Here is a 48044-nt window from a genome sequence, read left to right on the forward strand (position 1 = left end):
GAATCATCTTACCAAAGATCTACCGGCTAAGATTGCCACATTAGTCGCTGTGCTTATTTTTATTATCATCGGGCCTGCTTTTGCGACGCCACGGACAGGGCTTGTGGCTTATGAAATGGCCGTTAGTCCCTTGTTTGCCGAGACATCTCAACTTCATCTCACGATTTTTTCTATCCTCTTCTTTGCTGTGGCGATGTTTTTCTCTTGGTCACAAGGCCGTTTGATTGATCTGATTGGTAAATTGTTAACACCGGCTCTTTTTGTTGGCCTTATTGTATTAGCTATCGGTGTTTTTCTTGATCCGCAAGGGGAATGGATGGCGGCCAGTGGCCCATATATAAACCAGCCATTTACCAAAGGGTTTTTGGAAGGATATAACACGATGGATACCTTGGCAGCGCTGATGTTTGGTATGCTGATCGTTGATGCATTGCGTAGCAAAGGAATTACCGAGCAGAAAGCGACGACGAAATATCTGATTAGCTCGGCATTTATTGCTGCTTTTGGTTTAGCCTCAGTCTATATTTCTTTGTTTTACCTTGGCGCGACCAGCTCTGCTATTGCTGGAGGGGCAGATAATGGTGGCTTTATTTTAAGTCAATATGTTCAAGCATTATTTGGCCCTTATGGACAAATCGTTTTATCGACCATTGTGCTGTTGGCTTGTTTAACCACAGCGATTGGCTTGATCTCTGCGTGTTCTGACTACTTCTGTTCTTTAACACCAATTCCATATCGTGCTTGGGTAATCATTAATGGTGTCGCATGTGCGACGGTCGCGAATGTTGGCTTATCTCAACTGATTGCACTCTCTATTCCTGTTTTGGTGGCCTTGTATCCGGTGGCGATTGCTTTAGTGGTACTGGCTTTTGTGCGTCATAAAATGCCCAATCCTCAAGTGGCTTTTCGTGTGGTGACATTGGTCGCTTTCTTATTTGCCTTGATCGATGCGGCTAAAGTCTGCGGTTTGGATGTGTCCATGTTTGATGCGTTGCCTTTATTTGATGTTGGGATGGGCTGGGTACTGCCTTCTTTTACCGCTTTAATCTGTATGTTTTTTGTCGCGGGTAAAGTCTGCCGAGTGCCTTCTAATCAAAGCACTGCATAATCTAAGGGCTGTTGACCCTAGGGTTAACCAAAATTAGTGGCGGATGATGGTTTTCATCCGCTTTTTTATTGGGTGACGCATGCGGTTTGGATTAGATATTGCTAGTTTAATGAAGCGAGAGAAGAGATAACGTGACTGGATTTTTTCCTGTATCTTCGTCACATTTTTCAGTAGAATTCTTTGGTTAAATTCTATTCATAAAGCCAAAAATCAACATGTTTGAAATCAATCCTATAAAAAACCGTATTCAGGATGTGTTGCAACGCACAACAATCCTGAGGGGGTATCTTTGACTACGATGCAAAGAAAGAGCGTTTAGAAGAAGTTAATGCAGAATTAGAGCAACCGGATGTTTGGAATGAACCTGAGCGGGCGCAAGCTTTGGGCAAAGAACGTTCCTCACTACAAGCGGTTGTAGAAACCATCGATCAATTAGAACAAGGAGTCGATGATGTTGAAGGGTTGCTTGAGTTAGCGATTGAAGCTGATGATCAAGAAACCTTTGATGAAATCGAACCTGAATTACGTGAACTTGAAAGTACACTGGAACAGTTAGAGTTTCGTCGTATGTTTTCAGGCGATCACGACGCCTCAGATTGCTATATTGACTTACAAGCCGGTTCGGGTGGTACAGAAGCTCAGGATTGGACCTCAATGCTACTGCGTATGTATTTGCGTTGGGCGGATGATAAAGGGTTTAAAACCGAAGTCATTGAGGTTTCTGAAGGCGATGTTGCTGGACTTAAATCGGCGACTGTGCGTATTATCGGTGACTATGCGTATGGCTGGTTACGTACAGAAACTGGTGTTCACCGTTTAGTACGAAAATCCCCTTTTGATTCAGGTGGTCGTCGTCATACTTCATTTGCTTCTGCCTTTGTCTATCCAGAAATTGATGAAAACATTGCGGTTGATATTAATCCTTCGGATCTACGTATTGATGTTTATCGTGCGTCAGGTGCGGGAGGGCAGCACGTTAACACCACAGAGTCTGCGGTTCGTATTACTCATATTCCAACCAATACGGTGGTGCAATGTCAAAATGATCGTTCTCAACATAAGAACAAAGATCAGGCAATGAAACAGCTACGAGCCAAGTTATTTGAACTTGAGTTACAAAAGCAAAATGCTGAAAAACAAGCGAATGAAGATGCCAAATCAGACATCGGCTGGGGAAGCCAAATTCGTTCTTATGTATTAGATGATTCTCGAATCAAAGATTTACGTACTGGCGTTGAAAATCGCAATACGCAAGCGGTTCTAGATGGTGATCTAGATAAATTTATTGAAGCTAGCCTTAAATCAGGCCTATAAGCTTTTTACCGATAAAACAGGGTACATGCAAAATGACTGATGCTGTTCAAAACGAAGCGAATCAACCACAAATTGCGCAAGAAGAAAACAAACTGATTGCAGAGCGTCGTAGTAAGTTAGAGCATATCCGTAAGAGCTGTAAGGCGAATGGTCACCCCAATGACTTCCGCCGTGACAGCTTGGCGGGTGATCTGCAAGAGAAGTTCGGTGAAAAGAGCAAAGAAGAGTTAGAAGCCCTTAATCATGTTGTGGCGATTGCTGGCCGTATCATGGCCAAGCGTGGGCCATTCTTGGTTATTCAAGAAACGTCTGGCCGTATTCAAGCGTATGCTTCGAAAGAAGTTCAAAAAGCGCTGAAAGAAAAATATCAAGGATTAGATATTGGCGATATTATTGGTGTGAAAGGTGCTTTACATAAATCAGGTAAAGGTGACCTTTATGTGAATATGGAAGAGTATGAATTACTGACTAAAGCACTACGTCCGTTACCTGAGAAGTTTCACGGCCTGACCGACCAAGAGATGCGCTATCGTCAACGTTATGTTGATTTGATTGTAAATGAAGAGTCACGTCATGCGTTTGTGATCCGTTCGAAAGTGATGTCCGCTATTCGCAATTTCATGATCTCTAAACAGTTTATGGAAGTTGAAACACCAATGATGCATGTGATTCCGGGGGGGGCGAGTGCGCGTCCATTCATCACCCATCATAATGCACTTGATATGCCTATGTACTTACGCATCGCTCCGGAGCTTTATCTCAAACGTCTCGTAGTGGGCGGATTTGATCGTGTATTTGAAATTAACCGAAACTTCCGTAACGAAGGGTTGTCGCCTCGTCATAACCCAGAATTCACTATGATGGAATTCTATATGGCGTACGCCGATTACAAAGACTTGATGGATTTCACCGAAGAATTATTGCGTACTATTGCTTTGGAAGTGTTAGGTTCAACATCCATGCCTTATGGCGATGAAACCGTAGAGTTTGGCGGTGAATATGCGCGAATGAGCATGTTTGAAGCGATCAAACACTACAATCCAGATCATGCACAAATCCAAGCGCTCACAGAAGATGATATACAAAATCGTGAACTTATGGTGTCGATTGCCAAATCGGTTCATGTTGAAGTGGAAGAGTTCTGGACTTGTGGCCAGCTTCTCGAAGAGATCTTTGGTGAAACGGCCGAGCCTAAATTAATGCAGCCAACCTTTATTACGGGTTATCCTGCGGATATTTCACCGTTAGCTCGACGTAGTGATGATAATCCATTCTTTACTGATCGCTTTGAATTTTTCATTGGTGGGCGTGAAGTTGCCAATGGTTTCTCTGAGCTCAATGATGCAGAAGATCAAGATGCTCGCTTTAAAGCGCAAGTTGAAGCGAAAGAATCGGGGGATGATGAAGCGATGTTCTATGATGCGGACTACATTACCGCGCTAGAGCACGGTTTACCACCAACAGCAGGCCAAGGTATCGGCATTGACCGTTTGGTCATGCTACTCACCAATACACACACCATCCGTGATGTGATCTTATTCCCAGCCATGCGTCCTCAGCAGTAATTTTTCTAGCAACATAAAAACCGCCAAAAGGCGGTTTTTATGTTTTTTATCTCTGCGAATGCCCCACCAGAAAAAGTATAACGTTCTATTTATTTTGCTCTTCTAAGAAAAGAGTTCCCTTTGAGATCAAACTTCTGCAATTTACTGATCCAATTCAGAGAGATTTATCGTGTAATCTTAATAGTGATACAGATTCTATTTTAGAGTACCACTAAGGTAACGACGATAAATTCCGCGCCAATGTAGCGCAATATAAAAAATAAAAAACGAATAAGGAAACCAGTTGATGGGTACTCAATTTCGCATGGGTTGTGTTCCCGGTTCGCTAATTGTCGTAGGAGGCACTTATGAGCCGTGGTTATCAGTGCTAGAGCAAGCAGGCTGGAAATGTAAACAATGTGCTGATCTGCGCAAAGCCGATCAAATATTTTCCGAGGTGGGGCCATGTATTGGTATTGTTGATCTGAGCCACGATGAGTTTAGCTTGAATGGCGTGGCAAATTTAGTCAGTAGTCATAAACAGGTTCGCTGGCTGGCTTTTATCCGTGAATCTCAACTTCGTTCAGATACAATTTGCCAATTTATCGTCAACTTCTGCATCGATTTTTTTACCGCTCCAATTCCAGATACTCAGTTGCTCAGTACCATTGGTCACCAGTTAGGGATGCTCCAACTAGAAAAAAAAGTGTGGCCAGATTATGGCGCACATACCGACATGGGGTTAGTAGGCGAATCGGTGGCAATGAAGCGCTTACGCGATCAAATTAAACGGATTGCACCAACTGATGTCAGCATTTTGATCTCAGGAGAAAGCGGAACAGGAAAAGAGAGCGTAGCTAAAGCGATTCACAAAACCTCCGCTCGCTCACAAAAGCCATTTATTACCATCAATTGTCGCGCGATGGCCGAACAAAGATTTGAACAGGAGCTGTTTGGGAGCGCTCGCTCAGCAACCACTCCGGCTTTACTGCTACAAGCGCATGGCGGCACTTTATTGCTTAATGACATTCTTGCTCTGCCAAAGAATCAACAATGGAACTTGCTGCGTTTTTTACAAGAAGGAAAAGTCAGTACACCGCAAGGCTTTCAACAAGTCGATGTACGGATATTAGCTGCACATTCTATGGATATTGAAAAGGCGTTAATTGATGGTGATTTTAATGAAGAGCTGTACCATTATATTAATGTGCTGAGAATTCAGGTGCCTAGCCTAAAAGATAGAGCCGGAGATGTTGAATTATTGGCGAACCATTTCTTAAAAGAGTATGCCAAAGAATATAACGCACAAGCCCGTAGTTTTTCTGAGGATGCTTTACATCTGCTGGCTCGTTATCACTGGCCGGGAAATGTCCGAGAGCTAATGAATCAAATTAAACGAGTGGTATTGATGTCTGATACGGTCATGCTCGATCAATGCCACTTGGATCTACCCAAACGTATTGAAAGTAAACGCACGTTGAAAAGTATCCGAGAACGTTCGGAGCGCGAGGCGTTACTGCAAGTATTAGAGTCGCATGCTGGGCAAGTATCCAATGCAGCAAAAGAATTGGGGATATCGCGAGCAACAATGTACCGTTTACTTAACAAGCACCATTTATTGCCAGAGACGATTATAACCTGAGACGATTGTAACATGAGACGATGTTCTAACCGCCGGTCAACAGAGGTTCTAACCGCAGATCAGCAGAGCGAATCGCTAAATTCACTCTGCTGGATATTGTTATGGGCAAGGGTTTGAATACCGTGTCGCGATTTTAGTTATTTCGGAGAGTAATTCATCACCCAATGTGATCTCTACGCTATCAATATTACTTTCTAGCTGAGATAACTGAGTGGCTCCAATAATATTACTCGCGACGAACGGCTGTTGGTTGACGAAAGCTAGTGCCATTTGTGCGGGATTTAAGCCAAATTCCTGAGCGAGATTGACATAAGCTTGAGTCGCTTCGATACCTTGTGGAGTGAAGTAACGCTGAAAACGTTCAAATAAAGTACATCGCGCCCCGCGTGGGCGAGCATTATGCAAATATTTACCGCTTAACACGCCAAATGCCATAGGGGAATAAGCAAGCAACTTAACACCTTCAAAATGACTAATTTCGGAAAGACCAATTTCAAAGCTACGATTAAGTAGGTTATAGGGGTTTTGAATCGAAACCATTCTAGGGAGTTCATGTTTTTCAGCTAAACGCAGATAAGTCATTAACCCCCAAGGCGTTTCATTTGAAACGCCAATATAACGAACTTTTCCCAGACGAATGAGATGATTTAGCGCTTCTAATGTCTCAAGTAACGTAACTTCTTCTTGTGTATCTGGGTATGAGTAGTTCAGTTGACCAAAATTATTTGTTTGCCGTTGTGGCCAGTGTAATTGATAAAGATCGATATAATCGGTTTTTAGACGCCGTAAACTCTCATCAATGGCTTGATGAATATTTCGGTGATCGAGAGCCATTTTATCGCGGATGTAGTCAACATTACGAGGGCCAGCAATTTTGGTCGCGAGGACGATTTTTTCTCGTTTACCCGATTTTTCTATCCAGTTACCAATATATTGCTCAGTTTTACCCTGGGTTTTAGCATTGGGTGGTACTGGATACATTTCAGCGGTATCAATAAAGTTGACTCCACGTTCCAGTGCGTAATCAAGCTGTTGAAAAGCATCGGCTTGACTGTTTTGTTCACCGAATGTCATGGTACCTAAGCCAATTTTACTGATTTCTAAGGTGGAATGTGGCAGTTTGGTATATTGCATAGTACTTCCTTGTTGCGATGAAAAAGCCTATCGCTCTCGTACAACGTCAGTGATTTGCTACAAGAATGTTACTATAAGCGAACCTCACTTCTAGTGAAAATAAATTTTAGCGAGATCTTGTGGTTGGTCACCTGATGCAAGAGCTGAAAAAACTTGAATTAACCAGATAAAGGCTAACAGGGGAGAGCATAATAATGCGCTAGTAATTTCGCTGTGAACTGAGTTCGTAAATAAAACCCTCGTGGTAGGGTTCGAATGGGACGGCCATTGACACCATAAGCTTCTGTTTTGACACGCCCGTGAGCGGCTTTCGGACGCAGCTGTAAGACTTGTCCATGCTTGGCTGTAATTTGTGATATTTGCCCAAGCACGATCAATTCCATTAATTCTTCCCAATCTGCTTTTAACAGCGCTTCTTCCTCTGCCGAAGGGCTCCAGATTAAGGGCGATCCAACACGTCGTTCAGGCAAAGGAATTTCTCGTTCTCCTTGTACCGGCACCCATAAAACGCGTGATAATTTATGTCGCACATGGCTATTTTCCCACGTTAATCCTTGGATACCTGTTAGTGGTGCAACGCAGACAAACGTGGTTTCTAAGGGCTTTCCTGTATAACTAATCGGAATACTTTTTAGTTCAATACCTAATTTAGCAAAGTCTTGTTGAGGCTTACTGCCCGCGCTTGCCCCTAAATGCCATTCTAATAACTGACCGACCCAACCCTTATCTTTTTTAAGATCAAGTGGAACTTCCATCATTGCTTGTTGAGCTAATTCAGCAAATGTCAGCCCCGCGATGTGTTGCGCTCTATCGAGTAGTTCTTGTTCACTCTTAGGTTCAGGTTTCATGGGATTCTTGACAACTAAAAACATCGATTATAACAAAAACGATCCTAAAAAGGATCGTATTGATGATTTATTCAAAGCAAAGAAAAGCGTTGTGCTTGGGTTATCCACAGGATAATCAAGGGAATAAATGATTGGACTAGTGTGGATAGATATACAGGGCTTTAGAAGGCCTCTTTTCAATAATCTTTTCCATTTTATGCGTTGTTACAGCGTGTCTGTGTGGATAACCGTAGGGTTGGTTGATCTTTGAACATTTGTATTTTTTTTATGATCTTGGCAAATCATTAACGTGTGTATTGTGGGTGGTTTAATTTAACTGTTTGATATTAAACTAATTAGTTTTTTATTTTCTCAACTTTTTATGGATGTAAAAATGGAAAAAAAAGCGATTTTATTTTGTTCACTTATTTCTGCACATGGTTATTCACAGAAAACGTGAATAAATGTGCTCAAAGTCTCATTCTTTTGTTGATAACTATTTGGAAGGATAAAAAGAGTACCCTTTAGTCTTCCTTAGTCATAAATATCGCATGAATCACACGAGTTCGTTTGCTCCTGTTGGGGATATGTGGAAAAATCAGCATCATTAAGATTTTACTAGAGGTTTGCCAGTGATAGATGGCGATGGTTACCGGCTCAATGTAGGTATTGTGATATGTAACAACCATGGTCAGGTATTCTGGGCGAAACGATATGGACAGCACTCATGGCAATTCCCACAGGGAGGCATTGATGAGGGTGAGTCTCCCGAACAAGCGATGTTTCGGGAGCTTTACGAAGAGGTTGGGTTAACCAAAAAAGATGTCAAAATCATTGCGACCAGCCGTCATTGGTTAAGATATAAACTACCAAAACGCTTGGTACGATGGGACTCTCAACCTGTCTGTATTGGACAAAAACAGAAATGGTTCTTACTGCGTATTGAATGTGATGAGTCAAAAATTAACATGCAACGTGGAAGTACCCCTGAATTTGATGGTTGGCGCTGGGTTAGTTATTGGTACCCAGTTCGGCAAGTCGTGTCTTTTAAGCGTGATGTTTATCGACGCGCGATGAAAGAGTTTGCCTCCTTAGCGATGCCTTTTAAAGAGCGGAAAATAAAAGGTAGGCGCAAAAACCGAAGAGGATAAGTATGCTTTCTCAGCTAAGGGACATAGTTGAACAAGTGTCAAAAGTTGAAGACGTTTATCAAGCGTTGGATATTTTTGTCAAACAAACATGCAGTGCCATGGCGACTGAATGTTGTACCGTCTACTTAGTTAATGAAGAAATGGGACGCCTAGAGCTGATGGCGACCCAAGGCTTGAAGTTTAAAGGCGATAAAATTCATATCGGTTTTGACGAAGGATTGGTGGGGTTAGTGAAGCGAACAGCTGAGCCGATTAACCTTGCCAAAGCTTCTCAGCATCCCAACTTCAAATATTTTGAGCAGTTAGGAGAAGAGGTTTACCATTCCTTCCTTGGCACTCCGATTATCTATCGTAAGCAAGTGCTCGGGGTGCTGGTGGTTCAGCAAAAATCTCCCCGTTTATTTAGTGAGATGGAAGTCTCTTTTTTAGTCACGTTAGCAGCTCAGTTAGCGGTAATTGTTGCTTATGCTCAAACACAAGGGCATTGGCGACTGGCTAAGAAGCAGCAGGCCATCAGCGGTATTCCTGCGTCAACAGGAGTGGCGATTGGCGAGTTATGGTGGGATGATTCTCAACCACAGTTAGTGGATGTTTGCCCTGCATCAACACTTGATGTAGAAAAAGAACAAGCTTGGCTTACTCGAGCGATGGAAAGTGCACTGAGTGATTTTCGTAAATTAAGAAAAAAACTTGATAACGATATCAATAAAGAAGCATTAGCCATCTTTGATCTCTTTACTCATTTACTCAATGATCCCATGCTGGGCAATGATTTAAAAGCACAGATCCAAAAAGGAGACCGAGCAGATTGGGCTCTACGTCAGGTCGTTGAAAGTTACTCTAATCGGTTTGCTCGTATGTCGGATGCGTATTTGCGTGAGCGAGCACAAGATATTCGAGAGCTTGGCCAGCGTCTACTCTATTTTCTCTATAATACTGAGCATGAGCAGCAGCAGCTCGAGAAACCGATTATTTTGGTTGTTCGTGAGCTTACCGCTTCTATTTTGGCCACATTACCAAAAGATAAATTATTAGCGGTTGTCTCGTTGGAGGGAGCGGCCAATTCACACGCTGCGATTTTATCCCGTGCACTTGGTATACCTGCCATTATGGGGGTTTCGCTAAACCTAAAGCAGATCAATGGTAAAAGAGGTATTGTTGATGGGTACAGCGGTAAACTGTTTATTTCACCAGGAAAGCAGATTGTAGCCGAGTATCGGGCGTTAGCATATGAAGAACTGCAACTATCAAAAATGGTCAATGAGGCGATTTTTGAACCAGCCTTTACCCAAGATGGAACACGTATTGAGCTGTTATTGAATGCAGGGTTAAGTGCCGATACTAACATTGCTATTAATCAAGGCATTGATGGCATTGGGCTATATCGGACCGAAATCTCATTTTTACTGCAGCATCGCTTTCCATCTGAAGAAGAACAGATTTTACAATATCGAGCAGTACTGGATGCTTATCCTGATCGCCCTGTGGTGATGAGAACTTTAGACGTTGGAGGTGATAAACCTCTGCCTTATTTACCAATCGAAGAAGACAATCCGTTTCTTGGTTGGCGAGGTATTCGTTTTACTCTTGATCATCCTGATATTTTTCTTATTCAACTGCGTGCGATGATGCGGGCGAATAGTGAGCATCATAATCTTAGGATCTTATTGCCTATGGTTTCTGGCGCAAAAGAACTTGATGATACTCATGCGTTAATCCAGCAAGCTTACCAAGAAGCGGTCAAGTTGGATGCCAGTATTGTGATGCCTAAAATAGGAATAATGCTCGAAGTTCCATCAATGCTCTACTTGCTACCGATGATAGCCAATAAAATTGATTTTGTATCTGTTGGTACCAATGACTTAACGCAATATTTATTAGCCGTTGATCGGAACAATGCTCACGTTGCTGATGTCTATGACTCGATGCATCCAGCCGTGATCATGGCTTTAAAACAGATCCAACAGACTTGTCTGCAATATTCGATTCCGGTTTGTGTATGTGGTGAGTTAGCGGGCGACCCTATCGGTGCGTTGTTATTGATCGGTCTTGGTTACACAACGTTAAGTATGAATGCTTCTAATGTTGCTAAGGTGAAGTATTTAGTTCGCCACTCAGCGCGTAGCGACTTGCAGTTATTAGCCCAGAAAGCCTTAATGCAATCCTATGGGCATAACATTTACAATATGATGCAGGTTCATTTTGAAAGTTTGGGTTTTGCCGGCTTTATTCGTGCGGGAAAGAAATAGGAATATAATGTGGGAATCGAATTAATTGCTCTACTGGTCATACTTGGCGTTATTGTGGGTTTATTGGCTGGCTTGCTAGGCATCGGCGGGGGATTACTCGTAGTGCCAGCTTTATTGTGGTTGTTACCTAAGGCTGGGATTGCAACGGATATTGTTATGCATTTGGCGCTCGCGACGTCTTTAGCCAGCATTATTGCTACATCAGCCTCTTCAGCATTTAATCATCTTAAGTTAGGTAATGTTGATCTGTTCGTTGTTAAATGGTTGTTACCCGGAGTTTTGCTTGGTGGGTTTTTAGGTTCTGGCGTGGCAGAGTGGATCCCTAGCCATTATCTACCCAAAGTATTTGGTGTGATTGTCTTACTGCTTGCCATACAAATGGTGATTTCTATCCAAGCGCGCTCAAATCATCCGATGCCGAAAGCTTGGGTGACCACCTTGTCTGGTACCGTTATTGGTATTATCTCTACGTTAGCAGGCATCGGCGGTGGTTCTCTTACTGTGCCCTTTTTAAATCGTCATGGCATTGAAATGAGAAAGGCGGTGGGCTCGTCTGCGGTTTGTGGCTTAATGATTGCGATGTCAGGGATGCTGGGTTTTATTTTGCACGGCTATCATCTAGAAAATTTACCCGATTACAGTATTGGTTATGTTTACCTTCCCGCCTTATTAGCGATTGCTTCTACTTCGATGTTAACTACTCGTGTTGGTGCGAAATTAGCCACTCGGCTGCCAACGGCGACGTTGAAGCGTTTTTTTGCTATTTTCCTCATGTTTGTTGCGCTAACCATGTTGCTGCAATAATGTTTTTATTCTTAAAAATAAGAGAACGTCATTTATGTCTCAGGGATATTTAACTTTTCCGAACATCGATCCGGTGTTGTTTTCCATTGGCCCACTTTCTGTACGTTGGTATGGAATGATGTATTTATTTGGCTTTCTATTTGCCATGTGGCTGGCCAATCGCCGTGCTGATCAACCGGGCAGTGGTTGGACACGAGAGCAGGTTTCCGATCTGCTGTTTGCCGGTTTTTTGGGTGTGGTAATTGGTGGGCGAATTGGATATGTGCTGTTTTATAACCTTGATCTATTTTTAGCTGATCCACTATATCTCTTTAAAGTTTGGACCGGAGGAATGTCGTTTCATGGTGGCTTATTGGGGGTCATTTCGGCGATGTTCTGGTATGGGCGAAAACATCAGCGTACTTTTTTTGGGGTGGCGGATTTTGTTGCTCCCTTAGTTCCGTTCGGATTGGGTATGGGGCGGTTAGGTAATTTTATGAATTCCGAGCTTTGGGGCCGAGTGACCGACGTGCCGTGGGCATTTGTGTTCCCGAATGGCGGGCCACTGCCTCGTCATCCTTCCCAATTGTATGAGCTAGCATTAGAAGGGGTTATCCTATTTTTTATTCTAAATTGGTTTATCAAAAAACCACGCCCTCTAGGCTCAGTTTCTGGGTTATTTTTGATCGGATATGGTACATTTCGTTTCTTGGTTGAATTTGTTCGTGAGCCGGATGTACAACTTGGCTTGTTTGGTGACATCATCTCCATGGGGCAAATTCTTTCCACACCAATGATTATTATCGGTGGACTACTCATGTTTTGGGCGTATCAACGCCAAGTCTATCAAGATACACCTCAAAAGAAATAAGGGCTTGAAGTGAAGCAGTATTTAGACCTTTGCCAGCGAATTGTGGAACAAGGCGCTTGGGTTGAAAATGAACGTACCGGTAAGCGCTGTCTAACCGTCATTAATGCGGATTTAACTTATGATGTGGCCAATAATCAGTTTCCATTAGTCACGACACGTAAAAGTTTTTGGAAAGCCGCGGTGGCAGAATTACTTGGATATATTCGGGGTTACGATAATGCTGCTGATTTCCGTCGTTTAGGAACCAAAACGTGGGATGCGAATGCCAACTTAAACCATGACTGGTTGAATAATCCTTATCGAAAAGGTGAGGATGATATGGGGCGAGTTTATGGCGTCCAAGGTCGCGCTTGGGCGAAGCCTAATGGTGGACAGGTTGACCAACTGAGGAAGATTGTTGATGATTTGACCCATGGTGTTGATGACCGCGGAGAAATACTCAATTTTTATAATCCCGGTGAATTTGATATGGGCTGTTTGCGGCCTTGTATGTACAGCCATCATTTTTCTTTGCTGGGCGACACCTTGTACTTAAATAGCACTCAACGCTCCTGTGACGTACCGCTAGGTTTGAACTTTAACATGGTTCAAGTCTATGTGTTTCTTGCTTTAATGGCACAGATAACCGGTAAAAAACCCGGTCAGGCGTATCATAAAATTGTCAATGCGCATATCTATGAAGACCAATTGGCACTCATGCGTGATGTACAACTAAAGCGCGAACCCTTTGGCGCTGCTCGTTTTAACATTAATCCTGAAATTCGTTCACTGGAAGATTTAGAAACTTGGGTGACATTAAATGACTTTGAAGTCACGGGTTATCAGCATCACGATGCCATTCAATATCCCTTTTCAGTATAATGGTCGGGTTCTACTCGACGTTGCAGTGGTGTGATTGCATGCTTGTTACTCATTTTCTTTTTACCGATCAAATAGGTTAGATAATTTTTTGATGGGTGAAGACGAAAAAGCCGCCGTTGCTATGATACGGCGGCTTTTTATTAACCTCATTCTTATATTAGGTGGTTAAACTAAGTATTGAGCCAGGTAACACAACGAAGACAGCCAGTAAATAGGCCGCTACCGAGGCTTTATTTTTAATCGCACAATCAGAAATCCAATCCGCTCCTTTGAGAGGAAGTTCTCGCAAGAATGGAATGCCAAAAATCAGTAGCGTTGCCATTAAGTTAAAGACTAAATGCACGAGCGCAATTTGCAGAGCAAAAACAGCAAATTCTCCTGATACGGCGGTAGCGGCGAGTAAGGCTGTGACACAAGTACCGATATTTGCCCCCAGAGTAAAAGGGTAAATATCGCGGACTTTGAGTACGCCTGAGCCGACTAAAGGAACGATGAGGGTAGTGGTTGTGGTAGACGATTGAACGAGTACTGTGACAATACTTCCAGAGGCGATGCCATGTAATGGGCCTCGGCCAATGGCTTTTTGCAAAATCTCTTTCGCTGGACCAACCATGAGTTTTTTCATGAGTTTTCCCATCGCTAAGATGGCAAAGAAAATAATTAGAATCCCGATCCCTATCATGCTGACTCCACCCCAAATGTTACCCAATGAAGTTAACTGGGACTGCAGAGCACTAATAATGGGCTTAGTAACAGGGCCAATAAAATCTAGCCCCTTGATGCTCATATTGCCTGTTGACATCAGAGGGGAGACTAACCAGTAGGCGAGCTTTTCTAATATTCCGAACATCATTTCCAATGGCAGGAAAATCAGTACGGCGAGTAAGTTGAAAAAATCATGAATGGTTGCACTGGCGAAAGCGCGTTTAAATTCATCCTTGCAATGGGCATGTCCTAAACTGACCAGCGTATTGGTCACCGTTGTTCCAATATTCGCCCCCATCACCATGGGGATGGCGATTTCTACAGGTAAACCACCAGCCACTAATCCTACGATAATGGAAGTCACCGTACTCGATGATTGAATCAGAGCGGTAGCAACTAGCCCTATCATTAATCCGGCGACAGGGTGTGAAGCAAATGCAAAAAGAGCTTTTGCTTGCTCTCCAACGGACCATTTAAATCCACTCCCGACCATCGCAACGGCGAGTAATAGTAAGTACAACATAAAGGCCAAGTTTATCCAATGTAGCCAGCGAGCAGTTGCTTCGCTTGAATACCTTGTTGATATCGCTTGGTTTAACATGGGCTTCTCCATTGACCGAATGACAATCACAGGTCTGTTGTTGAATCTGTGCGTGATAGTAGAGTGGGAATATTGCATTAATATGACAGCGACATGATTCAGTGGTGATTTTGTTATCTCACCCGGTTTATTTTTATTTTTATTTTATCTTTTTGAATTTCATGGTTTTTTTGAGATAAGCAAGCGTATTTTTCTCTCAACTCTTTGGCTAGCAAATTTCAGCTATATGACAATTGGGGGGTTATTTTTCGTTTTAATCATTATTTTTGGTTTTATTTATCGGTTTTAACGAAGGGTTTGTGGTCTGTCGTGAGGTTTGTTATAACTAAAACCTCATTTTTATGCTGAAGCTTATCCTATGTCGCATCTCAACTATAATCACCTTTATTATTTCTGGATGGTGTGTAAACAAGGTTCAGTCACAAAAGCTGCTGAAGCTTTATTTCTAACGCCGCAAACGGTGACAGGACAAATCAAAGCATTGGAAGATAGGCTAGCCGGTAAATTGACAAAACGGAATGGTCGTAGTATCGAGCCGACCGAATTAGGCCAGTTAGTCTTTAAATATGCCGATCGCATGTTTGGCCTGAGTTATGAAATGCTGGATATCGTCAACTACAGCCAACGTTCTAATGTCCTATTTGATGTGGGAGTCGCTGATGCACTTTCTAAGCGCTTAGTGAGTAAGATATTGATGACGACTGTGCCAGAAGACAACCGAATTCACTTACGTTGCTTTGAGTCGACTCATGAATTACTCCTTGAACAGCTCTCACAGCATAAATTAGATATGATTCTTTCTGATTGTCCTGTCGATTCAAGTCAAAGCCCCGGTTTGTTTAGTAAAAAGCTAGGTGAAAGTCATATGGGGTTATTCGCCAGCAGCAAAGTCGATAAAAAAGATTATGCCGCGATTCTAGCTCATCGAAAATTATTGATACCGGGCAGCCGGACAGCCATGGGACGTAAAGTTCATCAATGGTTTGAACGGCAAGGATTACAGCCGAATGTGTTGGGTGAGTTTGATGATGCCGCATTGATGAAAGCGTTTGCCTTGTACCATCCTGATGTGATTTTTATGGCTCCTTTACTTTTGCGATCAGAAATGGAACAAGAAGGAACGTTGCATTTAATTAGTCAAATTGAGGAAATAAAAGAAGAGTACTACGTGATTTTTGCTGAACGGATGATTCAACATCCGGCCGTAAAAAGTGTATGTGATGCAGATTTTCACCATTTCTTTGAATAAAAAGAAATGGTTTTGAGCACCGTAGATTCAAAACCTTGCTGCAAATTTGGTATATATTATTGTTAACAAATAGATTACTATCTGCCAGCTCGGGCGGCTGGATAAGGTGGTGTTTGTCGCTATACTAACTGCCCGATAAATTTAAGTGTCCCTCTGTAGCTGTTCACTTACTCCTCTAAGTGTATTGCCTGTGACGAAAAAGTTAGAGCAGTAAGGTGTGATTAACTCGCCTTGTGTTTGAGTCGGTCAAACAGTATGTGGGTATGGGGTAGCTTAAGTGGTGATCGAAAAGAGGCTTGCTCATGAACCTAGAACAAATGGAACAGAACTCCACACAAGCAGTGGCGTTATTAAAAGCCATGGCAAATGAGAGGCGGCTGCAAATTCTTTGCTTATTACACAATCAGGAACTTTCTGTTGGCGAGTTGTGTGGAAAGTTAGAGTTGAGCCAGTCGGCATTGTCACAGCACTTGGCTTGGCTAAGAAGGGATGGCTTAGTTGAAACGCGCAAAGAAGCGCAAACCGTGTTTTATACGTTAAGCAGTTATGAAGTAAAAGCGATGATTGAGCTGTTGCATCGTTTGTATTGTGCTCACTAATTAAGATATGTGGCAGTTTGTTTAGCTGAAAAGTATAAAAAATAGATAAATAAAAAACCGGCTTTAGCCGGTTTTTTTATCACTGAGAAATCTCACTCAATTATAGAGCTTTGATTGCTGCAGAGAAACGAGACTTGTGGCGAGCTGCTTTATTCTTATGAATAAGGCCTTTAGTTGCCATACGGTCAAGGATAGGTGTAACGACTGCTAGTGCAGCTGTTGCAGCTTCTTTGTCGCCAGCAGCAATTGCAGCAACAGTTTTTTTCATATAAGTGCGCATCATTGAACGACGGCTAGCATTGTGCTGACGACGTTTTTCAGATTGGATAGCGCGCTTCTTAGCAGATTTGTTATTTGCCAAGGGTCTAACTCCCAAAAACTTTAGTTCGGTGACAATTTAAGGGCCGGAAATATCCCTTATTTGCACTTAAATGTCAAATGATTTGTGCAAAAACCCGTCTAAACCAAACAAGTTTGGTATCACAAGGTCTTCACGGTTAAGATGGCGTGGATTCTAACAGTATTTTTTTACCAATGCTAATACTTATCCGGATCTTACGCTGACATTCTGCGACTTCATATCAGGAGATAATCACTAAGTTAATAAAGTGACTGAGGTTTATCGAGGATGAAACTTTGATCATGAGGTTTTCTGTTTCAGTATTGTCAGTCATTGGTCGAGTATTTTCGCTTATTTTTCGAGGTTACTGTGAGTAAACGCTTACTCAAGTCAGGCATTATTGTGAGTGCTATGACATTTATTTCCCGGGTTTTGGGATTAGTTCGTGATGTGGTGGTGGCAAACCTAATGGGAGCCGGAGCTAGCGCGGATGTGTTTTTTTTCGCTAACCGAATTCCTAATTTTTTACGCCGTTTATTTGCTGAGGGCGCGTTTTCTCAGGCTTTTGTTCCCGTATTAACGGAATATCACGCTTCTGGGGACAAAGAAAAAACCCGAGCATTGATTGCTAAAGTATCAGGAACCTTAGGTGTTTTAGTTACGGTGGTGACGCTGCTTGGTATTGTTTTTTCTGGTGTCGTAACAGCACTATTTGGTGCAGGTTGGTTTTTGGATTGGCTACATGGTGGGCCTGCCGCGGAAAAATTTGAGTTAGCCAGTTTATTGCTGAAAATGACTTTCCCTTACTTGTGGTTTATCACTTTTGTGGCTTTATCTGGGGCGATTCTCAATACGTTAGGCAAATTTGCGGTTTCTTCCTTTACGCCGGTTTTTCTTAACGTGATGATGATTTTATCAGCGTGGTATATTTCGCCCAATTTAGCCAAACCTGAAGTCGGGTTAGCCATCGGAGTCTTTTTAGGCGGTTTGGTGCAATTTTTATTTCAACTGCCTTTTTTAATTAAAGCTGGCATGCTGGTTAAGCCCCAATGGGGCTGGCGAGATCCTGGCGTAGTGAAAATTCGCACCTTGATGATCCCCGCTTTGTTTGGTGTTTCTGTCAGTCAGATTAACCTGTTATTTGACTCTTTTGTTGCCAGTTTTTTGAAAACGGGCTCGATCAGTTGGCTCTATTACTCTGATCGTTTATTAGAATTTCCGCTAGGCTTGTTTGGCATTGCTATCGCAACGGTTATTTTACCCGCGTTGTCTCGTAACCATGTTGATGCCGAGCAAGCTGGGTTTGCGAAAACCATGGATTGGGGGGTTCGCATGGTGATTTTGCTCGGAATTCCGGCGATGCTTGGTTTAATGGTGTTAGCTAAGCCGATGCTGATGGTGCTCTTCATGCGTGGCGAATTCACCGCGAGTGATGTACAGCAAGCTTCGTTATCTTTATTGGCTTATTCTGCAGGTTTACTGAATTTTATGCTGATTAAGGTGTTAGCTCCTGGCTATTACTCTCGGCAAGATACCAAAACACCAGTCCGTTATGGCATTATCGCGATGTTAAGTAATATTGTTTTTAATGCGATTTTTGCTTGGTTTTATGGGTATGTCGGACTCGCAGCAGCTACAGCACTTTCTGCCTTTATTAATATGGCTCTTTTATATCGAGGCTTGCATCGCCAAGGTGTGTATCGAGTGAGTCGTCAAACGGTGTTATTTGTCATTCGTCTGCTTTTTGCTGGCGTAGTGATGGTGACTGCCATCTATTGGCAGTTGGATACGATGTCAGTTTGGTTAACGTGGGGACTTCCACAACGAATACTCACTTTAACGGGGCTAATTGTCTTTGGTGCATTAGCATATCTTCTTAGTGCTCTCGTGTTTGGCACTCGATTAAAAGACCTAAAAGCAGCGACAGAAGAGGGATAGTTAAGGTATAATCCGCCAGTTTTACACCCATATAATTGAGAACAATAGGTTTTAAGCGTATTGCAATGGAATTGATCCGCGGTATTCATAACATTAAGCCTCATCATTACGGTTGTGTTTTAACCATCGGTAATTTCGATGGAGTACACTTGGGGCATCAAAAGGTATTAAGTCAGGTCTCTAAGCAAGCGAAGTACTTGAATTTGCCCTCAGTGGTGATGACGTTTGAACCGCAACCGATGGAGCTTTTTCTAAAGGAGCGTGCGCCTGCTCGGTTAACCCGTTTGAGAGATAAATTTGTTCAATTGGGGAAATTAGAGCTTGATCGCTTGTTGTGTGTCAATTTTAATCATCATTTTGCCAATTTAGATGCTCAGGCGTTTATTCGTGACTTGTTGGTCACCCAATTGGGTGTTAAGTTTCTGGTAGTAGGAGATGACTTTCGTTTCGGGCAAGGCCGTAAGGGCGATTTTGCTATGCTGCGTCAAGCTGGAAAAGAGTACGGCTTTGAGGTGGTGAATACACACAGTTTTTGTGTTGAACAAGCACGAGTCAGTAGTACCTTGATAAGGGAAGCGCTTGCCGCCGATGAACTTCCTCTCGCTGCTAGTATGCTGGGAAGAAATTACAGTATTAGTGGGCGAGTTTCTCACGGTCGAAAATTAGGCCGTACCATCGGTTTCCCGACTGCAAATATCCCACTAAAACGATGTGTTTCTCCGGTTTCCGGTGTCTATGTGGTGCAAGCATATGGCTTGGGAGAATGCCCGATTGGTGGTGTGGCAAATGTTGGTCAACGGCCGACAGTGAATGGAGTTCGCCAGCAATTGGAAGTGCATTTATTCAACTTTCAAGGCAACTTGTATGGAAAACAGCTCGAAGTCGCGTTGTTACATAAGTTACGCGATGAACGTAAGTTTGAGTCATTTGAGGTACTCAAGCAACAAATTGAATTGGATGCTGAGGCTGCTAGGGTGTGGCTGCGTCAGCTTTACAGTGAGTCGGTTGATTCCACCGATGCACATAATGTCTAACTTCGCCCAATAGAACGGAATTAAGAATCGATGAGTGAATATAAAGATACCCTGAACTTACCTGCAACAGGGTTTCCAATGCGTGGCGATCTGGCTAAACGTGAGCCAGAAATGCTAAAACGTTGGTATAAAGAAGATCTATACGGAGCAATCCGTCAAGCTAAAAAAGGCAAAAAATCATTCGTACTGCACGATGGCCCTCCTTATGCCAATGGGGATATCCACATTGGTCACGCACTCAATAAGATTCTTAAAGACATTATCATTAAATCCAAAACGCTATCAGGTTTTGATGCCCCTTATATTCCCGGTTGGGATTGTCATGGTTTACCGATTGAATTGATGGTTGAGAAAAAAGTCGGCAAACCGGGTCAAAAAGTGACTGCGGCGGAGTTTCGTGAAAAGTGCCGTGAGTATGCCGCAGGACAAGTGGAAGGCCAGAAAGAAAGCTTTAAGCGACTCGGTGTTTTGGGCGAGTGGGATAAACCTTATCGCACTATGGATTTTACAACCGAAGCGAACATTATTCGTGCCCTCGGGAAAATCGCTGATAACGGCCACTTACTCAAAGGCTTTAAACCGGTGCACTGGTGTACTGATTGTGGTTCGGCGCTGGCTGAAGCAGAGGTGGAATATAAAAATAAAGTTTCTCCGTCTATTGATGTGCGTTTTAAAGCCGTTGATCCCGAAGCGGTGCTCAGTAAATTTAACTTAGCGCAAGATCATGCTGGACAAGGTGAACTATCCATTGTTATTTGGACCACTACACCTTGGACCTTACCTGCAAACCGTGCCGTTTGCTTGCGTGACGATCTTGAATATGTGTTGATCCAAGTTGAAGGTGAAAAGGCTGAACGCATCATTGTTGCTGCAGAGCTGGCCAAAGAGGTCATGGATCGTGCGGGTATTGAACATTTCCATAATCTTGGTTTTGCGAAAGGTGCCGATCTTGAACTAACTCAATACCAACATCCGTTCTACGATTTTACTGTGCCTGCCATTTTAGGTGATCATGTCACCACAGAATCAGGGACAGGGGTGGTACATACTGCTCCTGGCCATGGTCAAGAAGACTTTGCGGTTGGGCAAAAATATGGTTTGGAAGTCGCTAACCCTGTCGGTTCTAACGGTGTTTATCTGCCCGATACAGAGCTGTTTGCCGGTCAGCATGTATTCAAAGCTAATGATGCTGTGGTTGAGGTTCTAAAAGAACGAGGCGCGCTGTTACATCACCATGCTTATGAGCATAGTTATCCACACTGCTGGCGTCATAAAACCCCTATCATCTTCCGGGCTACTCCGCAGTGGTTTGTGTCGATGGATCAAGCCGGATTACGTGAACAAGCGCTCAGTGAAATTAAAGGCGTGAAATGGATGCCGGACTGGGGTCAAAGCCGAATTGAAGGTATGGTTGAAGGTCGTCCTGAGTGGTGTATTTCCCGTCAACGGACATGGGGCGTACCGATTGCACTATTTGTTCATAAAGAGACAGCCGAGCTGCATCCAGAGTCACCAGCACTGATTGAAAAAGTCGCGCAGTTGGTTGAACAAAAAGGCATTCAAGCATGGTGGGATCTCGATACAACAGAGATCTTAGGTAGCGATGCTGAGCAATACGAAAAAGTGCTCGATACGCTAGATGTTTGGTTTGATTCCGGCGTCACTCACTATGCGGTTGTAGACAATCGATCAGAATTTCACGGTGCTCAAGCCGATATGTATTTAGAAGGCTCTGATCAACATCGTGGCTGGTTCCAATCTTCGCTGATTTCATCGGTCGCCATGAAAGGTAAAGCACCTTATAAAGAGGTCTTGACTCACGGTTTTGTGGTGGATGGACAAGGACGAAAAATGTCGAAGTCGATTGGCAACGTGGTTGCGCCGAAAGATGTGACCAATAAATTAGGTGCCGATATTTTACGTTTGTGGGTTGCTTCAACCGATTATACCGGCGAAGTGGCCGTTTCCGACGAAATTTTAAAACGCAGTGCGGACGCCTATCGTCGTATTCGTAATACCGCTCGTTTCTTCTTAGCGAACTTGAATGGATTTAACCCAGCGACAGATATGGTACCCGCTGAACAAATGGTGGCTTTGGATCGTTGGGCGGTTGCAAGGGCTTTAGCTGCGCAACAGGAAATTATTAAAGCGTATGAAGAATACAACACTCACGCGGTAGTTCAGCGCTTGATGCACTTTTGTTCTATTGAAATGGGTTCTTTCTATCTCGATGTGATCAAAGACCGTCAATATACTGCGAAGCGTGGGGGGCATGCACAACGTAGTTGTCAAACCGCACTTTATTATATTGTTGAAGCGTTAGTGCGTTGGATGGCACCGATCATGTCATTTACCGCCGATGAAATTTGGAACGCAATGCCACAGTTACAAGCGAATGGTGAAAAACGCAGCTCATTTGTTTTTGTCAGCGAGTGGTATCAAGACTTGTTTGCTTTAGATGAAAATGAACCGCTCTGCAGTGCATTTTGGAGTGATATCCAAGACGTCCGTGGTGCAGTGAATAAATTGTTGGAAAATGCCCGTAGTGAAAAAATCATTGGTGGTTCGCTACAAGCAGAAGTGACTCTCTTTGCCAAGCCTTCATTAGCGGAAAAACTCAATAAACTCCAGGACGAGTTACGGTTTGTGCTGTTGACCTCTAAAGCCACAGTAAAAGCACTAGAAGAGCAGACTGATGCGGCCCAAGCGACTGAGATTGATGGCTTGTTCGTACAAGTGAGCAAAATCGACGCTGAGAAGTGTGAACGTTGCTGGCACTATACTGCTGATGTAGGCACAATTTCAGGCCATGAAACCATTTGTGGTCGCTGTGTGTCTAACGTGGAAGGTGAAGGCGAGCAGCGTCAGTTTGCTTAATTTCAAGGCGAGAGTATGACTCAAAAAGCATTTTCATTAAAACAATCAGGAGTGCGTTGGCTATGGCTAGCGCTGCTCATTTTCTTGGCAGACATTGGCATTAAACTGCTAGTCATGAAGGAAATGGGCTATGGGTGGGCTAACCGAATTGAAGTTCTCCCGTTCTTTAATTTGCTTTACGTTCACAACTACGGTGCCGCGTTTAGTTTTTTGAGTGATCAAGCCGGTTGGCAGCGTTGGTTCTTTAGCGGCATCGCGGTGATCGTGGTAGGATTATTAGCCTATTGGATGCGCCGTTTACCTGCCACAGAAAAATGGAACAATATTGCTTATGCGTTGATCATTGGTGGCGCAGTGGGCAATGTGTTTGACCGAGTGGTACACGGTTTTGTGGTCGATTATCTCGATTTCTATTGGGGAACTTACCATTGGCCTGCTTTTAATTTAGCCGATAGTACCATCTGCCTTGGTGCGGCCATGATTGTATTGGATAGCTTTCGTGGTAAAAAGCATTAAGTTTGCTGAATATTAATCGAATAACCTTAAGCGTCGTCCGTTGATTCGGTCGGCGCTTTTTGTTAGAAAGGCGTTGTATAATAAATAAAATAGACAAGCGATTCAGTCTTTGTCTCCTTTTTGTGAAGGAAGCCTAACGTGACAACCATTACCCATAACTCAGCAGTCACTCTGCATTTTTCCATTAAATTGAAAAACGGCTCTGTAGCCGATAGTACCCATAATATAGGTAAGCCAGCAAAACTTATCATCGGCGATGGTAGTTTAAGCGATAACTTTGAACACTGTTTGTTAGGAATGAAAGCGGGGGAGCAGAAAGCAATAGCCTTGTCTGCACCAGATGCTTTTGGTTTGCCCAATCCTGATCTTATCCACTATATGGACAGAGCAAAATTTGTCGGTGATAACGAGGTGGATGTTGGCACGATAATGGCTTTTAGTGGCCCAGATGGTGTGGAAATTCCTGGCATCATTACTGAGATAGCAGGCGACTCTGTCACGGTTGACTTTAACCATCCACTGGCTGGACAAGATGTGATATTTGATGTCGATATTATCTCGGTCGATTAGTGTTCTTCCCTTAATTAGATTTTTTAACTCATGAGCAATAACATGAAAATATTGTTAGCGAATCCTCGTGGCTTTTGTGCCGGAGTTGATCGCGCCATCAGCATCGTCGAACGAGCATTAGAGCTATACCAGCCGCCAATTTATGTACGCCATGAAGTGGTGCATAACCGTTTTGTTGTTGAAGGCTTAAAACAGCGGGGAGCGGTGTTTGTTGAGGAATTAAATGAAGTTCCTGATGATAACATTGTTATTTTTTCTGCCCATGGTGTTTCTCAACAGGTGCGCCAAGAAGCCAAAGAACGGGCATTAACGGTTTTTGATGCGACTTGTCCTTTAGTCACCAAAGTTCACATGGAAGTCTCTCGTGCCAGTCGTCGTCACATGGAAGTTGTATTGATTGGCCATGCAGGACATCCGGAAGTTGAAGGGACGATGGGGCAATATGCGAGTGACCAAGGGGGAATGTATCTGGTCGAAAAACCCGATGATGTTCTTGAACTGCTCACAAAAGTTAAAGATCCGACTCATCTACACTATGTTAGCCAGACGACGTTATCTGTCGATGAAACGGCGGAAGTGATTGATAAATTACGTGAAGTTTTTCCAGAGATTCAAGGGCCGCGTAAAGATGATATTTGCTATGCGACGCAGAATCGTCAGGATGCGGTTCGAATGCTTGCTCAACAAGTTGATATGATGATCGTTGTCGGCTCGAAAAACTCATCGAATTCAACCCGACTAAAAGAATTAGCAGAAAAACTCGGTACTCCAAGCTATCTGACGGACTGTCCAGAAGATATTCAGCCACAGTGGTTTAATGGCATTAGCACGGTCGGCGTGACAGCGGGAGCTTCTGCACCGGAGGCATTAGTCGATCAAATTCTTGATCGTATTCGACAATTAGGGGCGACACAAATTGAAGAAGTACTTGGTCGTGAAGAAAATATGTTTTTTGAAGTACCTAAAGAACTGCAAATTAAACAGATCAGTTAATTTACAACGGCCGTTGTACTGAAAAATCAAGTGAGAGCGACAGGCCTGCCCTCGAAGTATTGTGGAAAACCCCTCCGGCTATACCCGAGGGGTTTTGAGTATCAAAAAGGTCAATTAAGCGGTTTTAATCGTTTTTTTCTCAACTTCTTGTTGCTCAGCAAGATCAATTTCCCCTTTACCTTTCGAGATTCGTATGACATAGAACATAATCATCAGTGAGGATGTTATCCCTAAAATGGTTGACAACTGCATGGGTAAACCAAAACCAAGGGCATGATTGCTGAGGATGAAAGTGATACAAACCGTGGTCATAAATAGTGCTGGAACTGTGGTAATCCAGTGTAGTTTATTATGACGGAGTAGATACGCTGAGGCAGTCCAGAGCATCATGACGGCAGTTGCTTGGTTAGCAAAGCCGAAGTAGCGCCAAATAATACCGAAGTCGACTTGAGTTAATACGGCACCTAGTATGAAAAGAGGCAGTGCCATCATGAGTCGATTACGTAATGATTTTTGCTCCATATTAAAATACTCAGCTAAAATTAATCGGCTAGAGCGAAAGGCTGTATCGCCAGAAGTGATAGGCAAAATGACCACGCCAAGGAAGGCAAGAATACCGCCAAACACCCCCAACAAACCAAATGAAGCACCATAGACGACATTACCTGGCCCTCCATTGGCGACCGCATCAGAAAGTGAGTCTAATGAACCAAAAAACGATAGTGCGACGGTACACCAAATTAATGCAATAATACCTTCACCAATCATTGCACCATAAAACACAAAGCGTCCATTTTTCTCATTTTCCATACAGCGAGCCATTAATGGTGATTGCGTAGCGTGGAAGCCAGAAATGGCACCGCAAGCAATGGTAATGAACAGCGCTGGCCATAATGGCATATCATTGGGGTTAAGATTGGCAAACATATCACTGACTTCAAATCCCCCAAGTACTTGATGCTCACTAGAAAAAGCAATGGCAGTCATCAATCCAACGGACATAAAAATCAACAATGCCCCAAATAGCGGATAAAAACGACCAATGATTTTATCGACAGGCACAATGGTGGCAATAATGTAATAAGCAAAGATAAGAACAACCATGCTGGTCATGCTAACGGTAAAGTCTGTTTGTGAATTAATTAGATTAGTAATCATTCCAGCAGGAGCTGAAACAAAGACCACGCCGACTAATAGCAACAAGACAATAGCAAAAATGTTCATAAAATGTTTCGCGCCATTGCCTAAGTAGCGACCGGTAATACTCGGTACAGAAGCACCGCCATTACGTACTGACAGCATGCCCGAGAAATAGTCATGCGTTGCTCCGGCAAAAATACAGCCGACGACAATCCACAACATAGCGGCAGGGCCATACAATGCCCCCATAATTGGCCCAAAGATTGGGCCAACGCCAGCGATATTCAGCAGTTGTACAAGGTAAACTTTAGGGGTCGACATGGCGACATAGTCAACGCCATCGGCTTTACTATGAGCGGGTGTTTGGCGTTGTTCATTAATACCAAAAATCTTCTCTACCACGGTGCCATAGAGAAAGTATCCACCAATTAAGGCTGCAACACAGGTTAGAAACCACAACATGATCAGTATCCTTTATATTTGTATGATGCGTAGGGGCTTATCGTTCAATTGAGCGTGATATCCTTGTAACTTAAAGGGCTAACGGTTTGACTACGTCAGTTTATTCCGTGCGTATCGTGTACCGATGCTTATCGGCTGACTTACTTTCCGCGAATCTGCCACTCCAAGTTATTTGGGTATATACTCAAAGCGCTAACGTTTTTTTAATGGATTAAAGTGTCTTTAACGGCGCTGATAATAAATGATTTATCGCAGAGGCTCATGCCTTACTCTGGCGAGTGGTCGTATAAAAAATTAAGAGGCATTTAAGTTTGCTGAGTGGTTTTTAATAAAACGTTAATATTGTTATTTTGGATATTCTATCAAGTAAAAGGTTAATAATGAGTAGAGTAATCGTGGTTGGCATCGTTTTAGGGTTAATGGGCTGTGTGGCTAGCGAAAATGATTTGGCCGAGCAGGGTAACTGGCATCAAATTGGTTACAATGATGGGGTTGCTGGTAATACGCCTCGTTCTTATCAAGCGTTGTCTGAGGTAGGGCCGGTTAAGCATAATGATTATGAAAAAGGTTATCTTGAAGGAATTACTGAGTATTGTAATCCTAACTTCGCTTATCAAATGGGAGTCAATGGGCAATATTATGAAGGGGTGTGTGAAGGCACGGAACAAGCTCAAAAATTTAGAATGGAATGGCAACGTGGTTGGAATGAGTATAATCGTTGATGCCGATCAGCATTATTGTTTCACCTTCACCGGCATTGATGAGGTTTGATGAAGATAGAACGAGAGTATGGTGATAGCAGTATCATGCTGCCACTTTATTAGCTGACCACCTCATTTTGCTGGGTAAATGACCCCTAAAGACGCGAGCTGTTTCGCCCCAGTCACTTCAGGTAAGTTGCTGGGTAAACCATGAACTCTTCGCTGCGCTAACCAAGCAAAAGCCATTGCTTCCATATAGTCACCATTGACGCCTTTACTGTCAGTCGAAGCCACATGCCATGTTGGGAGGTGAGTTTGCAAACAATCCATCAAGAGGCCATTTTGAGCGCCTCCGCCACACACCAATAGTTGTGGTGTCGAGCCTTGAGCATAACGGCTAACCTCATCGGTAATGGTCTGTACGGTCAATTCACATAATGTCCGCTGTACATCGGGGGCACTCAATGAATGATTGGCCAGATGAACCTCCAACCACGGTAAGTTAAAATATTCTCGCCCAGTACTTTTTGGTGCTGGGCGAAGGAAGTAAGGATCTTGCTTTAATGCGTGCAGTAAAGAGAGATTAAGATGTCCTTGGCGTGCCCAAGCACCATTTTTATCATAAGGCTGGTGTCTATGTCGCTGGCACCAAGCATCCATCAGTGTATTTCCAGGTCCGGTATCGTAACCTAAGACGTTTTTATCGGGGAATAAAACCGAGATATTGGCAATCCCTCCAATATTGAGCACTACAATGGTTGACTCTGTGACATTAAATACCGTGCGATGAAAAGCAGGCACTAACGGAGCCCCTTGACCGCCTAAGGCCATATCTTTACGACGAAAATCAGCAATAGTGGTGATTCCGGTTCGAGCGGCCACAATATTGGCATCTCCTAATTGCAGGGTAAAAGGAGACTCTCCATCGGGCTGGTGAAACACGGTCTGGCCATGATTTCCGATCGCGGTGATCTGTTCTGCGCGATAACCGCTTTTTAGCAATAATTGCTCGACAGCATCGGCATAGAGGTGGCCGAGGTGATGATCTAACTGTCCAATTTCTGGTAGATGGGTCGCTTGACCGAGGCAAATATTAAGTAACCGCTGTTTGATCTTCTCTGGCATAGCGAGACAATCGTGTGCCAGTAATTCGATATGATGTTCGCTTAACGCCACCAAGGCAGTATCAATGCCATCCAGACTAGTTCCAGACATAATGCCAATATAGAGTTCACGTTCAGTCATGCTTTTATCCCATGCATCTTGGGTGGGTTAGGTGATGAAACGTTATTGTAATGGAAAAACAAACTGAATAACTTCATCGGCTGTGATAATTTTTACTTTCACCTCTTTACTATTTAATAAGGGACAAATATGGGACCGTTATGGCTTGATGTCGAAGGCTGTGAATTAACCGCTGAAGATCGTGAAATTTTGGCACACCCAACCGTTGGTGGTGTGATTTTATTTGCTAGAAACTATCACGATAATTCGCAGTTGTTGGCGTTGAATAAAGCGATTCGTCAAGCGGCAAAACGTCCGATTTTGATTGGCGTAGATCAGGAAGGGGGAAGGGTTCAGCGTTTTCGTGATGGTTTTAGCCTAATTCCGGCTGCGCAATATTATGCTCAATGTCAAAATGGAGAAGCCTTAGCAGAACTCGGTGGATGGCTAATGGCTGCTGAGCTGATTGCCCATGATATTGATCTTAGTTTTGCCCCTGTGTTGGATAAGGGATTTGACTGCCGAGCTATTGGTAGTCGCGCATTCGGTCAAGATATTCAAACGGTACTTACCTATAGCCGTGCTTATATGCATGGGATGAAATCGGTGGGTATGGCCACAACCGGTAAGCATTTTCCTGGACATGGTGCGGTGCTGGCCGACTCTCATCTAGAAACGCCTTATGATCAACGTGATTCGATTGATGACGATATGGCTATTTTTAAAGCGCAAATTGATGAGGGAATATTGGATGCTATCATGCCAGCCCATGTGATTTATCCTTATTATGATTCGCAGCCTGCTAGTGGTTCCGCCTATTGGTTAAAGCAGAAATTACGTCAGGAATTAGGCTTTAAAGGGATTGTTTTTTCTGACGATTTAAGTATGGAAGGCGCTGCGATGATGGGGGGGGCCGCACAAAGAGCGCAGCAGGCGTTAGCCGCTGGATGCGATATGATTTTAATGTGCAATAAACGTGAGTCTGCTGTGACAGTGTTAGATAACCTACCTATCACAGAGGTAGCACAAGCGCATACTCTTCTTAAAAAACAATCATTTAGCTACAGAGAGTTACAATCACTAACCAAATGGCAACAAGCCAGAGTCACCATGCAGCGTCTTGTTGAGCAATATGTTTAAATTAAGGCGTGTTAGCGCCTTTATTCAGGAGTAAAAGCCCAGTTTTTCTTTTAACTCTTTTAAATAGCGTCGGCTCACGGGCACTGAGTGTTCACTTGAAGTGATAATTTCAGCTAATCCATTTTCCAATAATTTGATCTCCTTGAGCGCTTTTAGGTTGATCAGATATTGACGATGACAGCGAAGTAATGGCGTTTTTTCTTCCAAGATCTTGAGTGTTAACTGACTGGTTGCTCGTTGCTGAGCAGTTTGAACATGTACTCCGCAGAGATCACTAAAGGCAAATTCTACCGCCTGAGTTGGAATGATCATGATTCGATTAAGGCCAATGCAAGGGATATGATCAAGCTGGTGAGGTGCTAATAACGTGTAATCTTGTGTTTTAGTCAGATTACGCTGTAAGCGTTGGATGGTTTTATTCAAGCGAGCGGGATCGACGGGCTTTAGTAAGTAATCAAAAGCATTCTCTTCAAAAGCTTGTAATGCGTATTGATCATAAGCAGTGACAAATACCACTTTGGGCATAGTGTCAGGATCGAGCATACCGAGCAGCTCAATACCCGTAATCTGTGGCATTTGTATATCAAGGAACACGACATCGGGTTTGAGTTGATGAATTTTTTTTAGTCCTTCAATCGCATTGTTAGCTTCACCAATGACTTTTATCTTGCCACTTTCGTCTAATAATTCTACGAGTTCTTCACGAGCAAAGCGTTCGTCATCAATGACTAATGCAGAGAGCATACTCATATTTTAGTAACTTCCTTTGTGTGGGATGAGAAAGCTCATCCGAGTATATTGGTTGGGTTCAACAGCCACGTTAAGTGATGACGCATTACCAAATTTATAGGTTAAGCGTTTAGCCACAATTTGCATTCCAAGGCCATCATGATCTTGTTTTGGCGTTTGATAGCTTCCGGCATTATCTTCCACAACAATGCGATCGCCCCCTTCTTCTGGTTGGCTATAGATGCGTATTTTTCCTCCTTCAAATAGGTTTGAGGTCCCGTGTTTGATTGCATTTTCAACCAAAGGTTGCAGAGTAAAGCTGGGAACGTTGCGTTCGAGCAGTTTTGCATGGATGTCAATTTCCACGTCAAGGCGATCACTAAAACGTGCTTTTTCAATGGTTAGATAAGCATTCACATGGGCTAGTTCTTCTTTTAAAGTAACCGTTCCAATATTCTGCTTTAAGTTACTGCGGAAAAATTGTGAGAGATGTTGAATAAGTTCTCGCGCTTTGGTTGGATCCCGACGGATCACGGCGTTTATCGTATTTAATGCATTAAATAGAAAATGCGGGTTTACTTGGGCTTGAAGTAGCTTGATCTCTGCGCGCGATAAGAGGATCTGCTTTTCTTGATATTCGCCATAAAGAATTTGACTAGAAAGAAGTTGGGCAATCCCTTGTGCCATTGACATATTAATGGTTGAAAACAGTTTACGCTTAGGTTCGTATAATTTAATCGTACCAATGACTCGATCGCCAGCTCGGAGTGGAATTATGAGCGCTGATCCCAGTTTACAAGTGGCGGACAACGAACATTGATAAGGGTGCTCTTTACCATCAAGGTAAATAATATCATTCCGCATGATGGCATCGAGCGTACTTTGCGAGGAGATTGGGGTGTTCGGTTTATGGTGATCATCACCAATGCCGACGAAAGCGAGAATTTTTTCTCTATCGGTAATCGCGACGGCACCAACATTGGTTTGTTCGTAGACAATTCTGGCTATTTTCTCAGCATTATTGGGGTTAAAACCTGCGGCAAGAATCCCAACCGACCGTTCTGCAATATTCAGTGCTCTGCGCGAGAAGGTAGCAGAATATTCTTCAAAAATGGTTTTTTTATCTTGTAGGATACTCATAAACAGAGCAGCACCTAAAGAGTTAGCGATGATCATCGGAATCGCAATCGCCGAGACTAGTGCGTAGGCTTCAGCGAATGGCTTGGCTATTAATAAAATTAATAGCATTTGCACCAGTTCGGCAATCAACGTAATCGTAAAGACTGCACGGGTATTGAACAGTTGTTGGCGCTTTCCCTTTTTAATCATGTATAAATGAAATAACCCACCAATTAAACCTTCAGCGGTTGTTGAAACGGCACAAGCAAGATCAGTAAAACCACCGAGGGTATAGCGATGCATTCCGCCGGTAAACCCGACAGCAAAGCCAACCACTGGCCCACCAAATACACCTCCCATAACCGCGCCAATTGCTCGTGTATTGGCAATCGCATCATTGATTTGTAAACCTAAATAGGTGCCTAAAATACAAAATAAGGAAAATAATACATAGACGCTCAATTTATGTGATAAATGGCTGGATATATTGAGGATAGGGAGAAATAACGGGGTTTTACTCAGCATATAAGCCAATACAAAGTAAACACACATTTGTTGTAGTAGAGAAAGGACCAATTCCATAAACAGCCTAATTTATCTATCACAGAGAAAATGCCTTATTCTAAGTAAGTTTTGCTGAATAAAACATGTTTGTTTATACCCTTTCTATTTGAATCTGCAGGGATGTTAACTACAGCCGTTCACTCCAATCACATAGTTAGCCGATACTCATGGCGATGATGAGAGCCATCCGTGGCGCTCACCAAAGGCCAGCCGACGGCTGTTCAAATTTGTTCCAGACAAATTTGTCACTCATTTGCCGCCGACCTGCAACGCCAAGTTGTTTGGGTATAGGGGATAACAACGACAAATACCAAATGTATAATAATATTTACACTTAATGTTTTTTTAAATTTACACTTGCATTAGAAATAAAGCCTGTTAAGTTAATACCTATTCAAATTTAACCATCAAAGATAGAATGGTGTAAACAATATATTACAGGTGTGGTATGAAAAAAAGTGACTTGAGTGATATTAATATTATTGATGAACAGGTTTTAATAACACCTGACGCATTAAAAGAAAAATTACCACTGAGTGATAAGGCTCGTCAGTTTATTCGTCAATCTCGGCAAACGATTGCGGATATCATTCATAAACGCGATCATCGTTTACTGATTGTGTGCGGCCCTTGCTCTATCCATGATATTGAAGCTGCCAAAGAATATGCGACAAAGCTGAAAGCATTATCTGAGCAGTTGAGCGACCAACTGTATATTGTGATGCGTGTCTATTTTGAAAAACCACGTACGACGGTGGGGTGGAAAGGGCTGATTAATGACCCACATTTGAATGGTACCTTTGATATTGAACACGGTTTACATGTAGGGCGTAAGCTATTAGTTGAACTGGCTGAAATGGAGATTCCTTTAGCGACAGAAGCGTTAGATCCGATCAGCCCTCAATACCTAGCAGATACTTTCAGTTGGGCTGCGATTGGGGCTCGAACCACCGAATCACAAACTCACCGTGAAATGGCGAGCGGGCTTTCAATGCCTATTGGTTTTAAAAATGGTACCGATGGTAGTTTATCGACGGCCATTAATGCTATGCAGGCGGCTTCTTCCAGTCATCGTTTTATGGGGATAAATCGAGAAGGTCAAGTGGCATTATTAACCACTCGAGGCAATACCAATGGGCATGTTATTCTCCGTGGGGGTAAGCAGACGAACTATGATTCTGTTTCTGTTGCTGAATGTGAGCAAGAACTGAAGCAAGTCGGTTTAGACGCGGCTTTGATGGTTGATTGTAGCCATGCTAATTCGCGCAAAGATTACCGTCGTCAGCCTCTGGTTGCCGAAGATGTTATTCATCAAATCCGCCAAGGTAATGGTTCCATTATTGGTTTGATGATAGAAAGCCATCTTAATGAAGGGAATCAGTCAGCGGATCTTTCGCCAGAAAAGATGGCTTATGGTGTTTCTATTACTGATGCCTGTATTGATTGGCAAGCCACCGAGGCATTATTACGTCATGCACATCAAGAGTTGGTTCCATTTTTAGAAAACCGCCTCAAAGATTAAATAAGCAAAAGGATTGACTGATGGTTGAAGAATTAAACGTATTACGTGAGCAAATCGATGAGGTTGATAAACAGATGGTTGAGCTATTGGCTCGCCGTTTAGCGTTAGTCGAAAAGGTCGGGGAAGTAAAAAGCCGCGATGGCTTACCGATTTATGTGCCTGAACGTGAAGCGTCGATGTTAGCTTCTCGGCGTGAAGAGGCACAACGTAAAGGCATTCCTCCTCAGTTAATTGAAGATATTTTGCGTCGCACGATGCGTGAATCATATGCTAGTGAAAAAGATTCCGGTTTTAAGTGTCTTAACCCTCAATTACGTTCGGTGGTGATTGTCGGCGGTAACGGACAACTGGGCCGCTTATTTTCCCGAATGTTCCGTCTGTCTGGTTATCAAGTGAAAGTTTTGGGCAGCCAAGATTGGGCGCAGGCAGATGAACTCTTGCATAATGCAGGGTTGGTCGTGGTGACGGTGCCTATCCATTTGACCGTTGACGTGATTGATAAACTGACTCAGTTACCGAGTGATTGTATCTTATGTGATCTAACTTCGATTAAACAAAAGCCGCTTGCAGCGATGTTAAAAGCGCATCAAGGCCCTGTTGTGGGTTTACACCCGATGTTTGGGCCTGATGTACCAAGCCTTGCTAAGCAAGTCATTGTGTATTGTGATGGTCGTGGAGCATCACAGTATCAATGGTTATTGGATCAGTTTACCATCTGGGGAGCGAGTTTATGTCAAATAGATGCCGATGAGCACGATCATGGCATGACACTGATTCAAGCGCTACGCCATTTCACTTCTTTTGTGTATGGTTTTCATCTTTCAAAGGTCAACCCGAATCTTGAACAATTATTAACATTGAGCTCCCCGATTTATCGATTAGAGTTAGCGATGGTTGGACGTTTATTTGCTCAAGATCCCAATCTATATGGCGATATTATTCTCTCGTCGCAAGAGAATGTAGAGATGATTCAGCGTTTTCAGCACAGTTTTTCGCAAGCGGTAAGCTTAATTGAACAGCAAGATAAACAAGGTTTTATTAAACAATTTGAGCAAGTTAGTCAGTGGTTTGGCAAATACTCTCAACAGTTTATGGTTGAGAGCCAAAATTTACTCAAACAAGCGAACGATGCGATACAGCGAAGTTAGTGAGCCCACCACCTAGCCGTGAGTTTAATGTTGATTAGTCATGATGATGTGGCGTCATCTTCGATATCAATCAAATGTTCAATATCGCGTGAGAGAAGTTCGCTATCACCGAGGTTGAGTTCAACAATACGTTTTAAATGTGCGATGCTTTCAATATCAATATGGCTAATTTTAAGGTGGAGAATACGCTCATTTGTTCTGACTAACATGGCGGTCATATTGAGCGTGATTTCACTATCAGGTAAGGTAAATTCGACATCTAATGGCTGAGATGGATCCAAGCTTGGTGCATCAATTGCCCACAACAGGAGCCCATGCAAAGAGAGATCTTGAATACAGGTTGTGAGTTGAATTTGGCCTTGACGCAGTGTCGCGGGGGCTTGATAGAGAATACGAACAAATCGGCGTCGCTCTGTCATAATATTCACCGTGTTAGAGGATCATAGCCTAAGCATAGCAGATTTGCTGCTGAGGCAATCAAACATCATTGGCAAAACCAAACGAGAACATGGCAAAATCAAGCGAGAACCCAAAATAACTCAGGCCGCAATAGCGGCCTGAAGTTGATCACTTAGTGATGCGTTTATATTTAATTCGATGCGGTTCTGCGGCTTGTGCTCCCAGTGTTTGCTTGAGCCAATCCATGTATTCGGTGTAGTTTCCTTCATAGAAGTTCACTTTGCCTTCATCACGATAATCAAGGATATGGGTTGCGATACGATCGAGGAACCAACGGTCATGGGAAATGACCATGGCGCAACCGGGGAACTCAAGTAGGGCTTCTTCTAGAGCTCGTAATGTTTCCACATCAAGGTCGTTGGTGGGTTCATCGAGCAGTAGGACGTTGCCACCTGCTTTCAGAAGCTTGGCCAAGTGAACTCGATTGCGCTCACCACCAGAGAGTTCGCCAATCACTTTTTGTTGATCGACGCCTTTAAAATTAAAGCGGGAACAATAAGCACGAGCAGGGATTTCAAAGTTATTGATACGGATAATATCCGCACCTTCAGAAATTTCTTGGAAGACGGTATTTTTATCGTTCATGCTATCGCGGAACTGATCAACCGAGGCCAGTTTTACAGTATCCCCCAGTTCAATGCTGCCAGAATCTGGCTGCTCGACACCGCTAAGCATTTTAAATAGCGTCGATTTGCCCGCACCATTCGCGCCGATAATACCAACAATGGCTCCTTTAGGAATACTAAAGGAAAGATTATCGATCAAGATACGATCGCCAAAGGATTTGGTCAAGTTTTTCACGTCAATGACCTTGTCTCCCAAACGCTCACCGGGTGGGATAAACAGTTCATTGGTTTCATTACGTTTTTGATGGTCGGTACTTTGTAGCTCTTCGAAGCGAGCCATACGAGCTTTAGATTTAGCTTGACGGCCTTTAGGGTTTTGGCGAACCCATTCCAATTCTTTTTCAATGGTTTTTTGGCGTGCTTTCTCTTGTGAAGCTTCTTGTTGTAGGCGAGCGTCTTTTTGTTCCAACCAAGAGGTATAGTTTCCTTGCCATGGAATACCTTCACCACGGTCTAACTCTAAAATCCAACCCGCAGCGTTATCTAAGAAGTAACGGTCGTGAGTAATGGCAACCACAGTACCACTATAATCGACTAAGAAACGTTCCAACCAAGCGACAGATTCAGCATCCAAGTGGTTGGTCGGCTCATCAAGTAATAGCATATCTGGTTTTTCAAGCAACAGACGGCAAATGGCAACACGACGGCGTTCACCACCTGATAATGTCGCTACTTTGGCATCCCACTCCGGTAAACGCAGCGCATCAGCGGCACGTTCAAGTACATTATCTAAATTGTGGCCATCTTTGGCTTGAATTAAAGCTTCTAAATCGCCTTGTTCTTTAGCTAGCGCATCAAAGTCTGCATCGGGTTCTGCATAAGCAGCGTATACCTCATCTAGACGTTTAAGCGCATAAGCGACGTCAGCAACGGCTTCTTCGACCACTTCGCGGACGGTTTTATTTTCATCCAATACTGGCTCTTGAGGCAGGTATCCGACGTTTAATCCCGGTTGTGGACGCGCTTCGCCATCGAAATCTTTATCAATGCCAGCCATGATGCGCAGTAGGGTCGATTTACCTGAACCATTTAAACCGAGTACCCCAATTTTTGCACCGGGAAAAAAGCTCAAAGAAATATCTTTGAGAATTTGACGTTTAGGGGGAACAATTTTGCTCACCCGAGACATGGTATAGACGTATTCAGCCATTGCCGATCATTCCTAATCTTTCAAACAGAACAAAGCCACTATTCTATACTAAAGCGTTTGCTTTTGTTACTAGCCGATATTTTGGTTTGGGGATCTTAAGGCGAAGAGGGATGAAAAAATGGGGGTCATATTTTCATCATCTCTCTTTGCTACTTTAAGAGGTATCGGTGCCGGTAGCCTTGTTTTGTTATCACACTTGTTTTGTTATCACACTTGTCTTGCTATCACAATTGACAACAACTTTACTGCTAGTAACTTTACATTTTATGCAAGAGTCTGCGTAATTAAGGGTGAATGGGATTATTTGCATTAAGGGAATGGAGTACCATGAAGGGCGTTTTTTTTGTTCAACCATCTTATATTTTTTTAGCGATATTGATCGCATGGGGCCTATTTAGCCGTAATGTATTATCCGAAACAATGGATCTGCAAGCTCAGCGAGAGCTATATGATCAAGCGCATCTATGGTTAGATCGTAAAGAGGTGCGCCGTTTTAAAAAAGTGCGCTCTCGCTTGGCTGATTATCCTCTTACCCCGTATCTAGATTATCGAAGTTTCTTAATTGACTTGGGTGAAAAACCACCGATTGTCGTACGCCATTTTATAGATAGTTATAAAGATTTTCCTTTTGCTTACCGCATTAGTGCGCCTTACATTGATGCATTAGCTCGGCAAGATAAATGGCCCGAAATGCTACAGTTCTCTCCTAATGAACCCAAGGGCGAGAGATATCGTTGTCATTACTACACCGCTAAATTGAAAACCGGACGTTATGCACAAGCCTTTAGCGGAGCTGAAACATTATGGAAAAGTGGTGCTAGCGTTTCTGCGGCTTGTGACGAGCTGTTTATAGTGTGGGAGCAGCAAGGTGGTTTAACCGATAGCATGATTGTTGAACGTATGTTGATGGCTTTTGACGGACGTAATCGTTCTTTGATGAGTCATTTGGCGGGGAAATTAACCGGTAAGTCAAAAGAAGCTTACGCACAAGCTTTACTTAAGTTATATGATCATCCTGAAAAGGTCATTGAATTTATCCAGCACAATCAAAATGGTTTCAAGTTAACTCAATCGGTTGAATTGGCATTAGAAAAGCTGGCTCGCCGTGATGTTATTCAAGCGCTTGAGTATTGGCACGCAGTCAATAAGATTTTGAACTGGCCGGATTCACAACAAGCCAGAGTTGCTCAATATATTGCGTTGCGCATGATGGAGGTTGAGAGTGATGAATTTCGCCAGTGGCGAGACTCGGTTATCGAGCAAAGCTCTCATGTTCATCTGATTGAAACACGTATTCGTTTAGCACTGCGTGAACAAGATTGGCTTGGCATCACCCACTGGATAACTCGTTTACCCGAGAGTGAACAAGGAACATTACGTTGGCAATATTGGTTGGCTCGAAGTGAATTAGCGCAAGGGAAAGAGTCGCAGGGCATCGCGCGAATGCACGCATTACTTGGACAACGTAATTTTTATAGTGTTGCTGCCGCTCAATGGGTGAAGCAGTCCATCCAGTATCCGAGTTCGTCACTTGCTTTAGAGCATTCATGGCTCAAACCTTATCAAAAATCGTTAATGCGTATTGATGAGTTAATTCAACGCGACAAGATTGCAGCCGCGAAGAGTGAGTGGAATTTATTATTACAGCATGCCCAGCAAAAAGAGAAAGAAATGTTAGCGGTTTATGCTGCAACTCATGGTTGGCATCATTTAACCGTTAAAGCCTCTATCTCTGCCAGTTTATGGGATAACACTCAACTGCGCTTTCCATTGGCTCACCAATGGTGGTTTAATTTTTATGGAAAAAAACACGGCATCAGTCCGGTAACGTTAATGTCACTAGCTCGACAAGAAAGTGCGATGGATGTTGAAGCGCGTTCTCCTGTGGGGGCCAGAGGAATTATGCAAATTATGCCGTCGACGGCGCGCTATACAGCCAAGAAATATCAGCTTAATTATGAAGACGCAGACGAGCTGTATCAGGTTGGGAAAAATATTGAGATTGGGAGCCATTATTTAAATGGGTTACTTGAGCGCTATGATAACAATCGTATTTTATCTTTTGCAGCCTATAATGCTGGACCAAGTCGTGTGGATCGTTGGCAAGCTCAAACTCAAGGTAAATTAGATGCCTATGCCTTCATTGAAGCGATTCCTTTCCGTGAAACTCGTGGTTATGTACAAAATATTTTGATGTTTGAAACCTACTATCGCAATTTAATGGCCCTTGATGGTGAATTTTTAACGCAGCAAGAGTTAGCAACAAGCTATTGATTCCGGCTGAGTGTACTCTACAATAGATAGCGTGTATCACCCAACGAGTACAAGAATGTCATCACAACCTGAGTACCGTGACTGGCGAGAGTTATTAGCGTTAGTTAAACAAGCAACCACAGATGAGCAGCATGAAATGCTGTTAACCATGTTAATGACTCCGGATGAACGAGAGGCTTTAGTGGCACGAGTCAATATCTTGTGCGAGCTGCTCAAAGGCGAGCTTTCTCAGCGTCAGATTAGCCAACTGTTAGGTGTTGGTGTGGCAACCATTACCCGAGGCTCAAATGAGCTTAAATCTCGCACAGAGCAAGAGCGAGATTCTCTAGCTCAATTATTGTTACCTTCATAACCTGACGGTTTAACAACCGTTTTTCTCGCCTTTTCTTTTGCTGTGCGAAAGGGCGTCAGCTCAATTTTCTTCTTGTGTCTCGGATCTATTTAAGGTTACTGATCTATTTAAGGTTACTAATGGGGAAGAGTTCCGGATTGAGAAAAGGAATTAAGGCGAGTATTAACGCTTGATGATAAACCGAACTACGGGTGAGTTGGTGACCTGTGAGTAAACCAATCGCCCCTCCTTTTTGTTTAATATTCTGCGTAGCAAAAACTTTATCCATCACGTGTCCTAGCTCATTATCGGGCGTGAGCTGCTCTGTGACGATAGGAGGTAGCGGTAAGCTGGCAGAACGAGATTCACCATAACGCTGATTCGATTTAATAATCATCCAGGCGAATGTCATGCCATGATCTACTCCAGCCTCAAGACCAACATAATAATCGGCGTTAGGAGCTATTTTTTCAGCATGGTGTACTCTATTGAGTGCTCCTTGCTTCGTTTCGCCATCGCTCATTGGTTGATCTGCCACACCACTCGCAACAGAAACACCTTGAAAATGAAACTCTTGGTCGGGAAAGACATCATGAAATGCACTTTTTACGGCATTGATTTTTGCTGGATTGAGTGATGCAACGATAATATTTTTCATGCTTGTCTCTGTGTTTATTGATTGGCTAATTTTATTTGGGTCGGTTTGATATTCTCACTCGGGTAACAACCTAACACTTTTAAATGTTTTGTTAATTTGATTAACTCACTAAGGGCTTGTTGCATCTCTTGTGAGTCAAGATGTGCTTGTAAGTCAACATAAAACATCTCTTCCCAAGGGTTACCCATAATCGGACGTGATTCTAACTTGGTCATATTGATACCATAACGTTGTAAAACCAACAGGGTAGAAACTAAAGCTCCAGCTTCTTGTGAGGTTGACATAATTAAGGTCGTTTTAGCAGGGATCTGAGTTGAAACCTCAATCGGTTTTCGCGCAACAATAATAAAACGGGTGTAATTTTCCGTTTGATTGGCAATGTTACCTTGGATGGGGTGTAACCCGTAGAGCTTACCGCTAGCGGCATTGCCAATAGCCGCAACATCTTGACGTTGTAAGTTTTGTACCTTTTTCATGGCATCAGCAGTACTGATACAGCTTTCTAATTTCACACCCTCTAAGCGACTTAAAAATTCACTGCATTGTTGATGTGGCTGGGGATGGGAGTAGAGCACTTTGATGGCTTCTAATTGGATGTCATGCGTTGCGACTAAGCAATGCTCTATCGGCTGGGTGATTTCTCCTACAATATACAATGTAGTGTGTTGTAATAGGTCGTAGACTTCATTGATAGAACCAGAGCTGGTATTTTCAATCGGCAGTACGCCATAGTCAGCGTGGCCCGATTCAACCGTTTTAGTCACCTCTCTAAATTGTTCGCAGTTGAGTTCAATTAATTCGGTATTTTTACGGCTGAAGTATTCACGAGTCGCTAAATGCGAATAAGAGCCTTTAGAGCCTAAAAAAGCGACTCGAGCGAGTGGTTTGCGATTTTCAGGATTCGCTAAGTTTTGCAAGTAAGCTTGTTGCAGTAAAACGGAGTCTTCGATAATAGTGTGGAATAATTTTGTGATGTATTGTGCATCTAATTGGTAATTTTCTTTTCCTGATTGGATAAGTTTGACCAGCAGTTGTTGCTCTCTTTGGGTATCTCGCACGGGTTTCGAGGTTTTTATTTTACTTTTGGCGACGTCAATACTGAGTTGGCGGCGTTCAGAGAGTAGTTGTAGCAGTTGCTCATCAATGGTATTTAAACGTAACCGAATCTCTTCGAGTGAAAGGGCGTTGTCTGTCATCATAAAATCCTTATAAAAAAAGCCTCCATGGGGAGGCTTTCTGTTCGTTTTTGACTTATTTCCGTAAACGAGCGTGCCTCCAAACGTTATTGGAGAAAAAAGAAGTCAAAAAGGAACAGTGGGTTATGTGTCATTTTGATCGTTATTGCTGATGGATTCAAGCCACACAATAAGCAAGCTAGGTAGGAGCGTCAAGCAAAAAAATAGCGCCCAAAGGCGCTATCTCAATAACCGTGCAAATTATTCGGTTTCCTCTTCCATTTCGGGCTTATCTGCTCGTCGTGCTTCAGGTTTATGACGCAGCTTATTCAATTGGCGTTCAAGTTTTTGCTCGACTTCGTTAATCGCAGCATAAAGATCATCGTGAATAGCCGAAGCAACCAGCTGGCCTTTAGGAATCGTTACCGTGGCCTCAAATTTTTTCTGTTTGTTTGGTCGTTCGCTAAAGCTTGCTTGGCACCCAGTAATTTCTACTTGCCATTTCTCTAACTTTTTGAATTTACTCTCAATGTGATTACGGATTGCAGAGGTGATTTCAATGTTTTTACCTGTAATATTCATTTGCATAGTGATTTTTCCTCTGTTACATCCCTTATGGGTTACCTACAGATTAGCGTTTCAATAACAAAATAATGTGATGAATCTCTCTTTTTTATTGGGTGTAAAATGCTTTGAAAATAAACGTGATCTTTAGCAAGGAGTTGGTGTGTGAGGTCGAGAAAAAGCTTGAGGTTTCGATGGAAACGATTAAATTGGTTATTAAGTCTTACTAAAAACTTTCTATTTTTTAGGGTATTGCGTCAGCCTAAAAAAGTTATTGCTCTGCTTTTGTTCATCTTATAATGGTGAACTTTATCACGTTAGTATGTGTCGTCTTTTCGTCAATCGCTCTTCTTGTTGCAAAAAAAGCCAGCCACTTTTTGCGGCTGGCTTTTTGGGTAACTAATTTCTGAGCAATGGCATTGGCTCATTAGGATTAAGCTGGATGAGTTGTTCGGTTCGTGCAACCGCCTCATCTAATCCTAATTGTTGGTAAGCTTTTAATTGAATGGTCAGCGATTTTCGAGCGGCTTGTGTGCCTGGATAAGTTTTTTGTAACTCTTGAGCTCGGTTTATCGCTGCGATCCAAGCTTCACGGCGTAAGTAAAAGTCTGCAGTGGCTAAGTCGTAATCCGCTAACCGATTTTTTAATGCATACATCCGTTGCTGAGCATCCTTAGCATATGGGCTGTTAGGGTAACGTTCTAATAAACGTTTAAAATCAGCAAAGGCAGCTTTAGCCGGCTCAGGATCGCGATCGCTTCGATCAATATTAAATAATTCATGCATGAAATTACGATCTTGGGCCATGTGAGTCAGCCCTCGTATATAAAGTACCCAATCCATTTTTTCATGGGTGGGATTGAGGCGAGTGAAGCGCTCAATCGTTGCTAGCCCAAGGGCAAGATCATCGTTTTTATAATAGGCATAGATTAAATCTAGCTGTACTTGTTCTGAATAAGCACCAAAAGGATAGCGAGAATCCAGTGCTTCGAGCTTATCTATCGCTGTTAACCAGTTTCCACTTTGCAGTGACAGCTGAGCCTCACTATACAGCTCTGCTGGGGGAACATCTGGGACAACTTCTTCTTTACTTGCACAGCCAGTTATGAGTAAAGATAACGCGAGTAAACCCGATAAAGTTTGGTATTTCATCTCTGGATTCGATTCCTTGCAATAAAGCTTCTAAACTTGGAGCAGCGTGCTCCATAAATCGTTTCGTTACTTTCTTTTCAGTAACAGATACAATAAGTACCTATTTTTCCACACTCGTGGCTATTAGTCTCACGGTTTTTAAAAAAGTTCGATATGGCTCAGCAGATTGAATTAACTCAAACAGTAAAAGAAAGCCAGCTTGGTCAGCGCTTAGATCAAGCAGTCGCGGAATTATTTAGCGATTATTCTCGCTCACGGCTGAAAGAATGGCTATTGGACGGGAAAATTACCGTCGATGGTCTTGTTGTCACTAAACCCCGAACGAAAATGATGGGGGGAGAAATTATCACGGTTTTGGCCGAACTAGAAGATGAACAGCGTTGGGAAGCGCAAAATATTCCACTCAATATCGTTTATGAAGATGATGATATTATTGTCATCAATAAGCCTAGAAATTTCGTTGTACATCCTGGGGCTGGAACGCCAGATGGAACCGTATTAAATGCTTTACTTTTTCATTATCCACCCATTGCAGAAGTACCTCGTGCCGGAATTGTGCATCGTTTAGATAAAGATACGACCGGATTAATGGTGGTGGCGAAAACTGTTCCAGCACAAACTCGATTGGTTCGTGAACTACAAAAACGCAATATTACTCGTGAATATGAAGCAATAGCGATCGGTACCATGACCGCTGGTGGAATGATTGACAAACCGATTGGTCGCCACGCCACGAAACGAACGTTAATGGCGGTTACGCCAATGGGTAAGCCAGCCGTTACGCATTATCGTGTTGCTGAGCATTTTCGTGAACACACGCGAATCCGGCTTCGTTTAGAAACAGGGCGCACGCACCAAATTCGTGTTCATATGGCCTATCTCCAGCATCCTTTATTAGGTGATACCGCTTATGGTGGACGTGCACGGATCCCTAAAGGAGCGTCTGAAGAGTTAACCGAGATGATCCGCGATTTTGATCGACAAGCGTTGCATGCGGTGATGCTGAAGTTTGCTCATCCCATTACTGAAGAAGCGTTGGAATTTCATGCACCTGTTCCTGATGATATGGTTAGGATGGCTGATGCTTTGCGTGAAGATGCAAAACTGAATTATTCGCAAGAGTATTAATCATGGATAAGATCATTCCTAACTGGCCAGCACCAAGCAATATTAAAGCCTTTGCTTCTACACGAATCGGTGGATTTTCACCGTCACCGTATCAGGGGTTAAATCTTGGTATGCACGTTGGGGACGATCCTGCTTTAGTTTTACGTAACCGTGAATGGTTGCAGACGATAAGCCAAATGCCTTCAGCACCTATATGGTTAAATCAAACTCACTCAACTAAAATTGTGCAGGTTGAGCGACCAACGAAAGTCATACTCGATGCTGACGGGCTTGTTACGACTTCTCGGCGTGTTGTCTGTTCGGTAATCACAGCGGATTGTTTACCTGTGCTGATCACCAATAGTCAAGGAACGCAAGTTGCTGCGGTTCATGCTGGTTGGCGTGGGCTGGCGGGAGGTATTGTTGAAAACGCTTTGCACACTATTTCAGGCAACCCTCTGGTTTGGCTAGGTCCGGCCATCGGTGCTCAAGCTTTTGAAGTCGGTAATGATGTCAGAGTGGCGTTTTGCGAAAGAGACGCCGATGCAGAGCAAGCGTTTTTACCGACGTCACAACAAGGGAAATGGTTGGCGGATATGGTTCAGTTAGTACGTTTACGACTAGCAAAATTAGGCATTGAGCAAATTTATGCTTGCAACCTGTGCACCTATCAAAATCCCCAGCAATTTTATTCTTATCGCCGTGATGGAATGACCGGTCGTCAAGCTAGCTTTATTTGGATGGAGTAGCCTTATAAAGTTAATGGTATTGGCTTGAAATTTCACCTCTGCGTAACCATCTTTCTATACGTGATTAGTTTATCTCCGATGAGATTAAGAAGGTGGTTATGCGTCTCGATAGATTTACCAGCAAATTCCAAATAGCGATTTCTGATGCTCAGTCGCTTGCACTAGGGCGAGATCATCAGTATATCGAACCTGTACATTTGATGGTGGCATTACTTGATCAAAATGGTAGTCCGATCCGTCCTTTACTTACCATGCTTAGTGTCGATGTTGCTCAATTACGTTCTAAATTGGGTGAACTTCTCGACCGCCTACCTAAGGTGAGTGGCATCGGCGGTGATGTTCAGCTTTCTAATTCGCTAGGTTCGTTATTTAACCTCTGTGATAAAGTGGCGCAAAAACGTCAAGATGCTTATATCTCCTCGGAAATATTCTTACTGGCCGCTTTAGAAGATCGTGGCCCTCTTGGTCAGTTATTAAAAGAGATCGGTTTAACGGAAAAAAAAGTTTCTGAGGCAATTGAAACGATTCGTGGCGGACAGAAAGTGAATGATCCAAATGCGGAAGAGCTACGACAAGCGTTGGAGAAATTTACCATTGATCTTACTGAGCGAGCAGAGCAAGGTAAATTAGACCCTGTCATTGGTCGGGACGATGAAATTCGTCGTACGATTCAAGTGTTACAGCGCCGTACTAAAAATAACCCAGTTATCATTGGGGAGCCTGGTGTGGGTAAAACCGCGATCGTGGAAGGGCTTGCTCAACGCATCATTAATAATGAAGTGCCAGAAGGGCTTCGCGGGCGTCGCGTATTGTCTTTGGATATGGGCGCATTGGTTGCGGGAGCCAAATATCGTGGTGAGTTTGAAGAGCGGCTAAAGTCGGTGTTAAATGAACTTGCCAAAGAAGAAGGTAATGTCATCCTCTTTATTGATGAATTACATACCATGGTTGGTGCCGGTAAAGGTGAAGGTTCAATGGATGCGGGCAATATGCTGAAACCCGCATTAGCTCGTGGTGAATTGCACTGTGTTGGCGCAACGACGCTGGATGAATATCGTCAATATATTGAGAAAGATCCAGCACTAGAGCGCCGCTTTCAAAAGGTTTTGGTCGATGAGCCAACAGTGGAAGATACCGTTGCTATTTTACGTGGCCTAAAAGAACGCTATGAATTGCACCATCACGTTGAAATTACCGATCCGGCGATCGTGGCTGCGGCAACCTTATCACACCGCTATGTCTCTGATCGTCAACTGCCAGATAAAGCCATCGATCTGATTGATGAGGCGGCATCAAGTATCCGTATGCAAATGGACTCCAAGCCAGAAGCATTGGATAAGTTGGAACGTAAAATCATCCAACTTAAGATCGAGCAACAAGCATTAATTAATGAGCATGATGATGCGAGTGAAAAACGGCTAAGTATCCTTAATGATGAACTTAAGGAAAAAGAGCGTGAATATGCGGAATTAGAAGAGATTTGGAATACTGAAAAAGCGGCGCTTTCTGGTACACAACATATCAAATCAGAACTTGAGCAAGCTCGCTTAGATTTAGAAGTTGCCAGACGTGCGGGAGATTTAAGTCGTATGTCAGAGCTGCAGTATGGCCGAATTCCTGAATTAGAGAAGCAGCTTGACTTGGCTACTCAAGCAGAAATGCAAGAGATGACCTTATTGCGTAACAAGGTAACTGATGAAGAAATAGCCGAAGTTCTGTCTAAGCAAACGGGAATTCCAGTTTCTAAAATGCTTGAAGCAGAAAAAGAAAAATTACTGCGTATGGAGGAGGTTCTCCACCAAAGAGTGATTGGGCAAGCCGAAGCGGTGGAAGTGGTCGCAAATGCTATTCGTCGAAGTCGCGCTGGGCTTTCTGATCCTAACCGCCCAATAGGCTCGTTTTTATTCCTAGGCCCAACCGGGGTTGGGAAAACCGAGCTGTGTAAAACGCTAGCTAATTTTTTATTTGATAGTGAAGACGCCATGGTGCGAATTGATATGTCTGAGTTTATGGAGAAACACTCGGTAGCTCGGTTAGTTGGCGCACCTCCAGGTTATGTTGGCTATGAAGAAGGTGGCTATTTAACTGAAGCTGTACGACGTAAACCTTATTCTGTTCTTTTACTTGATGAGGTTGAGAAGGCACATCCTGATGTTTTCAATATCTTATTACAAGTATTAGACGATGGACGTTTAACCGATGGACAGGGAAGAACGGTCGATTTTCGTAATACTGTGGTGATTATGACTTCTAACCTTGGTTCATCAAGAATTCAAGAGCATTTTGCTTCTTTGGATTATCAAGCGATGAAAGAGCAAGTCATGGATGTGGTGAGTAAACACTTCAGGCCTGAATTTTTAAACCGTATCGATGAAAGTGTTGTGTTCCATCCGTTAGGTAAAGAACATATTAAATCGATAGCCCTTATTCAGCTTGAGCGTTTACGTCAACGTTTAGCAGATAAAGATTATGAGTTGAACGTTAATGATGAGGCGTTAAATTTAATTGCTCAGGTTGGGTTTGATCCGGTTTATGGTGCAAGGCCACTTAAACGGGCAATTCAACAAACGGTTGAAAACCCGCTAGCGAAGTCAATCTTAGCGGGGCAGTTTGTACCGGGAACGCCAATTTATTTAGAAGTCAAAGAGGGACACATTACCGCTCATCAGTAATTCGGTTAAAAAAGAGGCTTAGTTGGAGCTAATTAAGTCTCTTTTTATCTCCGGTTTTTATCATCTTTGTTATGGAATTTGGCAGGTTAGCTGTTTTTTTGAGCGTTTAAGCTTAAATTTATAAGAATTGTCGTTTTAGCACTTGCCAAGCTAACCAAACTCCCTATAATGCCGCCTCACTGACACGGCAGACGCCGCAAGGCTTCAGGCAGTGTTAGTTGAGGGAAAGCTTCTAAAAAAGAAAATTTGAAAAAGTGTTTGACTCTTCAAATTAACTCGTTAGAATTCACCTCCGATTTGAAGCTCAATGAGCCTTCCAAGCAACGCTCTTTAACAATTTAAACTAATCAATCTGTGTGGGCACTCGTTGATGATAATCAAAAAGATTTATCAATGAACTGAGTGACCAATTTGATACTTATCTCTTTTAGAGAACGGTATCGAGCACAGTCAATTCAAGTTTTCTAGGAAC

At 43.1% G+C, this 48044-nt stretch carries 40 protein-coding genes and 1 other annotated feature (1 of these 41 cut by a window edge); of the genes, 26 read left to right on the forward strand and 14 right to left on the reverse strand.

From position 1 onward, the window contains the following. The 4 genes from brnQ to vpsR all read left to right on the forward strand — a co-directional run. On the forward strand, positions 1–1108 hold the 3' portion of the coding sequence (brnQ, locus tag FKN05_RS14725; RefSeq protein WP_099610648.1) for a branched-chain amino acid transport system II carrier protein. Its footprint begins 209 nt before the window's first position; only the last 1108 of its 1317 coding nucleotides appear in the window; its start codon lies beyond the left edge, outside the window; it ends in the stop codon at positions 1106–1108. Positions 1109–1323: 215 nt separating this feature from the next. Further along, positions 1324–2422 (forward strand): peptide chain release factor 2 gene (prfB, locus tag FKN05_RS14730; protein WP_170887832.1). Its coding sequence is split into 2 segments (ribosomal slippage): positions 1324–1398 and positions 1400–2422, totalling 1098 coding nucleotides; the frame shifts between segments, so codons are not numbered across the junction. A gap of 32 nt (positions 2423–2454) precedes the next feature. Continuing rightward, positions 2455–3987: a lysine--tRNA ligase gene (lysS, locus tag FKN05_RS14735; RefSeq protein WP_099610650.1), complete on the forward strand. Its 1533-nt coding sequence runs from the start codon at positions 2455–2457 to the stop codon at positions 3985–3987. Between the two features lie 286 nt (positions 3988–4273). After that, positions 4274–5608 carry a cyclic-di-GMP-binding transcriptional regulator VpsR gene (vpsR, locus tag FKN05_RS14740; RefSeq protein ID WP_161428496.1) on the forward strand — a complete coding sequence of 445 codons (1335 nt, stop codon included), beginning with the start codon at positions 4274–4276 and terminating at the stop codon, positions 5606–5608. A 99-nt stretch (positions 5609–5707) separates the two neighbouring features. On the opposite strand, the gene FKN05_RS14745 is transcribed toward vpsR, so the two are convergent. Both FKN05_RS14745 and mutH read right to left on the reverse strand, forming a co-directional pair. After that, positions 5708–6742 (reverse strand): NADP(H)-dependent aldo-keto reductase, encoded by a 1035-nt coding sequence (locus FKN05_RS14745; RefSeq protein ID WP_099610652.1) that lies wholly within the window; start codon positions 6740–6742, stop codon positions 5708–5710. A 173-nt stretch (positions 6743–6915) separates the two neighbouring features. Next, positions 6916–7590 (reverse strand): DNA mismatch repair endonuclease MutH, encoded by a 675-nt coding sequence (mutH, locus tag FKN05_RS14750; protein ID WP_099610653.1) that lies wholly within the window; start codon positions 7588–7590, stop codon positions 6916–6918. Positions 7591–8201: 611 nt separating this feature from the next. Here mutH and rppH point away from each other — a divergent pair. From rppH to FKN05_RS14775, 5 genes are read left to right on the forward strand one after another with little or no spacing between them, the layout of a single operon-like run. After that, positions 8202–8720: an RNA pyrophosphohydrolase gene (rppH, locus tag FKN05_RS14755; protein WP_161428499.1), complete on the forward strand. Its 519-nt coding sequence runs from the start codon at positions 8202–8204 to the stop codon at positions 8718–8720. A gap of 2 nt (positions 8721–8722) precedes the next feature. Next, complete coding sequence (ptsP, locus tag FKN05_RS14760; protein ID WP_170887833.1) at positions 8723–10969, forward strand: phosphoenolpyruvate--protein phosphotransferase; 2247 nt, start codon at positions 8723–8725, stop codon at positions 10967–10969. A 9-nt stretch (positions 10970–10978) separates the two neighbouring features. Further along, complete coding sequence (locus FKN05_RS14765; RefSeq protein ID WP_170887834.1) at positions 10979–11773, forward strand: TSUP family transporter; 795 nt, start codon at positions 10979–10981, stop codon at positions 11771–11773. A 34-nt stretch (positions 11774–11807) separates the two neighbouring features. Continuing rightward, complete coding sequence (lgt, locus tag FKN05_RS14770) at positions 11808–12623, forward strand: prolipoprotein diacylglyceryl transferase (RefSeq protein ID WP_099610655.1); 816 nt, start codon at positions 11808–11810, stop codon at positions 12621–12623. A gap of 9 nt (positions 12624–12632) precedes the next feature. Beyond that, positions 12633–13484 (forward strand): thymidylate synthase, encoded by an 852-nt coding sequence (locus tag FKN05_RS14775; protein ID WP_170887835.1) that lies wholly within the window; start codon positions 12633–12635, stop codon positions 13482–13484. Positions 13485–13641: 157 nt separating this feature from the next. On the opposite strand, the gene FKN05_RS14780 is transcribed toward FKN05_RS14775, so the two are convergent. Continuing rightward, the gene (locus tag FKN05_RS14780) at positions 13642–14790 is read right to left on the reverse strand and encodes a Na/Pi symporter (protein WP_170887836.1); all 1149 of its coding nucleotides are present in this window, start codon (positions 14788–14790) and stop codon (positions 13642–13644) included. A 358-nt stretch (positions 14791–15148) separates the two neighbouring features. Here FKN05_RS14780 and nhaR point away from each other — a divergent pair, with 358 nt between their 5' ends. Further along, on the forward strand, positions 15149–16039 hold the full coding sequence (gene nhaR, locus FKN05_RS14785; protein WP_099610658.1) for a transcriptional activator NhaR: 891 nt from the start codon (positions 15149–15151) through the stop codon (positions 16037–16039). A 302-nt stretch (positions 16040–16341) separates the two neighbouring features. Then, positions 16342–16638 carry an ArsR/SmtB family transcription factor gene (locus tag FKN05_RS14790; protein ID WP_099610659.1) on the forward strand — a complete coding sequence of 99 codons (297 nt, stop codon included), beginning with the start codon at positions 16342–16344 and terminating at the stop codon, positions 16636–16638. A 100-nt stretch (positions 16639–16738) separates the two neighbouring features. On the opposite strand, the gene rpsT is transcribed toward FKN05_RS14790, so the two are convergent. Beyond that, a complete protein-coding gene (rpsT, locus tag FKN05_RS14795) occupies positions 16739–16999 on the reverse strand; it encodes a 30S ribosomal protein S20 (protein WP_099610660.1) in 261 nt (86 codons plus the stop codon). Positions 17000–17347: 348 nt separating this feature from the next. On the opposite strand from rpsT, the gene murJ reads away from it, so the two are divergent. From murJ to ispH, 6 genes are all read left to right on the forward strand, one after another. After that, on the forward strand, positions 17348–18916 hold the full coding sequence (gene murJ, locus FKN05_RS14800; protein ID WP_170887837.1) for a murein biosynthesis integral membrane protein MurJ: 1569 nt from the start codon (positions 17348–17350) through the stop codon (positions 18914–18916). A 65-nt stretch (positions 18917–18981) separates the two neighbouring features. Beyond that, a complete protein-coding gene (gene ribF / locus FKN05_RS14805; protein WP_099610661.1) occupies positions 18982–19950 on the forward strand; it encodes a bifunctional riboflavin kinase/FAD synthetase in 969 nt (322 codons plus the stop codon). A 30-nt stretch (positions 19951–19980) separates the two neighbouring features. Beyond that, positions 19981–22827, forward strand: a complete 2847-nt coding sequence (gene ileS, locus FKN05_RS14810) for an isoleucine--tRNA ligase (protein ID WP_170887838.1) — start codon at positions 19981–19983, stop codon at positions 22825–22827. Positions 22828–22842: 15 nt separating this feature from the next. Beyond that, positions 22843–23343, forward strand: a complete 501-nt coding sequence (lspA, locus tag FKN05_RS14815; protein ID WP_099610663.1) for a signal peptidase II — start codon at positions 22843–22845, stop codon at positions 23341–23343. A gap of 138 nt (positions 23344–23481) precedes the next feature. After that, the gene (gene fkpB, locus FKN05_RS14820) at positions 23482–23913 is read left to right on the forward strand and encodes an FKBP-type peptidyl-prolyl cis-trans isomerase (protein ID WP_099610664.1); all 432 of its coding nucleotides are present in this window, start codon (positions 23482–23484) and stop codon (positions 23911–23913) included. 42 nt (positions 23914–23955) lie between these two features. Beyond that, entirely contained in the window at positions 23956–24906 is a 951-nt protein-coding gene (ispH, locus tag FKN05_RS14825) for a 4-hydroxy-3-methylbut-2-enyl diphosphate reductase (protein ID WP_099610665.1), read from the forward strand. Between the two features lie 114 nt (positions 24907–25020). On the opposite strand, the gene FKN05_RS14830 is transcribed toward ispH, so the two are convergent. Next, positions 25021–26508, reverse strand: coding sequence for a carbon starvation CstA family protein (locus FKN05_RS14830; protein ID WP_170887839.1), 1488 nt, complete (start codon positions 26506–26508; stop codon positions 25021–25023). Between the two features lie 380 nt (positions 26509–26888). Here FKN05_RS14830 and FKN05_RS14835 point away from each other — a divergent pair, with 380 nt between their 5' ends. Then, positions 26889–27230: a DUF2799 domain-containing protein gene (locus FKN05_RS14835; RefSeq protein WP_161427302.1), complete on the forward strand. Its 342-nt coding sequence runs from the start codon at positions 26889–26891 to the stop codon at positions 27228–27230. 111 nt (positions 27231–27341) lie between these two features. On the opposite strand, the gene FKN05_RS14840 is transcribed toward FKN05_RS14835, so the two are convergent. Beyond that, the gene (locus FKN05_RS14840) at positions 27342–28454 is read right to left on the reverse strand and encodes an anhydro-N-acetylmuramic acid kinase (RefSeq protein ID WP_099610668.1); all 1113 of its coding nucleotides are present in this window, start codon (positions 28452–28454) and stop codon (positions 27342–27344) included. Positions 28455–28583: 129 nt separating this feature from the next. Here FKN05_RS14840 and nagZ point away from each other — a divergent pair, with 129 nt between their 5' ends. Further along, positions 28584–29573, forward strand: coding sequence for a beta-N-acetylhexosaminidase (gene nagZ / locus FKN05_RS14845; protein ID WP_099610669.1), 990 nt, complete (start codon positions 28584–28586; stop codon positions 29571–29573). A gap of 24 nt (positions 29574–29597) precedes the next feature. On the opposite strand, the gene btsR is transcribed toward nagZ, so the two are convergent. Beyond that, complete coding sequence (gene btsR / locus FKN05_RS14850; protein ID WP_099610690.1) at positions 29598–30317, reverse strand: two-component system response regulator BtsR; 720 nt, start codon at positions 30315–30317, stop codon at positions 29598–29600. 9 nt (positions 30318–30326) lie between these two features. Continuing rightward, positions 30327–32003, reverse strand: a complete 1677-nt coding sequence (locus tag FKN05_RS14855; RefSeq protein WP_099610670.1) for a sensor histidine kinase — start codon at positions 32001–32003, stop codon at positions 30327–30329. A 430-nt stretch (positions 32004–32433) separates the two neighbouring features. Here FKN05_RS14855 and FKN05_RS14860 point away from each other — a divergent pair, with 430 nt between their 5' ends. Together FKN05_RS14860 and tyrA are read left to right on the forward strand one after the other, a co-directional pair. Next, positions 32434–33507, forward strand: coding sequence for a 3-deoxy-7-phosphoheptulonate synthase (locus FKN05_RS14860; protein WP_161428272.1), 1074 nt, complete (start codon positions 32434–32436; stop codon positions 33505–33507). Positions 33508–33527: 20 nt separating this feature from the next. Next, positions 33528–34655 carry a bifunctional chorismate mutase/prephenate dehydrogenase gene (gene tyrA / locus FKN05_RS14865; RefSeq protein ID WP_170887840.1) on the forward strand — a complete coding sequence of 376 codons (1128 nt, stop codon included), beginning with the start codon at positions 33528–33530 and terminating at the stop codon, positions 34653–34655. Between the two features lie 38 nt (positions 34656–34693). On the opposite strand, the gene FKN05_RS14870 is transcribed toward tyrA, so the two are convergent. Both FKN05_RS14870 and ettA read right to left on the reverse strand, forming a co-directional pair. Next, the gene (locus FKN05_RS14870) at positions 34694–35074 is read right to left on the reverse strand and encodes a PilZ domain-containing protein (RefSeq protein WP_099610672.1); all 381 of its coding nucleotides are present in this window, start codon (positions 35072–35074) and stop codon (positions 34694–34696) included. 148 nt (positions 35075–35222) lie between these two features. Continuing rightward, positions 35223–36890: an energy-dependent translational throttle protein EttA gene (gene ettA / locus FKN05_RS14875; RefSeq protein WP_099610673.1), complete on the reverse strand. Its 1668-nt coding sequence runs from the start codon at positions 36888–36890 to the stop codon at positions 35223–35225. A 327-nt stretch (positions 36891–37217) separates the two neighbouring features. On the opposite strand from ettA, the gene FKN05_RS14880 reads away from it, so the two are divergent. Further along, positions 37218–39164 carry a transglycosylase SLT domain-containing protein gene (locus FKN05_RS14880; protein WP_161428275.1) on the forward strand — a complete coding sequence of 649 codons (1947 nt, stop codon included), beginning with the start codon at positions 37218–37220 and terminating at the stop codon, positions 39162–39164. 55 nt (positions 39165–39219) lie between these two features. After that, entirely contained in the window at positions 39220–39516 is a 297-nt protein-coding gene (gene trpR / locus FKN05_RS14885; protein ID WP_099610674.1) for a trp operon repressor, read from the forward strand. 103 nt (positions 39517–39619) lie between these two features. Here the strand turns inward: trpR and yjjX are convergent, their stop codons facing one another. The 4 genes from yjjX to bamD all read right to left on the reverse strand — a co-directional run bounded on the left by yjjX (position 39620) and on the right by bamD (position 43044). Continuing rightward, positions 39620–40153 carry an inosine/xanthosine triphosphatase gene (gene yjjX / locus FKN05_RS14890; RefSeq protein WP_099610675.1) on the reverse strand — a complete coding sequence of 178 codons (534 nt, stop codon included), beginning with the start codon at positions 40151–40153 and terminating at the stop codon, positions 39620–39622. A 14-nt stretch (positions 40154–40167) separates the two neighbouring features. Then, positions 40168–41349 (reverse strand): prephenate dehydratase, encoded by a 1182-nt coding sequence (gene pheA, locus FKN05_RS14895; protein ID WP_099610676.1) that lies wholly within the window; start codon positions 41347–41349, stop codon positions 40168–40170. Positions 41350–41361: 12 nt separating this feature from the next. Then, positions 41362–41481, reverse strand: a sequence feature (Phe leader region). 108 nt (positions 41482–41589) lie between these two features. Next, positions 41590–41916 (reverse strand): ribosome hibernation-promoting factor, HPF/YfiA family, encoded by a 327-nt coding sequence (gene hpf, locus FKN05_RS14900; protein WP_099610677.1) that lies wholly within the window; start codon positions 41914–41916, stop codon positions 41590–41592. Between the two features lie 375 nt (positions 41917–42291). Continuing rightward, entirely contained in the window at positions 42292–43044 is a 753-nt protein-coding gene (gene bamD, locus FKN05_RS14905; RefSeq protein WP_099610678.1) for an outer membrane protein assembly factor BamD, read from the reverse strand. Between the two features lie 153 nt (positions 43045–43197). Here bamD and rluD point away from each other — a divergent pair, with 153 nt between their 5' ends. From rluD to clpB, 3 genes are all read left to right on the forward strand, one after another. Next, positions 43198–44172, forward strand: a complete 975-nt coding sequence (gene rluD / locus FKN05_RS14910) for a 23S rRNA pseudouridine(1911/1915/1917) synthase RluD (protein ID WP_099610679.1) — start codon at positions 43198–43200, stop codon at positions 44170–44172. Between the two features lie 2 nt (positions 44173–44174). Next, positions 44175–44900, forward strand: a complete 726-nt coding sequence (pgeF, locus tag FKN05_RS14915; RefSeq protein ID WP_099610680.1) for a peptidoglycan editing factor PgeF — start codon at positions 44175–44177, stop codon at positions 44898–44900. Between the two features lie 98 nt (positions 44901–44998). Next, entirely contained in the window at positions 44999–47572 is a 2574-nt protein-coding gene (clpB, locus tag FKN05_RS14920; protein ID WP_161427443.1) for an ATP-dependent chaperone ClpB, read from the forward strand. Positions 47573–48044: the final 472 nt, after the last annotated feature.

It is taken from the genome of Vibrio sp. 1-1(7) (assembly GCF_013048485.1).
Classification (GTDB): domain Bacteria; phylum Pseudomonadota; class Gammaproteobacteria; order Enterobacterales; family Vibrionaceae; genus Vibrio; species Vibrio fujianensis.

Excerpts from the sequence above, each read along its gene's own strand:
- lysS (WP_099610650.1), top strand. The coding sequence starts at position 2,455 with ATGACTGATGCTGTTCAAAACGAAGCGAATCAACCACAAATTGCGCAA.
- vpsR (WP_161428496.1), top strand. The coding sequence starts at position 4,274 with ATGGGTACTCAATTTCGCATGGGTTGTGTTCCCGGTTCGCTAATTGTC.
- FKN05_RS14745 (WP_099610652.1), bottom strand. The coding sequence starts at position 6,742 with ATGCAATATACCAAACTGCCACATTCCACCTTAGAAATCAGTAAAATT.
- mutH (WP_099610653.1), bottom strand. The coding sequence starts at position 7,590 with ATGAAACCTGAACCTAAGAGTGAACAAGAACTACTCGATAGAGCGCAA.
- ptsP (WP_170887833.1), top strand. The coding sequence starts at position 8,723 with ATGCTTTCTCAGCTAAGGGACATAGTTGAACAAGTGTCAAAAGTTGAA.
- lgt (WP_099610655.1), top strand. The coding sequence starts at position 11,808 with ATGTCTCAGGGATATTTAACTTTTCCGAACATCGATCCGGTGTTGTTT.
- FKN05_RS14780 (WP_170887836.1), bottom strand. The coding sequence starts at position 14,790 with ATGTTAAACCAAGCGATATCAACAAGGTATTCAAGCGAAGCAACTGCT.
- nhaR (WP_099610658.1), top strand. The coding sequence starts at position 15,149 with ATGTCGCATCTCAACTATAATCACCTTTATTATTTCTGGATGGTGTGT.
- FKN05_RS14790 (WP_099610659.1), top strand. The coding sequence starts at position 16,342 with ATGAACCTAGAACAAATGGAACAGAACTCCACACAAGCAGTGGCGTTA.
- ribF (WP_099610661.1), top strand. The coding sequence starts at position 18,982 with ATGGAATTGATCCGCGGTATTCATAACATTAAGCCTCATCATTACGGT.
- ileS (WP_170887838.1), top strand. The coding sequence starts at position 19,981 with ATGAGTGAATATAAAGATACCCTGAACTTACCTGCAACAGGGTTTCCA.
- lspA (WP_099610663.1), top strand. The coding sequence starts at position 22,843 with ATGACTCAAAAAGCATTTTCATTAAAACAATCAGGAGTGCGTTGGCTA.
- ispH (WP_099610665.1), top strand. The coding sequence starts at position 23,956 with ATGAAAATATTGTTAGCGAATCCTCGTGGCTTTTGTGCCGGAGTTGAT.
- FKN05_RS14830 (WP_170887839.1), bottom strand. The coding sequence starts at position 26,508 with ATGTTGTGGTTTCTAACCTGTGTTGCAGCCTTAATTGGTGGATACTTT.
- FKN05_RS14835 (WP_161427302.1), top strand. The coding sequence starts at position 26,889 with ATGAGTAGAGTAATCGTGGTTGGCATCGTTTTAGGGTTAATGGGCTGT.
- FKN05_RS14840 (WP_099610668.1), bottom strand. The coding sequence starts at position 28,454 with ATGACTGAACGTGAACTCTATATTGGCATTATGTCTGGAACTAGTCTG.
- nagZ (WP_099610669.1), top strand. The coding sequence starts at position 28,584 with ATGGGACCGTTATGGCTTGATGTCGAAGGCTGTGAATTAACCGCTGAA.
- btsR (WP_099610690.1), bottom strand. The coding sequence starts at position 30,317 with ATGCTCTCTGCATTAGTCATTGATGACGAACGCTTTGCTCGTGAAGAA.
- FKN05_RS14855 (WP_099610670.1), bottom strand. The coding sequence starts at position 32,003 with ATGGAATTGGTCCTTTCTCTACTACAACAAATGTGTGTTTACTTTGTA.
- FKN05_RS14860 (WP_161428272.1), top strand. The coding sequence starts at position 32,434 with ATGAAAAAAAGTGACTTGAGTGATATTAATATTATTGATGAACAGGTT.
- tyrA (WP_170887840.1), top strand. The coding sequence starts at position 33,528 with ATGGTTGAAGAATTAAACGTATTACGTGAGCAAATCGATGAGGTTGAT.
- FKN05_RS14870 (WP_099610672.1), bottom strand. The coding sequence starts at position 35,074 with ATGACAGAGCGACGCCGATTTGTTCGTATTCTCTATCAAGCCCCCGCG.
- ettA (WP_099610673.1), bottom strand. The coding sequence starts at position 36,890 with ATGGCTGAATACGTCTATACCATGTCTCGGGTGAGCAAAATTGTTCCC.
- FKN05_RS14880 (WP_161428275.1), top strand. The coding sequence starts at position 37,218 with ATGAAGGGCGTTTTTTTTGTTCAACCATCTTATATTTTTTTAGCGATA.
- trpR (WP_099610674.1), top strand. The coding sequence starts at position 39,220 with ATGTCATCACAACCTGAGTACCGTGACTGGCGAGAGTTATTAGCGTTA.
- yjjX (WP_099610675.1), bottom strand. The coding sequence starts at position 40,153 with ATGAAAAATATTATCGTTGCATCACTCAATCCAGCAAAAATCAATGCC.
- pheA (WP_099610676.1), bottom strand. The coding sequence starts at position 41,349 with ATGACAGACAACGCCCTTTCACTCGAAGAGATTCGGTTACGTTTAAAT.
- hpf (WP_099610677.1), bottom strand. The coding sequence starts at position 41,916 with ATGCAAATGAATATTACAGGTAAAAACATTGAAATCACCTCTGCAATC.
- bamD (WP_099610678.1), bottom strand. The coding sequence starts at position 43,044 with ATGAAATACCAAACTTTATCGGGTTTACTCGCGTTATCTTTACTCATA.
- rluD (WP_099610679.1), top strand. The coding sequence starts at position 43,198 with ATGGCTCAGCAGATTGAATTAACTCAAACAGTAAAAGAAAGCCAGCTT.
- pgeF (WP_099610680.1), top strand. The coding sequence starts at position 44,175 with ATGGATAAGATCATTCCTAACTGGCCAGCACCAAGCAATATTAAAGCC.
- clpB (WP_161427443.1), top strand. The coding sequence starts at position 44,999 with ATGCGTCTCGATAGATTTACCAGCAAATTCCAAATAGCGATTTCTGAT.